The 55787-nt window shown below is 72.0% G+C and carries 50 protein-coding genes (2 of these 50 running past the window's edge); 31 read left to right on the top strand and 19 right to left on the bottom strand.

The genetic code is table 11. The features are described from left to right. Positions 1-1162: the 5' portion of a flavin monoamine oxidase family protein gene (locus IM697_RS04345; RefSeq protein ID WP_194044874.1), read on the bottom strand. 311 nt of this gene lie to the left of the window's left edge; the window shows 1162 of its 1473 coding nt (coding positions 1-1162); the start codon lies at positions 1160-1162; its stop codon lies off the left edge, out of view. A gap of 198 nt (positions 1163-1360) precedes the next feature. Continuing rightward, positions 1361-2578, bottom strand: a complete 1218-nt coding sequence (locus IM697_RS04350) for a flavin-containing monooxygenase (RefSeq protein ID WP_194044876.1) — start codon at positions 2576-2578, stop codon at positions 1361-1363. A gap of 669 nt (positions 2579-3247) precedes the next feature. On the opposite strand from IM697_RS04350, the gene IM697_RS04355 reads away from it, so the two are divergent. The 5 genes from IM697_RS04355 to IM697_RS04375 all read left to right on the top strand — a co-directional run bounded on the left by IM697_RS04355 (position 3248) and on the right by IM697_RS04375 (position 7535). Next, positions 3248-3694: a DoxX family protein gene (locus IM697_RS04355; RefSeq protein WP_194044884.1), complete on the top strand. Its 447-nt coding sequence runs from the start codon at positions 3248-3250 to the stop codon at positions 3692-3694. Further along, positions 3694-4131, top strand: coding sequence for a Zn-ribbon domain-containing OB-fold protein (locus IM697_RS04360; protein ID WP_194044891.1), 438 nt, complete (start codon positions 3694-3696; stop codon positions 4129-4131). The genes IM697_RS04355 and IM697_RS04360 overlap by 1 nt, the downstream gene beginning before the upstream one ends. A gap of 24 nt (positions 4132-4155) precedes the next feature. Beyond that, positions 4156-4755 (top strand): GNAT family N-acetyltransferase, encoded by a 600-nt coding sequence (locus tag IM697_RS04365; protein WP_194044893.1) that lies wholly within the window; start codon positions 4156-4158, stop codon positions 4753-4755. Between the two features lie 121 nt (positions 4756-4876). Continuing rightward, positions 4877-5749, top strand: a complete 873-nt coding sequence (locus tag IM697_RS04370) for a GNAT family N-acetyltransferase (protein WP_194044895.1) — start codon at positions 4877-4879, stop codon at positions 5747-5749. Positions 5750-5963: 214 nt separating this feature from the next. Beyond that, the gene (locus IM697_RS04375) at positions 5964-7535 is read left to right on the top strand and encodes an alpha/beta hydrolase (RefSeq protein ID WP_228044497.1); all 1572 of its coding nucleotides are present in this window, start codon (positions 5964-5966) and stop codon (positions 7533-7535) included. Here IM697_RS04375 and IM697_RS04380 read toward each other — a convergent pair. From IM697_RS04380 to IM697_RS04390, 3 genes are read right to left on the bottom strand one after another with little or no spacing between them, the layout of a single operon-like run. Then, positions 7532-8206, bottom strand: coding sequence for a pyridoxine/pyridoxamine 5'-phosphate oxidase (locus tag IM697_RS04380; protein ID WP_194044899.1), 675 nt, complete (start codon positions 8204-8206; stop codon positions 7532-7534). The two genes, IM697_RS04375 and IM697_RS04380, sit on opposite strands and share 4 nt — an antisense overlap. Positions 8207-8239: 33 nt before the next feature. Further along, entirely contained in the window at positions 8240-8665 is a 426-nt protein-coding gene (locus IM697_RS04385) for a pyridoxamine 5'-phosphate oxidase family protein (RefSeq protein WP_194044901.1), read from the bottom strand. A 29-nt stretch (positions 8666-8694) separates the two neighbouring features. Then, positions 8695-9873: a thiolase C-terminal domain-containing protein gene (locus IM697_RS04390; protein WP_194044903.1), complete on the bottom strand. Its 1179-nt coding sequence runs from the start codon at positions 9871-9873 to the stop codon at positions 8695-8697. A 76-nt stretch (positions 9874-9949) separates the two neighbouring features. Here IM697_RS04390 and IM697_RS04395 point away from each other — a divergent pair, with 76 nt between their 5' ends. Next, a complete protein-coding gene (locus tag IM697_RS04395) occupies positions 9950-11137 on the top strand; it encodes an acyl-CoA dehydrogenase family protein (RefSeq protein ID WP_194044905.1) in 1188 nt (395 codons plus the stop codon). Positions 11138-11148: 11 nt separating this feature from the next. After that, the gene (locus IM697_RS04400; RefSeq protein WP_194049582.1) at positions 11149-11619 is read left to right on the top strand and encodes a nitroreductase/quinone reductase family protein; all 471 of its coding nucleotides are present in this window, start codon (positions 11149-11151) and stop codon (positions 11617-11619) included. A 152-nt stretch (positions 11620-11771) separates the two neighbouring features. On the opposite strand, the gene IM697_RS04405 is transcribed toward IM697_RS04400, so the two are convergent. Beyond that, entirely contained in the window at positions 11772-12395 is a 624-nt protein-coding gene (locus tag IM697_RS04405; protein ID WP_194044907.1) for a LysE family translocator, read from the bottom strand. Positions 12396-12477: 82 nt separating this feature from the next. Between IM697_RS04405 and IM697_RS04410 the strand changes: the two genes are divergently transcribed. After that, positions 12478-12930 carry an Lrp/AsnC family transcriptional regulator gene (locus IM697_RS04410; RefSeq protein ID WP_194044909.1) on the top strand — a complete coding sequence of 151 codons (453 nt, stop codon included), beginning with the start codon at positions 12478-12480 and terminating at the stop codon, positions 12928-12930. Positions 12931-13240: 310 nt separating this feature from the next. On the opposite strand, the gene IM697_RS04415 is transcribed toward IM697_RS04410, so the two are convergent. Continuing rightward, the gene (locus IM697_RS04415) at positions 13241-13876 is read right to left on the bottom strand and encodes a TetR family transcriptional regulator (RefSeq protein WP_194049583.1); all 636 of its coding nucleotides are present in this window, start codon (positions 13874-13876) and stop codon (positions 13241-13243) included. Between the two features lie 134 nt (positions 13877-14010). Between IM697_RS04415 and kbpA the strand changes: the two genes are divergently transcribed. From kbpA to IM697_RS04430, 3 genes are all read left to right on the top strand, one after another. Continuing rightward, a complete protein-coding gene (gene kbpA, locus IM697_RS04420; RefSeq protein WP_194044911.1) occupies positions 14011-14748 on the top strand; it encodes an AfsK-binding protein KbpA in 738 nt (245 codons plus the stop codon). A gap of 227 nt (positions 14749-14975) precedes the next feature. Continuing rightward, on the top strand, positions 14976-17342 hold the full coding sequence (gene afsK / locus IM697_RS04425) for a protein serine/threonine kinase AfsK (RefSeq protein ID WP_194044912.1): 2367 nt from the start codon (positions 14976-14978) through the stop codon (positions 17340-17342). Positions 17343-17630: 288 nt separating this feature from the next. Further along, on the top strand, positions 17631-17879 hold the full coding sequence (locus tag IM697_RS04430; protein ID WP_194044914.1) for a hypothetical protein: 249 nt from the start codon (positions 17631-17633) through the stop codon (positions 17877-17879). A 9-nt stretch (positions 17880-17888) separates the two neighbouring features. Here IM697_RS04430 and IM697_RS04435 read toward each other — a convergent pair whose 3' ends face one another. From IM697_RS04435 to IM697_RS04445, 3 genes are read right to left on the bottom strand one after another with little or no spacing between them, the layout of a single operon-like run. After that, positions 17889-18659 (bottom strand): enoyl-CoA hydratase/isomerase family protein, encoded by a 771-nt coding sequence (locus tag IM697_RS04435; protein WP_194044917.1) that lies wholly within the window; start codon positions 18657-18659, stop codon positions 17889-17891. Further along, complete coding sequence (locus IM697_RS04440) at positions 18656-19072, bottom strand: Zn-ribbon domain-containing OB-fold protein (RefSeq protein ID WP_194044926.1); 417 nt, start codon at positions 19070-19072, stop codon at positions 18656-18658. The genes IM697_RS04435 and IM697_RS04440 overlap by 4 nt, the downstream gene beginning before the upstream one ends. Before the next feature lie 7 nt (positions 19073-19079). Beyond that, on the bottom strand, positions 19080-20228 hold the full coding sequence (locus IM697_RS04445; RefSeq protein WP_194044928.1) for a lipid-transfer protein: 1149 nt from the start codon (positions 20226-20228) through the stop codon (positions 19080-19082). A gap of 95 nt (positions 20229-20323) precedes the next feature. On the opposite strand from IM697_RS04445, the gene IM697_RS04450 reads away from it, so the two are divergent. Next, positions 20324-21889: a FadD3 family acyl-CoA ligase gene (locus IM697_RS04450; protein WP_228044498.1), complete on the top strand. Its 1566-nt coding sequence runs from the start codon at positions 20324-20326 to the stop codon at positions 21887-21889. Positions 21890-21952: 63 nt separating this feature from the next. On the opposite strand, the gene afsS is transcribed toward IM697_RS04450, so the two are convergent. Further along, on the bottom strand, positions 21953-22150 hold the full coding sequence (afsS, locus tag IM697_RS04455; RefSeq protein WP_194044929.1) for a regulatory protein AfsS: 198 nt from the start codon (positions 22148-22150) through the stop codon (positions 21953-21955). 238 nt (positions 22151-22388) lie between these two features. Next, complete coding sequence (gene afsR / locus IM697_RS04460) at positions 22389-25346, bottom strand: SARP-family global regulator AfsR (RefSeq protein ID WP_194044930.1); 2958 nt, start codon at positions 25344-25346, stop codon at positions 22389-22391. Between the two features lie 187 nt (positions 25347-25533). Between afsR and IM697_RS04465 the strand changes: the two genes are divergently transcribed. The 3 genes from IM697_RS04465 (at position 25534) to galE (ending at position 29497) form a co-directional block, all read left to right on the top strand. Further along, positions 25534-26769 carry an amidohydrolase family protein gene (locus IM697_RS04465; RefSeq protein WP_194044931.1) on the top strand — a complete coding sequence of 412 codons (1236 nt, stop codon included), beginning with the start codon at positions 25534-25536 and terminating at the stop codon, positions 26767-26769. Positions 26770-26903: 134 nt separating this feature from the next. Further along, entirely contained in the window at positions 26904-28496 is a 1593-nt protein-coding gene (locus IM697_RS04470; protein WP_194044932.1) for a glycosyltransferase family 2 protein, read from the top strand. A 29-nt stretch (positions 28497-28525) separates the two neighbouring features. After that, a complete protein-coding gene (gene galE / locus IM697_RS04475; protein WP_194044933.1) occupies positions 28526-29497 on the top strand; it encodes a UDP-glucose 4-epimerase GalE in 972 nt (323 codons plus the stop codon). A 21-nt stretch (positions 29498-29518) separates the two neighbouring features. Here galE and IM697_RS04480 read toward each other — a convergent pair whose 3' ends face one another. Further along, a complete protein-coding gene (locus tag IM697_RS04480) occupies positions 29519-30607 on the bottom strand; it encodes a glycosyltransferase (RefSeq protein ID WP_194049585.1) in 1089 nt (362 codons plus the stop codon). Between the two features lie 29 nt (positions 30608-30636). Further along, positions 30637-33480: a bifunctional glycosyltransferase/CDP-glycerol:glycerophosphate glycerophosphotransferase gene (locus IM697_RS04485; protein WP_194044934.1), complete on the bottom strand. Its 2844-nt coding sequence runs from the start codon at positions 33478-33480 to the stop codon at positions 30637-30639. A 277-nt stretch (positions 33481-33757) separates the two neighbouring features. On the opposite strand from IM697_RS04485, the gene IM697_RS04490 reads away from it, so the two are divergent. Continuing rightward, positions 33758-34708 carry a TIGR03619 family F420-dependent LLM class oxidoreductase gene (locus IM697_RS04490; protein ID WP_194044936.1) on the top strand — a complete coding sequence of 317 codons (951 nt, stop codon included), beginning with the start codon at positions 33758-33760 and terminating at the stop codon, positions 34706-34708. Positions 34709-34818: 110 nt separating this feature from the next. Then, positions 34819-35451, top strand: coding sequence for a response regulator transcription factor (locus tag IM697_RS04495; RefSeq protein WP_194044938.1), 633 nt, complete (start codon positions 34819-34821; stop codon positions 35449-35451). Between the two features lie 16 nt (positions 35452-35467). Here IM697_RS04495 and IM697_RS04500 read toward each other — a convergent pair whose 3' ends face one another. After that, on the bottom strand, positions 35468-36250 hold the full coding sequence (locus tag IM697_RS04500) for a hypothetical protein (RefSeq protein ID WP_194044940.1): 783 nt from the start codon (positions 36248-36250) through the stop codon (positions 35468-35470). Between the two features lie 27 nt (positions 36251-36277). Then, a complete protein-coding gene (locus IM697_RS04505) occupies positions 36278-37021 on the bottom strand; it encodes a hypothetical protein (RefSeq protein ID WP_194044942.1) in 744 nt (247 codons plus the stop codon). Between the two features lie 167 nt (positions 37022-37188). On the opposite strand from IM697_RS04505, the gene IM697_RS04510 reads away from it, so the two are divergent. The 4 genes from IM697_RS04510 (at position 37189) to IM697_RS04525 (ending at position 42401) form a co-directional block, all read left to right on the top strand. Beyond that, a complete protein-coding gene (locus IM697_RS04510; RefSeq protein WP_194044944.1) occupies positions 37189-37959 on the top strand; it encodes an SDR family NAD(P)-dependent oxidoreductase in 771 nt (256 codons plus the stop codon). 144 nt (positions 37960-38103) lie between these two features. Then, positions 38104-39192: an LLM class flavin-dependent oxidoreductase gene (locus IM697_RS04515; RefSeq protein WP_228044499.1), complete on the top strand. Its 1089-nt coding sequence runs from the start codon at positions 38104-38106 to the stop codon at positions 39190-39192. A gap of 15 nt (positions 39193-39207) precedes the next feature. After that, positions 39208-40938 carry an N-acyl-D-amino-acid deacylase family protein gene (locus IM697_RS04520; RefSeq protein WP_194044948.1) on the top strand — a complete coding sequence of 577 codons (1731 nt, stop codon included), beginning with the start codon at positions 39208-39210 and terminating at the stop codon, positions 40936-40938. Continuing rightward, complete coding sequence (locus tag IM697_RS04525) at positions 40935-42401, top strand: aldehyde dehydrogenase family protein (protein ID WP_194044950.1); 1467 nt, start codon at positions 40935-40937, stop codon at positions 42399-42401. Before IM697_RS04520 ends, IM697_RS04525 begins: the two co-directional genes overlap by 4 nt. A 233-nt stretch (positions 42402-42634) precedes the next feature. Here IM697_RS04525 and IM697_RS04530 read toward each other — a convergent pair whose 3' ends face one another. After that, positions 42635-43030 (bottom strand): nitroreductase/quinone reductase family protein, encoded by a 396-nt coding sequence (locus IM697_RS04530; protein ID WP_194044960.1) that lies wholly within the window; start codon positions 43028-43030, stop codon positions 42635-42637. A 76-nt stretch (positions 43031-43106) separates the two neighbouring features. Here IM697_RS04530 and IM697_RS04535 point away from each other — a divergent pair, with 76 nt between their 5' ends. Then, positions 43107-43937, top strand: coding sequence for an endonuclease/exonuclease/phosphatase family protein (locus IM697_RS04535; RefSeq protein ID WP_194044962.1), 831 nt, complete (start codon positions 43107-43109; stop codon positions 43935-43937). A 6-nt stretch (positions 43938-43943) separates the two neighbouring features. Here the strand turns inward: IM697_RS04535 and IM697_RS04540 are convergent, their stop codons facing one another. Beyond that, positions 43944-45470, bottom strand: coding sequence for a CehA/McbA family metallohydrolase (locus tag IM697_RS04540; RefSeq protein ID WP_194044964.1), 1527 nt, complete (start codon positions 45468-45470; stop codon positions 43944-43946). A 166-nt stretch (positions 45471-45636) separates the two neighbouring features. Here IM697_RS04540 and IM697_RS04545 point away from each other — a divergent pair, with 166 nt between their 5' ends. The 4 genes from IM697_RS04545 to IM697_RS04560 all read left to right on the top strand — a co-directional run bounded on the left by IM697_RS04545 (position 45637) and on the right by IM697_RS04560 (position 51045). Beyond that, positions 45637-46485: an LLM class F420-dependent oxidoreductase gene (locus tag IM697_RS04545; protein ID WP_194044966.1), complete on the top strand. Its 849-nt coding sequence runs from the start codon at positions 45637-45639 to the stop codon at positions 46483-46485. A 47-nt stretch (positions 46486-46532) separates the two neighbouring features. Continuing rightward, positions 46533-49142, top strand: coding sequence for a bifunctional FO biosynthesis protein CofGH (locus tag IM697_RS04550; RefSeq protein WP_194044968.1), 2610 nt, complete (start codon positions 46533-46535; stop codon positions 49140-49142). 77 nt (positions 49143-49219) lie between these two features. Then, positions 49220-49780 (top strand): hypothetical protein, encoded by a 561-nt coding sequence (locus IM697_RS04555; protein ID WP_194044970.1) that lies wholly within the window; start codon positions 49220-49222, stop codon positions 49778-49780. Positions 49781-49872: 92 nt separating this feature from the next. Next, the gene (locus IM697_RS04560; protein ID WP_194044972.1) at positions 49873-51045 is read left to right on the top strand and encodes a DUF418 domain-containing protein; all 1173 of its coding nucleotides are present in this window, start codon (positions 49873-49875) and stop codon (positions 51043-51045) included. A 5-nt stretch (positions 51046-51050) separates the two neighbouring features. Here IM697_RS04560 and IM697_RS04565 read toward each other — a convergent pair whose 3' ends face one another. Then, complete coding sequence (locus IM697_RS04565) at positions 51051-51563, bottom strand: DUF2165 domain-containing protein (RefSeq protein WP_194044974.1); 513 nt, start codon at positions 51561-51563, stop codon at positions 51051-51053. Positions 51564-51898: 335 nt separating this feature from the next. Between IM697_RS04565 and IM697_RS04570 the strand changes: the two genes are divergently transcribed. The 5 genes from IM697_RS04570 to IM697_RS04590 form a co-directional block, all read left to right on the top strand. Continuing rightward, positions 51899-53014: an ADP-ribosylglycohydrolase family protein gene (locus tag IM697_RS04570; protein WP_194044976.1), complete on the top strand. Its 1116-nt coding sequence runs from the start codon at positions 51899-51901 to the stop codon at positions 53012-53014. Between the two features lie 64 nt (positions 53015-53078). Then, positions 53079-53753: an RNA polymerase sigma factor gene (locus tag IM697_RS04575; RefSeq protein ID WP_194044978.1), complete on the top strand. Its 675-nt coding sequence runs from the start codon at positions 53079-53081 to the stop codon at positions 53751-53753. Then, a complete protein-coding gene (locus tag IM697_RS04580; protein WP_194044980.1) occupies positions 53734-54642 on the top strand; it encodes a CU044_5270 family protein in 909 nt (302 codons plus the stop codon). Before IM697_RS04575 ends, IM697_RS04580 begins: the two co-directional genes overlap by 20 nt. Before the next feature lie 168 nt (positions 54643-54810). Next, entirely contained in the window at positions 54811-55590 is a 780-nt protein-coding gene (locus IM697_RS04585; protein WP_194044982.1) for a hypothetical protein, read from the top strand. Between the two features lie 103 nt (positions 55591-55693). Next, positions 55694-55787 carry the 5' portion of a hypothetical protein gene (locus tag IM697_RS04590; protein ID WP_194044984.1) on the top strand. Its footprint extends 635 nt past the window's final position, so 94 of the gene's 729 nt are visible here — the first part of the coding sequence; its start codon is at positions 55694-55696; its stop codon lies beyond the right edge, outside the window.

Consider the following 55787-nt stretch of genomic DNA (forward strand, 5'->3'; position numbering starts at 1 on the left):
TGCGGGCCTCGTCGGCCTCGATGAAGCCCATGAGGGCGCCGTAGGAGGCGTCGGGAGGGGAGTTGTCGAAGGTGGAGCTGATCACGCCGGAGTCGCTGACGACCTGGCCGTTGAACCCGTCGGCGCGCCAGAAGGGGGTGTCGTAGATCGCGATGGCCTTGCCGACCGAGGCCATCGGCAGCCGCTGGGTGAGCTGGTCGCGGGCGGCCGGGAGCAGGGGGTCGTAGGTGATACGGGCGGCGAGGGGCGGGGCCAGGGCGACGACGACCTTGCGGGCGTTGACGGTGATGCCGTCGGCCGTGACGACGTACCTGCCCCCGGACCTGGCGATCGTCCGCACCGGGGCGCTGAGCACCACCCGGTCGCCGAGCGTGGCGGCGAGCTTGATCGGCACCAGTTGGGAGCCGCCGACGAAGCGCAGTTCCTGGGCGCCGTTCGCGGTCTCGGTGAGGCGTTCCAGGGTGCCGGGGTTGGCGGCGTTGCCGGCGGCGGCGATGTAGAAGAGGACGAACAGGAAGGAGAGTTCGCGGGGCTCGGCGGAGAAGATCGACGTACAGGCCACGTCGAAGAGGAACTTGGCCGACGGGATGACGGCGTTGGCGCGCAGCCAGGTCTCGAAGGTCTGCCGGTCCCATTCGTCGGCCTTGGCGGCGGTCCAGGGCGCGTCGACCGGGATCTGCTTGGCCAGGTCGTCGAGCTTGGCCTGCACGATCGCCGCGTTGGCGAGCCCGGCGGCGTCGATGGGCGGGACCGAGCCGAGGATGCCGTCGGTGGCGTAGGGGGTCTTCTTGCCGTCCTTGTAGAGGAGGTTGTTGCCGGTGTTGTAGGTGGTGAAGGTCTGCACGCCGAGGGAGTCGGCGAGGGCCTTGATGCGGTCCTGGGTGGGGCCGATGAACTCGCCGCCGCCCTCGGTGATCCCGCCGTTCGCGAGGCTGAGCCCCACGACCCGGCCGCCGACGCGGTCTCGGGCCTCCAGGACGACGACCGACTTGCCGGCGGCGACCAGATCGCGGGCCGCGGTGAGTCCGGCCAGCCCGGCGCCGACGATCGCGACGTCGACGTCGCGGGATGCCGCGGCCGAGGCGGTCCCGGCGGCCGTGGCGGTCAGGGTGGCGGCGCCGACGGCTGCGGCTGTGCCGCCGAGCAGGGAGCGCCGGGACATCTGAGGGGTTCGGGGGGTTCGCGGGGCTCGGGGGAGCTGTCTTTCACTTGCCACGTGCGTCCTCCGTCGGGGCGAGAGGGTGGAGCGGGAAAGTTGAACAGTGCTCACATTCTGGCCCCGTGCGGCGGCGCGGTACAGCTCCCTCGTCACAACTGACGCTCAAGTAACAAGGGAGATACGTAAGAGAGTTGAGGGTGTCTAGGTCAGCGGCAGCCGGGAGACCAGTGGGCCGCGGTCGCGGTCGCCGGCGATGGCCTTGGCTATCTTCTGGGCGTCGATCGCTATCTCACGGAGGTTGCCGCTGATGGGGTGGGTGAAGCCGGTGAAGTAGAGGCCGGGGGCGTCGGCCGGGGTGCGGGCGCCCTGGACGACCGGCTTGCCGCGCTCGTCGAGGACGCCGAGGTGGCCGACGAGGTCCTCCAGCGCGCGGACGTATCCGGTGGCCGCGATGACGACGTCCGGCGAGACGAGGGTGCCGTCGGCGAGGTGGACCTTCCCGTCCTCGAACCGCTCGACGGCGGCCACGATCTCGACCCGGCCCTTGCGCACCGCGTCGATGAGCCCGACGTCGAGCACCGGGATCGCGCCCTGCTCGACCCGGCTGTAGAGCCCGGTGTCGGGGCGCGGCAGCCCCTGCTCCGACAGGTCCGGCACGCTGAGCCTGGCCATGGGCCTGGCGAGCCGGTCGACGAGCCGTACCGGCAGCCGCCGTACCAGAATGCTGGTGAACTGGCTGGCCCACCCGGCGGTGGAGCGGCGCACGATGTGCGGGGTGGTGCGGACGGACAGCCGCACCCGTGCGGCGCCGCCCTCCACGAGGTCCACGGCGATCTCGGCGCCGGTGTTGCCGCTGCCGACGACCAGGACGTCGCGGCCGGCGTACGGCACGGGGTTGCGGTACTGGCCGGCGTGCAGGAACTCGCCGGTGTAGGTGTCCCGTCCGGGCCAGTCCGGGATGAGCGGGGTGTGGTTGTGCCCCGTGGCGACGACGACCGCGGCACCGGTCAGCTCCCGCCCGCCGGTGGCGCGCAGCAGCCAGCCGGAGCCGTCCGGCGAGGGTTCGACCCTGGACACCTCGACACCGGTGACGATCTCCAGATCGTGGACCTCGGCGTACTTCTCCAGGTAGCGCACGACGTCGTCCCGCGACACCCAGCGCCCGAAGCGGCGCGGCATCGGCAGCCCGGGCAGGGCCGACAGCCGCCGGGTGGTGTGCAGACGGAGCCGGTCGTAGTGCCGCCGCCAGGAGGCCCCCACCCGGTCCGACTTCTCCAGCACGACGGCACGCAGTCCCCGGGCGCGCAGGGCGTACGCGACGGAGAGTCCGCCGGGGCCGCCGCCTATGACATAGACGGGGCGGTCCGTGGCGGGGGGATCCGTCGCGGGGCGGTCGGTGCGCTGGGGGGTGTCGGCCATGGTCCGGAGCGTAATCACGCAGCCGGTTGATGGGTCTCGGTCAAGCCCGGAATTGATTGCGGATCGATCACGGCTGTGGGAGGGCTGGGTGGGATGTGTGGCGTAGGTCTCTTGGTTGTGGGGGTGCGGTGGACGTGCCGAACCCTCGCGGCGAAGCCACGGCGGGGGCTCGGCACCGCGTTCCCGGGCGGCCGCTTCCGCTTGCGAGTCCGAGGCGCTGAGCGACGCCGAGCGCTCGGCGCGCCCGTGCCCGGCATCCGCGACGTGCCCACCCCCGGCCCACTCCCGTCGCGTCCGCGAGGTACCGCCCCCCGCCCACTCCCGTCGCGTCCGCGAGGTACCGCCCCCCGCCCACTCCCGTCGCGTCCGCGACGTACCGCCCCCCGCCCACTCCCGTCGCATCCGCGACGGGCGACGGCTTGTGGTCGCCCGCCGCGTTGGCGGAGAGGGTCGGCGCGTTCGTCGCGTCCACGGCCGTGCCGTCGAGCTCGACGGGGACGCCGACGTTCAGGCTCTGGTGCGTCTCGTCGACGTCGAGCAGGCGTCCGGCCGTCGCGACCCCGGCGGTCGCGCGGTCGCGCGGTCGCCCGATCGCCAACAGTTCCGTGGACTCATCGCGGACGCACAGGTGATTGTCAGGCCCCGCTCATCTGACGTACCGTCAGATCCATGGACGCGATCTGGCTCACAGGTGCGGAATGGCTGGCCGTGCTCCGGATAGGCCTCGGGCTGTGGTGGCTGGAGAGCTGGCGGCACAAGGACAAGAAGAGCTGGTTCGAGGGGGCGGGGATCGCCTGGGCGGCGGACGTGGCGGCCAAGCACCGCTGGAACGCCGTGCGGTCCGGCTTCGACGTCGTCGTGGCCCCGAGGCCGCGGACCATGGCGTACGTCGTCCTCTACGCCGAGCTCGCCCTCGGACTCGGGCTCGTCCTCGGGTTCCTCACCCCGGTCGCCCTCGTCGGCGGGCTGCTGCTCAACGTCCTCTACTTCGCCCTGATGATCCACGACTGGGCCGAGCAGGGGCAGAACTCGATGATGGCGCTGATCTCGGTCGTCGCGCTGTTCGGGATGTCCTGGCAGTCGTGGTCCGTGGACAGCGCGCTCGGGCTGTTCTGATGGGCGGGCAGCGGTACGACATCCCCGAGGCCGACGCCTTCACACGGACCTACTGGGACGCGGCGGCCGAAGGACGGCTCCTGGTCCGCCGCTGCCGGGCCTGCGCCCGTGCCCACCACTACCCCCGCGAGTTCTGCCCGCACTGCTGGAGCGAGGACGTCGACTGGGAGACCGCGAGCGGGCTCGCCACCCTCTACACCTGGTCCGTCGTGCACCGCAACGACCTGCCGCCCTTCGGGACGCGGACGCCGTACGTCGCCGCGGTCGTCGATCTCGCCGAGGGGCCCCGCATGATGACCGAGGTCGTGGGGTGCGCGGACGCGGCGCTGCTGCGGGCCGGGGCGGAGCTGGAGGTCGCCTTCCGGGACGGGGTGCCGGTGTTCCGGCCCAGGGGCGTCGTGGGAGTCCCCACAGCACCCCCTGCGGTGGCGAGTTGATCGCCGGGTGGTTTCAATGAGCCCATGACCCTCGCCGGCGGCCCGCGGCACGCCCACCCCCTCCCCGACCTGTACGGTCACGGCCTGCGGCTGCGTCCCTGGGACGCGGACGCCGAGACGGACGTCGAGGCGTGGTTCCGGGGGCGTACCGACCCGGAGTTCCGGCGCTGGAACACCCCGCTGAGGATCACCACCGACCTCGACAGCGCCCGCGACTCCCTGCGCACCGCCGTCGAGAACATGGCCGACGGCACCTCGGCGCCGTACTGCGTCACCGACGCCACGACCGGCGCACCCCTCGGGCACCTCGGCGTCAACGTCATCAACCGGGTCATGAGCTCCGCCCGCGTCGGCTACTGGGTGCTGCCCGAGGCCCGCGGCCGTCGCGTCGCCACCCACGCGCTCGCCGTCGCCGCCCGCTGGGCCCTGACCGAACTCGGCCTGCATCGCCTCGAACTCGACCACGCCGTCGGCCACGACTCCTCCTGCCACATCGCCGAGCGGTGCGGCTTCCGCTACGAGGGGACCCTGCGGGGCGCGATGTGGGAGGCGGAGCGGCACGACGCGTACCGGGACATGCACCTGCACGCCCGGCTGGCCACCGACCCGGACGTCGATGCCTAGACCCACGAGCCCGTGAACCCCAGGCCCGCCAACCCCCGCCTGAGAGTGGCGTCTTGTGTCGGCTTCGTGTCCACGGCGGAAATGGGTGCACAACCCACTCCCCGGCGCGGGATCATGAGGTATGCGCCCGGACGACTGGTACTGCACCCAGGACCTCACCGCCTTCCTCTCCCACGCCGGCGGCTTCCTGCGCTCACGCCCCGATCTGCACACCGTCGCCCTGACGGTGACCGAGACGCTGCGCACGGGCGGGCTGCGGGCGTACGGCGACGAGGCGCCTGTGTTCGGCGCGCTGGAGCTGAGCGGGCAGGTGCGCGCCGCCTACTTCCGCACCCCGCCCTACCGGCTGAACGTCACCCCGCTCACCCCCGACGAGGCCGACGCCCTCGCCGCCCACCTGGTCGCCCTCGGGCACCGGATCCCCGGCGTCATCGCCGCCCGCGAGACCGCCGAGGCCTTCGCCGCCGCCTGGCGCCGGCACGCGGGGGTCCGTGGCACCGTCAGCCAGCGTCAACGGCTGTACCGGCTGGGCAACCTGACCGCGCCGCAGCCCGTTCCGGCGGGCCGCGCGCGGGTCGCCGGCAAGGGGGACCGGGAGCAACTGATCCGCTGGTACGGCGAGTTCGGCGAGGCCGTAGGCGACCACGCCTCCCGTGACCCCGCCGCATGGGCCGACTCGCGCATCGCCTACGGAGGCGTCACCTTCTGGGAGAGCGAGGACGGCACCCCCCTCGCCATGGCCGGCGTGACCCCGGTGGTCGCCGGCCAGGTCCGGGTCGCACCCGTCTACACCCCGGCCCACTCGCGCGGCCGCGGCTACGCGGGGGCGGTCACGGCGGCGGTCAGCCGGGCCGTGCTCGCCTCCGGCATCCGCGAGCTGGTGCTCTTCACCGACCTGGCCAACCAGACCAGCAACAGCCTCTACCAGCGCATCGGATTCCGGCCGGTGGCCGACTTCGCCGCGTACGACTTCCGCGGGGCCCGGGGCTTCTAGGGGACGCCCCGGGGCCGTCCGGCCGGTGGCCGGTGACCTCTTGAGCAAGACGGCGCCGAGCCCGTTCCGGTTGTGCGACTCGAGGACCATCCGGGGGGCCTGTCCATCCGCCCTGGGATGGAGCAACCTTCGCCTCGTTGATGGATTCGCCCAACTCCCGTGCGCGAAAGGGTTGATGCGTCGCATCCGCACCAACCCCGAGGGGACCCCCCACGTGCGCAGCAGCCGAATAGCCTGTGTCCTGGCGGCCAGTGCCGTCGCCACCCTGGTACCCGCGCTCACGCCGGCCACGGCATCAGCGGCCGCGGATCCCCTGAACCAGTACCTGCGGCAGAAGCCGGCATGGCAGCGCTGCGACAGAGAGACGCCGGCGAACTTCCAGTGCGCCACCATCAAGGTGCCGCTCGACTACCGCCACCCCGGCGGCAAGAAGCTCGACCTCGCGATATCGAGGCTGAAGACGAGCACCGACGCGGAGCGCCGCGGCGTGCTGCTGCTCAACCCGGGCGGCCCCGGCGGTCCCGGCGTCGACATGCCGCAGTGGATGGCGAGCGAGCTGCCGAAGAGCGTGAAGGCCAAGTACGACCTCGTGGGCTTCGACCCGCGAGGCATCGGCCGGAGCTCGGGCGTCGGCTGCGGCATGACGGACGAGGAACAGCAGTGGCAACGGGAGTACAAGCCCGAGGCGTTCGCCAAGGACGTGAAGTGGGCGCGCACCGTCGCCGAGAAGTGCGCCGCCAGGCAGGGCGACAAGCTGCGCCACATCAGCACCCGCAACACCGCCCGGGACATGGACGTGATCCGGGCCGTGCTCGGCGAGAAGAAGATCTCCTACCTGGGGTACTCGTACGGCACCTACCTCGGCGCGGTCTACACGCAGATGTTCCCGAAGCGCTCCGACCGCTTCGTGCTGGACAGCGCCGTCGACCCGGCCCGGGTCTGGCGCGGCATGATCCAGATCTGGGCGGAGGGCACCGAGCCCGCCTTCACCAGGTGGACCGAGTGGACCGCGAAGCGCCACTCCACCTACAAGCTGGGCAAGACTCCCGAGGCGGTCCGCAAGACCTTCTACGACCTGGTCGCCCAGGCCGACCGCAAGCCCATCGACCTCGACGGCGAACTGCTGACCGGAGGTGACATCCGCGCCGGCAGCCGTGCCTCGTTCTTCGACGTGCGCTACGCCGCCGAGTCGATCGTCGAGCTGAAGAAGGCCGCCGAGGGCAGGGCCCCGTCCCGTGAGCGGGAGAGCGGGACGCCCACGCCGGTTCCGCCGTCGTTCGGCCGGGCCGTGCCCGAGGACAACGGCACCGCCGCCTTCTGGACCGTCGTCTGTGCCGACACCCGCAACTGGCCGCGCGACCCCGAGCGGTACCGCAGCGACGCGATCCGGGACAAGGCCAGGTACCCGCTGTACGGCGACATCGCGTCCAACATCAAGCCGTGCGCCTTCTGGAAGAAGGGCAGCGAGCCCGCCACCAGGATCGACAACAAGGTCGGCGCGCTGATCCTGCAGAACGAGTGGGACTCCCAGACCCCGCTGGCCAGCGGCCAGGGCCTGCGCCGGGTCATGAAGGGCGCGAAGCTGGTCACCGTCCTCGGCGGCGTCGGACACGGCATCTACGGCACCAAGTCCTGCGCGGACAAGACGGCCACGGCCTACCTGACCACCGGAAAGCTGCCGACGAAGGACACGGCCTGCAAGACCCCGCCGGCGGCCCGCGAACGCGGCACCGACAGCCCGCTGCCGCTGCCGACGCCTCAGGGAATCCCGGGGCTGGCCGGCTAGGGCCACAGCAGTTGCTTCGCCCAGCCCTGCGTGCGCCCCTCCTCCTCCGTACGGCGGTAGACGAGCCGTACGTGGCGCCGGGCCGCGTCGCCCTGGAAGAACTCGACCGTGTCGGGGCGCAGGCGGTACAGGGTCCAGGACGGGACCGGGGCGTCCGGTTCGAGCTGGGCGCGTTCCCAGGCCGCCTGTGACTCCCGCGCCAACTCCTCCAGCGAGGAGAGGACTTCGCTCTGGCGGCCGGTCAGGGCCGCCGCCAGGGCGCCGGTGGAGCGGGCGTGCAGGTCGGCCTGGGATTCGGCGGACGGGGCCGCGGTGACCGGGCCGCGGACCCGTACCTGGCGGGCCTGGGCCGGCCAGTAGAAGCCGAGGGCCGCGTACGGGCGGGCGGCGAGCTGGCGGCCCTTGCCGCTGCCCGCGTGGGAGGCGAAGGACCAGCCGGAGGTGTCGGCGCCGTGCAGCATCACGGTCCGTACGTCCGGCAGGCCCTCCTCGTCCGCCGTGGCCAGGGACATCGTGTGCGGCTCCACCTGCCCGGCCGCGACCGCCTGAGCGAACCAGGTGGTGAAGAGGGCCAGCGGGTCGGCGGGCGCGGCCGCCGGGTCGAAGGTGGGCAGGTCCGCCACGTCCCAGACCCGCAGCGACCTCAGCAACTCATGAAGATCCGTTCCCATGGCCCGATTGTCGCGTGCCTGCGGCTCCCGGAATCACACCTGACCGAGGTCCGACGACACCCAGCGCTCGGGGCGCATGTGGATGACGACCTGCTCGCCGTGGTTCTTCCAGGCGAAGTCGACATAGCCGTCGACCTTCTCGGCCGGGAGGTAGCGGGCCGAGACCTCCCGGAGGTGGTCGAGCGTGGCGGGGGTGGTGCTGATGACCGGGCCCTCGACCGACGCGTAGCGGATCGTGGGGTCGAGGCGGTCGACCATCAGGGAGAACCGGCCCGCCTCCTGGATCAGCTGGTTCTTGCGGGAGTCCAGCCCGGTCAGGATCCATACGTCGCCGCCGGGCTCGTACTGGTACCAGATCGGCACGGTCAGCGGTGCGCGTCCCGCGCCCGCGTCGACCGCCAGGGCGGCGATATGGGGCTCGGCCAGGAACTGTTCACGCTCTTCGCGGCTCAGGGCCATTGCCTGCGTCCTCTCGATCGGTTCGTGTCTCAATCCCTCCCCAGTACCAACGTCCCCGACGAGCAGAACCATCCCCCGGTCCCCGACGCGACCCCGAGCCGCGGCGGCTCCCCGGTCCGCCCCCGCCGCCACACCTGACGTTCCCCGCCCTCACCCCGCAGCTGCCGCACCGCCTCCACCAGCAGAAACAGCCCCCGCATCCCGGGATGCTGGGCCGAGAGACCACCCCCGTCGGTGTTCACCGGCAGCTCCCCGCCCCGCACCAGCAGCCGCCCCTTCTCCACGAACGCCCCGCCCTCGCCCTTGCCGCAGAAGCCGAGGTCCTCCAGCGTCACCAGGGTCATGTAGGTGAACGCGTCGTAGAGCTCGGCGAAGTCGATCTCCTGCGGCCGCACCCCGGCCCGCTCGAAGGCGAGCCGCCCGCTCACCGCCGCCGGGCCCGTCGTGAAGTCGGGCCACTCGGACATCGCGGAGTGCGAGACATGCTCCCCGGCGCCGAGGACCCACACGGGTGCCGTACGGCAGTCCCGTACGAACTCCTGCGCGGCCAGCAGCACCGCCGCCCCGCCGTCGGAGCGGATGCAGCAGTGCAGCTTGGTGAAGGGGTCCGCGATCATCGGGCCCGACAGGACGTCGTCCACGGTGACCGGGTCACGGAACATCGCCTCCGGGTTCAGGGCCGCGTTCGCCCGCGCCTGGACGGCCACCTGTGCCAACTGCTCGATCGTCGTGCCGTGTTCGAGCATGTGCCGGCGGGCGGCCATGGCGTACTTGGCGATGAGCGTGTGGCCGTAGGGGACCTCGAACTGCAGCGGGCCACGGGAGCCGAAGGACAGGTTCTGGGTCCGGCGGCCCGCCTTGATGTCGGCGCGGGCCGTCGAGCCGTAGACCAGCAGCACCGCGTTCGCGTGACCGGCCGCTATCGCGTCCGCCGCGTGTGCCGCCATGACCTCCCAGGTGGAGCCGCCGACCGAGGTGGAGTCGACCCAGGTGGGGCGCAGGCCCAGGTATTCGGCCACCTCGACGGGGGCGAGGGTGCCGAGACCGGCGGAGGCGAAGCCGTCCACCACCTCGCGGCCCAGCCCCGCGTCGGCCAGTGCCCGGCGGGCCGCCTGGGCGTGCAGGGCGTACGGGGTGGCGTCGTCCACCCGACCGCAGTCGGACAGGGCCACGCCGACCACGGCGACGTTCCGGCTTCCGGCAGTCATGAGAGGCCTCCAACCCCTGTGCATATCGTTCTCACCCTCCTAATATGACGACCCGTCAGATACGGAGGGAAGAGCCATGGACGCCAGCTTCACTCCCGAACAGGACGAGATCCGCCGCACCCTCCGCGAGCTGCTCCACAGCCGCTGCGGCCCCCGTGAGCTGCGCGCGGCCGTCGAGGCCCCCACCGGACACGACCCCGCCCTGTGGAGCGCCCTCGCCGAACAGCTCGGCCTGCCCGGTCTCGCCCTGCCGGAGGCGTACGGCGGTGTCGGCTGCTCGGCGACCGAACTCGCCCTCGCCTGCGAGGAGACGGGACGGGCGCTGGCGCCCACCCCGCTGCTGGCCACCGCCGTCCTCGCCGCCCCGCTGATCGCCGCCCTCGGCACCGAGGCCCAGCGCGGCGCCCTGCTGCCCCGCCTCGCCTCCGGCACGCTCACCGCCACCCTCGCCGTCCCCGGCACCGCGCTGGCCGCCGCGCTCGCCCTCACCGGCGACAACGGCGGTCAGTGGGCCGGCGGCGGACGCGCCGGGGGCGTGCAGGCGCGGCGGGTGGCGGACGGCTGGCGGCTGTACGGGCAGGTCGATCAGGTGCTGGACGGGCACAGCGCGGGGCTGCTGGTGGTCGCCGCGCACGCCGGGGGGTTCGCGCGGTCGCGGACGCTGCTGTTCCTGGTGGCGGGGGACGCCGCCGGGGTCGTACGGGTGCGGCAGACCGCGCTGGACGCGACCCGGCCGCAGGCGCGGGTCCAACTGCGCGACGTGGAGGCCGAGTTGCTGGGGGAGGAGGGCGCGGATGTGCTGGCTGCGCTCGCCGAGGCGGGGGACGCGGCCGCCGCCGTGCTCGCCTGCGAGGCCGTGGGAGCCGCCGACCGGGCGCTGGAGCGGACCGTGGAGTACGTGCGGCAGCGGGAGCAGTTCGGGCGGGCGATCGGGTCCTTCCAGGCGGTGAAGCACCGGCTGGCGGATGTGTACGTGGGGGTGCAGGCGGCGCGGTCGGCCGCCTATTACGCGGCCTGGGCCACGGGCGGCCGGGTCGGCGGCCTCGCCCTCGCGCAGGCACTGGAGGCGCTGCGGACCGCGTCCGCCGAGGGGATCCAGCTGCACGGCGGCATCGGGTTCACCTGGGAACACGAGGCGCATCTGTACTTCAAGCGGGCCGCCGGTGACGAGCTGCTCTTCGGGCCGGTGCACCGGCTGCGGGCGCGGGCCGCCGACGCGGCCGGGCTCTTCGAGGCGACGGACGCGCGGGAGGTGGCGGTGTGATCGAGGTGCCCATGGTCGTACGAGCCGTGCAGAAGGTGTCCTCGACGCGGGGCTTCGCCAAGGTCGCCCCGCATGTCATCCCGGTCCTCGACCGTGCCGTGCACCGGCTCACGCGCGGGAAGGTGCTGCTCAGCGCCCAGATGCTGCCCGGCGTGATCCTGACCTCCACCGGCGCCCGCAGTGGACTGCCGCGCCGTACGCCGCTGGCCTGCATGCCCGAGGAGGACGGCCGCTCCTGGATCCTGGTCGGCTCCAACTTCGGGCGCTTTGGCCATCCCGCCTGGACCCACAACCTCCTCGCCCATCCCGACGCCGAGGTCAGCTGGAAGGGGCGGGACATCCCCGTCACGGCCCGGCTGCTGGAGGGGGAGGAACGGGCCGCCGTATGGAAGACGGCGCTGGCGTTCTGGCCGCCGTATGCCACGTATCAGGCCAGGGTGGAGCGCGAGATCCGGCTGTTCCGGATCGTGCGGCGGCGATGAGCTCCGGGTGTCCGCCGGGGGAGGAGTGCACCGGGACGAGCGGTGCCGTGCTCGGCGGCCGGGACGGCGGGGACGCCTCCCCCGACGGCGCGCTGCCTGGCCCTGCTGTGTACGACAGCCCCCGGGGGGCGCCCCCGTAAGGCGACCGGCCGCTACAGCGTCGCCAGGCGCTGTACCAGCAGGAACGCGCCGATTCCGAGCATCGCCGCCCCGGAGGTGCGGGTGACCGCGCGGGCCGCCGCGGGGCGGGTGCCCAGGACCGCGCGGGCGCCGAGGCCCACCGCGAGGTAGACCGTGGCGCAGCACGCCATGTGGAGCAGGCCGAGCGCGGCGGTCTGGGCGGGGACCGGCAGATGGTCGCCCTTCGTCACCAGGAACTGCGGCAGCACCGACAGGTAGAGCAGCAGGCCCTTGGGGTTCAGGCCGCTGATCGTGGCGCCCCGGAGGAAGGCGCGGGCCGGGCTCGTGGCCACCGTCTCCTCCGCCGCCCCCGGCGTGCCCGGGCGGCGCAGCACGCTCCAGCCCAGCCAGACCAGGTATCCGGCGCCGGCGGCCGTCAGCGCGGTCAGCAGACCCGGCTCGCTCGCCACCAGCACCGCGAGACCGGCCACCGCCAGGACCGTGTGCAGCGCGTACCCGGTGACCAGGCCCGCCACCGCCGTCAGCGGCGTGCGGTCGCGCAGCCCGGCGGAGATCGCGTACGCCCAGTCGGCGCCCGGCACGCAGACGAGCAGCAGGTCGATGGCGAGGAAGGAGAGGAGCAGTCCGGAGTCCATACCGGCGACATTAGGCGGGAATGGCTCGAAGGTGTTGTCGAAGTTTGCCCATGATCGTGGTTTGTGGGGGAAGATCTGTCCCATGGACGACGTGGACAGGAAGATTCTTGCCGAGCTCCAGCAGGACGGGCGGCTGACCGTGACCGAGCTGGCAGCTCGGGTGCGGCTGAGCGTCTCGCCGTGCCACCGGCGGCTGCGGGAACTGGAGCGGGCCGGGGCGATCAGCGGTTACCGGGCCGTCGTGGACCCGGGCGCGGTCGGGCTGACCTTCGAGGCGCTGGTCTTCGTCTCCATGCGGCAGGAGGACCGGGAGACGGTCGCCGAGTTCGAGAGCGCGCTGGCCGGGATCCCGCATGTGGTGGAGGCGCAACGGCTGTTCGGGGAGCCGGACTATCTGCTGCGGGTCGTCGCCGCCGACCTCGCCGCCTACCAGCGGCTGTACGACGACCGGCTGGCCACGCTGCCCGGGGTGCAGCGGCTGACCTCGACCCTGGTGATGAAGCACGTCGTACAGGACCGACCACTGCCCGCCTAGCCGGGCCGGCCGGCGCCGATACGCCGCAAGCGCCGGGTGGCGGGCTCCGGGACACCACGCGGACGACCTGGACCGAGGACCTCGCCGCGCTCGCCCTCCGGAGCTGTCCTGGTTCTGCCCCCGGCTGGGCCACCGGCTGACGGCCACCGACGAGGCGCTGCCGTCGGCCGAGAACGTCGACCGGCCCTGCGAGGGCGGGCCGGCCCGCGGTCGGCGCCCGAAGCGGAAGCAGGCGGTGGTCCACTCGTGTGGATCACCGCCTGCCAGACAGGACTTGGGAGCCGTAAAGCCTACGGGCGGCCGCCCGGTGTTACTTCGTCGGCTTCTTGCCGGTCACGCCCAGGTGTACCAACAGCGCCAGATTCGGCTTGAGTTCGGCCTGTTTGACGCCCCACGTCTGGAAGCCCTTCTGGTGCGAGGCCACCGCCGCGAGCATCGCGACGATCGAGCCCGCGACCGCGGCCGGGTTGACGTCCTTGTCGACCCTGCCCTTGGCCTGTAGCTGACTGACCGCGTCCGCCAGGGAGTTGTTCACGGAGTTCAGGATCTTCATACGGAGCTTGTAGAACCGTTTGTCCCCCTCGGACGCGCCGAGATCGACGACCCTGAGGATCGCGTCGTTCTTGCGCCAGAACTCCAGGAAACCGTCGACGAGTTCCTGAGCCGTCTGCCAGCCGGCCTTGCCGACCCAGCTGCGGCCCTCGACGAGCTCGGTCAAGGAGGCGCCCTCGGCGGCCATTTGCTCGGCGATCTCCAGGACGGCGCCCTCGACGTCCGGGAAGTACTGGTAGAAGGTCGCGGGCGAAGTGCCCGCCTTCCGGGCGACATCGATGACTTTGACGTCCCGGTACGGGGAGGAGCTGAGCATCTCGCTGAGGCAGTCGAGCAGCTTCTGCCGGGTCGCCTGCCCACGCCGGCCGGCCACACGGCCGTCGACGGTACGCACTTGTCCTGTCATGCCGTCAGCTTACCGAGGCGTGATCGAGGCGCGATTCGGCCGACTGCAAATGGGGTGCACGAGGATCACGAGGCTGGTGTGCCTGGTCTGCGGGGTGCGCGGCAGGCCGCTACTTTTGCCGCATGGCCGAAAACAGGGCATCCGCGAACGGAACGGGATACACGGAGGGCGTCCCGTGCTGGGTCGACGCCCAGCTTCCCGACGTGGCGGCGGGCAAGCGCTTCTACGGTGAGCTCTTCGGGTGGGACTTCGAGGAGGCGTACGACTCCACCGTGTGGGCCCGTCTGGACGGCGACCGCGTCGCCGCGCTCGCCCGCAAGAAGGACGGGCGGCTGCCCACCGTGTGGACGGTGTACTTCGCCACCCCGGACGCCCGGGCGCTGGGGGAGCGGATCCGCGCGGCGGGCGGGCAGGTGGTCGTCCCGCCCGTGCGGATGGGGGCGGACCTCGGCGCCGCCGCGCTGGTCACCGACCCCGAGGGCGCCGTCTTCGCGCTCTGGGAGGCGGGCAGCCACCGGGGCTTCGGCCGACGGTACGAGCCCGGCACCTTCGCCTGGGTGCAGCTCTACGCCCGGGACACCGACGCCGCCAACGCCTTCTACGGCGAGCTCTTCGCCGACGCCCTGTTCGGACCGGACGCCAAGCCCGACTTCGGCCGGGCGGCCGTCTCCGAGGTCTTCTCGGAGATGATGCCGCCCCATTTCCTGGTTCACTTCCGGGTGGCGTCCTGCGAGGAGACCCTCGGCACGGTGAACCGGCTCGGCGGGCGGGTGCAGGTGCCGCCCTTCGAAACGTCGTACGGCACGGTCGCCGTCGTCACCGACGACCAGGGGGCGTCGTTCGCGGTCCTGGAACGCTGACCGCGTGCTTCCGCCTCCGGCGTCCCACTATGCGAACCGGCGCTTTCCGCGGCCGCCGGAGTGTGGTTTTGTCCCAAGACACCCCGTTCCGCCCTCGGGTTCGCAACCACGCCCTCGGACAGGAAGAATCGGGGTGCGTGCCGCCAAGGCGGTGCGGTGGTGAGACGCTGCACGGGGTCGCGTACATATGTGGGTGACGGGGCCCGTACGGGGAGGTGGCAGGCAGAGTGGTGGATCAGCTGACGCAGCACGATCCGCGCAGGATCGGGCCGTTCGAGGTGCTCGGACGGCTGGGCGCCGGCGGTATGGGGCTGGTCTATCTCGCGCGCTCGGCTTCGGGCCGGCGCGTGGCGATCAAGACGGTCCGCACGGAGCTCGCCGAGGACCAGCTTTTCCGCGTCCGCTTCACACGTGAGGTGGAGGCGGCCCGGGCGGTCTCCGGCTTCTACACGGCGGCCGTGGTCGACGCCGACCCGCGTGCGGCCGTGCCGTGGCTGGCCACCGCGTACGTCCCGGCGCCCTCGCTCGAGGAGATAGTGAACGAGTGCGGGCCGCTCCCGGCCCAGGCGGTGCGCTGGCTGGCGGCGGGCGTCGCGGAGGCCCTGCAGTCCATCCACGGCGCCGGTCTCGGCCACCGCGACCTGAAGCCGTCCAACGTGCTCGTGGTCGAGGACGGCCCGCGCGTCATCGACTTCGGTATCGCGTCCGGCGTATCGAACACGCGTTTGACGATGACCAACGTCGCCGTCGGCACCCCCGCCTACATGTCCCCGGAGCAGGCCAAGGACTCGCGCAGCGTCACCGGCGCGAGCGACGTCTTCTCGCTGGGCTCGATGCTGGTGTTCGCCGCCACCGGACACCCCCCGTTCCACGGCGCCAACCCGGTCGAGACGGTCTTCATGCTGCTGCGCGAGGGCCCCGACCTGGAGGGCCTCCCGGACGAGCTGCGCCCGCTGATCGAGTCCTGTATGCAGATGGAGGCCACCGGCCGCCCCAACCCGGCCGACCTCCAGGCCCAGCTCGCACCCCACCTCTTCGGCTCCGGCACCGACGACAGCGGTACGGCGTCCGCGTGGCTGCCCGAGCGCGCGGTGAGCCTGATCGAGGCGCGGCGCGGCGGCCGCCCGGCGGCCAAGCCTCGTTCGTCCGGCCGCAGCGGCGGCGACCGTTTCGTTCCCGCCCCCGCGCCCGTGCCGCCCCCGCCCTCGCACGACCCGGTGGTCCCGCAGCCCGCGCCCGTCCCGGCCGGCGCCCCCGACACCGGCCCGGTCCGCCTCGCGGGCGCCGCGGTCCCGATCGGCCCCGGCCCCCGCGTCGCCGACGCCCGCGCCGCCGCCATGCAGGCGCCCCCGCCGGAGGCCGGCCTGGTCGCCTCCTGGGCCAAGCCCCGCCCCGGCGTCAACGGCGCCGACCCCGCCGTACCGGCCGTGCCGCCCGTGCCCCCGGAGAACGCGGCCGGCTGGCGGCCCTGGCGCTTCCGCATGTCGAACGACGTCTGGGGCACCCCGGCCGTCGCCGACGACCTCGTCTACGTCACCTCCTTCGAGGTCCACGCCCTCGACGTGGCCACCGGCCGCCGCCGCTTCAAGACGCGCGACGTGGCCTGGTCGATGGCGGTCGCGGACGGCCGTATCCACGCCTCCGACGGCCCGACCCTGTTCGCCCTGGAGAGCAGGGAGGGCGCGGACCTGTGGCGGCTGCAGACGGACGCCTGGGTGTACTCGCTCAAGGCCGAGCGCGGCACCGTCGTCACCGGCACCCGCGGCGGCGGCGTCCAGGCCTGGGAGGCCTCGAACGGCCAGAAACTCTGGGAGATCACCGGCGCCCAGACCGACTTCGAGTCCCCGGAAGCCGGCCCCGCGCTGTACGACGGCACCGTGTACGTCTGGCAGGACGCCCGGCTGCGCGCCCTGGACGCCCGGACCGGCGACGAGCGCTGGTCGTACCCGATCGGCGACGCCGCCTCCTGCGGCGGGGTGCCGGTGCGGGTGGCGCAGGCGCACGACGGCCATGTGTACGTCTCCGCCGGGACGCGGGTGCTCGCGCTCGACGTGATGAGCGGCCATGTGCGCTGGCACTTCGAGGCCCCCGCGGTCTTCCTGTGCCCGCCGACGTTCGTACCGGGCCCCGCGGTGACCGGCGGCGGCGTGTACCTCGCCGACTACCTCGGCACCGTCTACGCCCTGGACGCCACCGACGGCCGCGACCGCTGGCGCATCGCCACCGAGTCCCGCTCCTCCATCGAGCCGGTGCTGGTGGCCGCGGGCCATGTGCACGTCGGCAGCGGCAAGGGCCTGTACACGCTGGACGCGGTCACCGGTACGCCGAAGTGGCGCTTCCAGGCGGGCGGCGACCTCGTGGGCGCCCCGACGGTCGCCGAGGGCCGGATCCACTTCGGCTCCACCGACCACCTGCTGTACACCCTCAAGGCCGACGACGGCCGGCTCAGATGGAAGCTCGCCACCGGCGGCGAGATCACCGGCTCGCCCGTGGTCAGGGACGGGGTGGTGTACGCGTGCAGCAAGGACCGCTGTGTGTACGCGCTGGACGCGGAGAAGGGCACGGGCACGGCACGTAACGCTTCGCTGAGATAGGGCGGGTTGGGTTGTCGGTCGTCTGCGGCGCCGTTGGGGCTGGTCGCGCCCGCGCGGCGGAGCCGCACATCGATGCAGCCCCGCGCCCCTTCAGGGGCGCTGCTCGCCCCGGGGTCGTGTGACGGCCGTCGTGCCGGCGCACGGAAGGGGTCCGGACGGCGGCCGTCCCAGGGGAGCGGTCATCTTCACCGCCCTTACACGAGACGCTACGCCGGGTGAGCGCTTACCGCCATGTGGCCGCTGCTAACGTGACGTGCTCACGATCGCGACAACGGGGGTTGAAACACCGTGAAGCTTCGCCATGTCCGCGTCGAGGCCGCCAACACCAGCGGCATCACCACGTACACCTACGAGTTCGGCGTGGTCTTCGAGGACCCCGAGGGCGCCCCCGTGCGCACCAGCTCGTCCGCCATCCCGTACGTCTCGCCCGACACCACGGAAACCCTGGACGTGGCCGCCTTCTACGTCCCCGGCGCGGGCGAGAGCACGACCGGCGTCACCTGCGCCCTGGACGACGTGACGCGCGAGGCGCAGTAGCCGAGAGCCTCACCGCACCCGGTGATCGCGGCGCCGCGCCCGGAACAGCTCCGCCTGCCGCTCGGCCGGCAGGTTGCCGAGCGCGATCAGGTGCGGCGCCTGCGCGAACGCCTGGGCCAGGGCGGCCTCCTTGGCCGCCCACAGCGCCCGTACGGTGCCCTGCACGCCCCGCGCCGGATACCCGGCGATGACGGCGGCGCACTCCACCGCGGCGGCCAACGCGCCACCGGGCGCGGCGACTTCGGACACCAGCCCGATCTCGTGCGCCCGCCGCGCCGACAGCCGCTCCGCGCTCCCCATCAGCGCCATCCGCGCGGCCTCCCCGTACGGCATCCGCAGCGCCATCAGCATCGACTCGTAGGCGCTGACCATGCCGTAGGTGGTGTGCGGGTCGAAGAAGGTGGCGTCCGGGTCGGCGACGAGGAAGTCGGCCTCGCCGAGCAGATAGAAGGCGCCCCCGCAGGCCATGCCGGTCACGGCGGCGACGACGGGCTTCCACAGGTCGTTGGACTTGGGCCCGACCCGCAGCAGCGGGTCGTCCGTCATGTACGGCGAGTCCGGCTGCGGGACGACGGCCTCCCGGTCCAGCCCCGTGCAGAAGGCCCGCCCGCCGGCACCGGTGAGCACGACGGCCCGTACGGTGTCGTCGAAGCGCAACCCCCGCCAGCACTCGACCAGTCGGTCCCGCAGGCCGAGGTCGATGGCGTTGAGCCGCTCGGGCCGGTCCAGGGTGACGACGGCGACACCGGTGTCCTTGTCGATCGCGATGCCGAGGCTCATGGGCGCTCCAGGACCCACTGAAGCAGCCCGCCGCCGCTGAAGACGGCCTGGACCTTGGCGCCGATGCGGATCCGGTCCGGGGAGAGGGAGTCGAGGGGGGCGTCGGGGCCGGTGACGAGGTTCCCGACCAGGCGGATGCGGGGCGCGTCGGCGAGTTCGACGACCACGACGTTGTACGGCGCCTGCTCGGCGTACTCGGGCAGCAGGGGCGGATGCGGGACGACGTAGGACCAGATCCGCCCCTGTCCGCCGACCCGCCGCCACTCGCTCGCGAAGGACTGGCAGTGCGGGCAGCAGGGGCGGGGCGGGAAGCGGAGCTCGCCGCAGTCGGCGCAGGCCTGGACGCGCAGTTCGCCCCGGGCGGCGTACTCCCAGAAGGGGGCGCCGTCGGCGTCGGTGACAGGGGACAGCATCGTCCGATCAACTCCTCAGGAGCAGCGCGGAGGTGGGGACGCCTTCGCCGGCGGTGACGAGGCAGGTGGCGGCGCCGGGGACCTGGGCGGTGCCGGTGCCGCGGAGTTGTTTGACGCCCTCGTTGATGAGGTTGAACCCATGGACATAGGCCTCACTCAGCCCGCCGCCGCTGGTGTTGAGCGGCAGCCGCCCGCCGATTTCGAGGGCACCCCCTTCCGTGAACGCGCCTCCCTCCCCCCTCCCGCAGAAGCCGTACCCCTCCAGCGACAGCGGTATCAGCGCCGTGAACGCATCGTAGATCTGGGCGACGTCCACATCCTGTGGAGTGAAGTCGGCGTGCTTCCACAGCTGCCGGGCGGCGGTCCAGGCAGGCCCCGTGAGCGGGTCGTCGTTCCAGTAGTTGACCATGCCGTGGTGCTGGGCGGGCAGGCCCTGGGCGGCGGAGTGGACATAGACGGGGGCGTGCCGGCAGTCCCGCGCCCGCTCCCTGCTGACGACGACACAGGCCAACGCCCCGTCGGTCTCCAGGCAGTTGTCGAAGAGGCAGAGCGGCTCGCTGATCCACCGCGAGGTCATGTACATCTCGCGGGTCAGGGGACGGTCGTACATGAGCGCGTCCGGGTTCTGGTTGGCCCGGTTCCGGCAGGCGAGCGCGACGTTGAAGAGGTGATCCCGCGTCGCGCCGAACTCGTGCATGTACCGCCGGGCGAGCATGGCGATCTCGTCGACCGGCCGCAGCAGGCCGTACGGCCGGGTCCACTGGGCCGGGGTGGGGAGCTGGACGTTCGTGTTCCGCCAGGGCCGGGGCCCGCTGCCGCGCTTCCGCGACCGCCAGGCGACGCCGACCGACGCCTGCCCGGTGGCGATGGCGCCCGCGAGATGCGCGACGGTGGCACACGATCCGCCACCCCCGTAGCCCACCTTGCTGAAGAAGGTCAGGTCCCCGAACCCGACCGCCTTCGCCAGCTCGACCTCGTCGGTCTCCTCCATGGTGTAGCTGGCCAGTGCGTCGACCTCGTCCGGTGCTATCCCGGCATCGTCGAGCGCGGCGAGGACGGCCCGGCAGGCGAGGGTCCGCTCGTCCTCGTCGAGCCGCTTGGCGAAGGGTGTCTGTCCTATGCCGACGATCGCGGTGGCGTCCTTGAGTCCGGCCATGCGCACACCTCCACGCTGCTGAAGGGCTGCTGACAGGGCGTCAGAGTACAGCTAATCTGACGGGTAGTCAGCTACGGGTTGGGAGGAGGTGTGCCGTGCGCGGCGACTTGGAGTGGGGCAGCATTCCGGAACTCGTACGAACCGCGGCCGAGCGGTACGCGGACACCGAGGCGGTGGTGGAGGGCCGCGGCCGGATCTCGTACGCCGAACTGGGCGCCCGGGTCGAACGCTCGACGGCGGCCTGCCTGGCGAACGGCATCGCGCCGGGCGACCGGGTCGCCATCTGGGCGCCGAACACCCTCGACTGGATCGTGGCGGCGCTGGGCGCGGTGTCGGCGGGCGCGGTGCTCGTCCCGCTCAACACCCGCTTCAAGGGCGCGGAGGCGGCGGACGTGCTGCGCCGCAGCGGGACCCGGCTGCTGTTCGTCACCGGCACCTTCCTCGGCACGTCGTACGTGGCGTCGCTGCGCCGGGCGGTCGCGGAGGGCCCGGGCCTGCCGGAGCTGGAGCAGGTGGTGGTGCTGTCGGACGACGCCCCCGCGGACTACCGCACCTGGAAGGACTTCCTGGCGAGCGGCGACGCGGTGAGCGCGACGGAGGTGCGGGCGCGCGCCGAGGCCGTGGGCGGCTCCTGGCCGTCCGACATCGTCTTCACGTCCGGGACGACGGGCCGCCCGAAGGGCGCGGTGATCAGCCACGCCCAGACCCTGCGTGCCTACGAGATGTGGAGCGACCTGGCAGGCCTCCGCCACGGCGACCGCTACCTCATCGTGAACCCCTTCTTCCACACCTTCGGCTACAAGGCCGGGGTGATCGCCTGCCTGATGCGGGGAGCGACGATGATCCCGCAGCCGGTCTTCAACGTGAACACGGCCCTGGCGAACATCGCGGCGGAACGAGTCTCGGTCCTGCCCGGCCCCCCGACTCTCCACCAGTCCCTCCTGGACCACCCGGCGAGGAGTTCCCACGACCTCTCGGCGCTCCGGCTGGTGGTCACCGGCGCCGCGGTCGTGCCCTTGCGGCTGGTGGAACGCCTGCGCGGAGAACTCGGCGTGGAGACCGTCCTCACGGCGTACGGCCTCTCGGAGGCCAGCGGCATCGTCACGATGTGCCGCCGCGGCGACGACCCGTCCGTCATCGCCTCGACATCGGGCCGCGCCATCCCCGGCACCGAGATCCGCGTCGAGGCCCCGCCCGGCGAACCCGGCGAGGTCCTGGTCCGCGGCTTCAACGTCATGCGCGGCTACTACGAGGACGAGGCCGCCACAGCCGAGGTGCTCACACCGGACGGCTGGCTGCGGACCGGAGACGTGGGCGTGCTGGATGATGCGGGCAACCTGCGCATCACGGACCGCATCAAGGACATGTTCATCGTCGGCGGCTTCAACGCGTACCCGGCGGAGATAGAGCAGATGCTGGGCCTGCACCCCGACGTCGCCGACGTCGCGGTGATCGGCGTACCCGACCCGCGCCTCGGGGAGGCCGGCAAGGCGTTCGTGGTGCGCCGCCCCGGCTCGGTGCTGACCGGCGACGACCTGATCGTCTGGGCGCGGCGGGAGATGGCGAACTACAAGGTGCCGCGGGCGGTGGAGTTCGTGGCGGAACTGCCGCGGAACGCGAGCGGGAAGGTGGTCAAGGGGGAGCTGCGAGGGCGGCCCTGACGCACATTTCGGCCGCGGCGGCTCCCCTCCGCGCCGCCGCGGCCGATCCTCGCGAGATGAGGCTTACTTGTCGTTCAGGTCCAGGTGCGCGGGCCCGGCCGGCATGGCGTTGTTGAGCGTGGTGATCTTCTCGTCCGCGGTGGCCGGCTCGCTGGGCATGGCGTTGTTGAGCGTGGTGACCTGCTCGTCCGTCGTGGCGGGCTCGCTGGGCATCGCGTTGTTGTCCGGAGAGACGGTCGTGTCCTTCTGCTGCTCGCTCATGGGCTCATGCTCCTCTTCTTCGTCGATGAGTGAGGAACGCCCGTCCGGAAACTCCCCCGAGGATTGCCGGACGGGCGTTCGGAGCCGCACATTAATCGGTCGGGCTCCGGGTCCGACCGCCTGCCCCCCGACGCGACGGTCCGACGGGTATGAGACTGCCGGGCGGAGATAAACGAACGCTGAACGCCCGCGATCCCCAGGTCAGTGGCCCGAGATCCCCAGGTCAGGGGTCCGACTCCTAGGCCGCTGCGGTCGAGCTGAGCAGCGCGCGCACCTCTGCGGCCTCCACGGCGTCGTGCTGCTCGAAGAGGTTGAGAGCCTCGCGCCAGCACGCCCGGGCCCGGTCCGCCTGACCGAGCGCGGCGAGCGAACGCCCCAGGAGCGTCAGCACGTTGCCCTGCATCCGGTCACCCCCGATGCAGCCCAGCGCGAGAGCCTGCTCGGCGTGTTGCGCGGCCTGGGCCGGGCGGCGGTCGGCCGAGTGCACCTCGGCGATGCGGAAGTGGGTGACGCCCTCCCACAGCCGCTGCCGATGGTCGTTGAAGATGCCGAGGGCGTCGGAGAACCGGCTCAGCGCCTCGGCGTAGCGGCCCGCCCGGGTCAGGGCGACGCCCAGCGCGAAGTGCCCGTTGGCGAGGCGCACGGTCCGGCCGATCTCGGTGTGCACGGCGAGCCCGTGCTGCGCCATCTCCACGGCCCTGGCGATGTTGCCCATGCCCAGATGGGCCCGTGACAGGTTGCCCAGGACGGTGGCCTCGAAGGGCCGGTTCCCCGCCGCCCGCAGGCCTTCCAGGGCCTGGTCGAAGAAGACCTTGCTCTCGGCGAACCGGCTCTCGTGCAGGCAGATCAGTCCCCGGTTGTTGGCCACCCAGCTGACGGCGGTGGCGTCCTGCGCGCTCCCCGCCAGCTCCATGGCGACGCGGGCCTCCTGCTCGGCGGGCTGAATACGTCCGGAGACCAGCAGCACATCGCTGAGCACCGTACGCGCCCTGCCCTCCGCCCGCTCGTGGCCGGCGGCCCGGGTGGCCTCGCAGGTGGCCCTCGCGGTCATCTCGTACTGATGCGAGTTGGCCCCGGACTCGGTCAGGTCCTTCGCCGCCCAGAGCAGATCGACGGCCCGCCGCAGCCGCTCCGTCCCGGCCGCCTGCCGTACACAGGCCAGCAGTTGACCGGCCTCGGTGTACAGCCAGTCGAGGGCCTCCGTCCCCTCGGTGAAGCCCAGCCCCGGATAGCGGGTCGGCTCCAGGTCGTCGGTCAGCCGGTCCCCGGGGTGCTCGATCGCGTACACCCGCGCGGTCGTGGCCAGATAGAAGTCCAGCAACCGGGACAGCGCCGCGTCCCGCTCGCTCGGTGGCCACTCGTCCCGTTCCGCACAGGCACGCGCGTAGAGTCGCACCAGATCGTGGTACCGGTACCGGCCGGGCGCCGCCGATTCCAGGAGCGAGGTGTCGACGAGGGACTCCAGCAGGTCCTCCGTGTCCTCCGCCGGAAGGTCGAGCACCGCCGCGGCCGCCGCCAGTGAGATGTCCGGGCCGTCGGCCAGGCCCAGCAGGCGGAAGGCGCGCGCCTGGGCCGGCTCCAGGGCCCCATAGCCCAGCTCGAAGGTCGCCTTGACCGCGAGGTCGCCGGCCTGGAGCTCGTCCAGGCGCCGGCGTTCGTCCGCGAGCTTCTCCGCGAGGACCGAGACCGTCCAGGTGCGGCGGGCCGCGAGGCGGGACGCGGCGATGCGGATGGCCAGCGGCAGGAAGCCGCACGCCGCCACCACGTCCAGCGCGGCCTCGCGTTCCGACGCCACCCGTTCCTCGCCCACGATCTTCGTGAACAGCTGCAACGCCTCGTCCGGCGACATCACGTCCAGGTCGACCAGGTGGGCGCCCGCCAGGTCCACCATGCGGACGCGGGAGGTCACCAGCGCCGCGCAGCCGTCCGTGCCCGGCAGCAGCGGGCGTACCTGGGCCGCGTCCCTGGCGTTGTCCAGCAGGACCAGGACCCGGCGGCCGTCCAGCACCGAGCGGTACAGGGCCGAGCGTTCCTCCAGGGAGTCGGGGATCGCCGCGTCCGGTGTGCCGAGGGCCCGCAGGAAGGAGCCCAGGACCGTCTCCGGCTCCGCCGCGCGCGGGCCCGCGCCCTGGAGGTCGACGTAGAGCTGACCGTCGGGGAACGCCGAGCGCGCCTGGTGCGCCACGTGCACCGCGAGTGTCGTCTTGCCCACGCCGCCGATGCCGGCCAGCGCCGACACCGCCATCACCCGGCCCTCGGCCGAGGCGAGGACCTCGCTCAGCTCGGAGACGGAGGAGGCGCGGCCGGTGAAGTCCGGGACCGTGGCGGGGAGCTGGGCCGGGCGCACCGGGACCGCCGCCGGTTCGCCCGCCGGCGCCGACGGCTCCGCGAGGGCCGGGTCCGCCTGGAGGATGCGCCGCTGGAGCTCGCTCAGGCCCGGACGCGGGTCCACGCCCAGCTCGTCCGCCAGCAGGCGCCGGGTGTCCGCGTACACCGCCAGCGCCTCCGCCTGCCGGCCGCTGCGGTACAGCGCCAGCATCAGCAGCTCCCGCAGCCGCTCGCGCAGCGGATGCTCCGCGGTGAGCGCCGTCAGCTCCGAGACCGCCTCCGCGTGGCAGCCCTGCTCCAGGTCCATGTCGAGGCGGGATTCCAGCAGCTGCAGCCGCCACTCCTCCAGGCGGACCCGCTGGGCCTCCGCGTACGGCCCGGGGACGCCTGCCAGGACCTCGCCGTCCCACAGGGACAGCGCCCGCCCCAGCACGTCCCGCGCCTGGTGCAGATCCCCGGCGTTCCTCGCCTTCTCCGCCGCCGCCGCGAGCTCCTGCGCCGCCGCCAGGTCCAGCGCGCCCTCGGCCAGGCCCCGCACCGCGTAGCCGCCGGACTCGCTCACCAGGACCCCGGGGTCCAGGACCTTGCGCAGCCGGGAGGCGTACGTCCGCAGCGCGGCCAGCGCCTGCGAGGGCGGCTCCTCGCCCCACACGGCGTCGATCAGCTCCGCCGCGGTCGCCGTACGGCCCTCGCGCAGCAGCAGGGCCGCGAGCAGGGCGCGTTGCTGGGGGGAGCCGGTCGGGAGCTGTTCCTCGCCGCGCCACGCGCGTACCGGACCGAGTACGCCGAAGCGCAGCGCCGGCGGCTCCGCCGCGTCTGCCGAGGAGCCGGGCCGCCTCGGCTCCGGTACTCGCGGTACCCCGTCCATCGCCGTCCCCCTAGGACCCGTTTACATCTCCGCCAGTTTGCCTTGTTCATGGCAGATGCGTCAGCCGTGGAGAGGGTGATCACAGGCAGACGCGCGGGATATCACAAGGCCCTCACGTGCTCTTCGCAAAGCGGCGGGCGCGCCCGCATAGCTGACGGACCGTCAGATCGGCGCTACCGTGGCGGACATGGACACCGAGACGACGTTTCCGCTGATCATCTCCGTCGACGACCACACGGTGGAGCCGCCGACGGTGTGGCAGGACCGGCTTCCGAAGAAGTACCTCGACACCGGTCCGCGCATAGTCCGCGCGCCGCTGAAGGAAATGAGCTTCCTCGGCGGCCGGTTCAAGCCCGTCATGGGCCGCCCCGGCGACGAGGGGCCGCTCGGCGACTGGTGGGTGTACGAGGACCTGCACCGCCCGCTGACCCGTCTCGACACCGCCGTCGGCTACAGCAGGGACGAGATCAGGCTCGAGGTCATCACGTACGAGCAGATGCGCCCGGGGTCGTACGACGTCCCCGCCCGCCTCGCCGACATGGACGTCAACCACGTCCAGTCCGCGCTCTGCTTCCCGACCTTCCCGCGCTTCTGCGGCCAGACCTTCACCGAGGCCGCGGACCACGAGCTGGGCCTGCTGGGCGTGCGGGCCTACAACGACTGGATGGTGGAGGAGTGGTGCGGGCCGGCGGCCGAAGGCCGGCTCATACCGCTCACCCTCATCCCCCTGTGGGACGCCGAGCTGGCGGCCGCCGAGGTCCGCCGCAACGCCGCCCGCGGCGTACGCGCCGTCGCCTTCTCCGAGATCCCCCCGCACCTCGGACTCCCCTCCGTCCACACCGACGACTGGGACCCCTTCCTCGCCGCCTGCGACGAGACCGGCACGGTCGTCGCCATGCACATCGGGTCGTCGAGCCGGATGCCCTCCACCTCCGCCGACGCCCCGCCCGCCGTCGGCTCCACCATCACCTTCGCCAACTGCTGCTTCTCGATGGTCGACTGGCTGATGAGCGGCAAGTTCGAGCGCTTCCCGAACCTCAAGGTCATGTACGCCGAAGGGCAGATCGGGTGGATCCCCTACATCCTCGAGCGCGCCGACGTGGTGTGGGAGGAGAACCGGGGCTGGGGCGGGGTCGCCGACAAGGTGCACCGGCCGCCGTCCGAGCTGTTCGCCGACCACGTCTACGGCTGCTTCTTCGACGACGCCTTCGGGCTGAGGAACCTGGACTCGATCGGCGTCGGGAACGTCCTCTACGAGACCGACTACCCCCACTCCGACTCCACCTGGCCGAAGTCCCGCGAGGTCGGCGAGGCCCAGATGGGCCATCTGGACCCGGAGGTCGTCGAGCGGATCGTGCGCGGCAACGCGATCGAACTGCTGGGGCTGACCCCGGACGGCCGCTGGGACGGCGCGGCGCGGTGACTGCGGCGCGGTAATCGAATCGCAATCAAAAACCCCTCAACGGAACCCCGGCCCCGTAGACGTCATCTTCCCCTCCGAGGTGCGAAGCTCTCGTACCAGGCATCAGGTACAAACCTCTACGGGTCGGGGCATTCATGGCTGTCCAGCACGCTCAGGTCGCCGTCGTCGTCATCGGGTACGACGACGTCGCCCATGTGGCGGACGCGGTTCGGTCGGCGCTCGCGCAGGGGCCGGCCGTCCATGAGGTGATCGCGGTCGACGACTGCTCGTCGGACGGCAGCGCGGAGCTGCTGAAGCGGATGGCCGCCGACGAACCCCGCCTGAAGGTGCTCCGGCGCCCCACCAACAGCGGCGGCTGCGGCACCCCGCGCAACGACGGGCTGAACGCCGCGACCTCGCCCTATGTCATGTTCCTGGACAGCGACGACGTGCTCCCGCTCGGCGCCGTCGACACGCTGCTGGACGCGGCCGTGCGGCACGACGCGCCGGTCGCGGCCGGGCTGTGCCTGCGCAAGGAGCTGCCGTCCGGGCGCGAGACGCCGTGGCAGCACGAGCTGTACGCCGGGCGCGCACTGGTCGACCACCCCGCCCGGCGGGTACGCCTGGTGCGCGACACGCTCAGCGTCAACAAGCTCTACCGCACCGACTTCCTGCGCGGGCACGGCATCCGCTTCCCCGAGGGCCGCTTCCCCTACGAGGACTTCGTCTTCACCGCGCGCGTGCTGGCCGCCGCCCCGAGCATCGCGCTCGTCCCGGAGCCGGTGTACATCTGGCACGTACGCCGGTCGGCGGCCCGGCTGTCCATCTCCCTCGACCGCGCGAACATCGCCAACTGGCAGGCCCGGATCGACGCCGACCAGCTCTCGTACGACATCCTGCTGGGCGCCGGCGAGAAGCGGCTGGCGCAGGCGACGCGGGCCCGCTTCCTCGACCACTCGCTGCGGATGTACGCGCGCGAGCTGCATCTGCGCGGCGCGGAGTACCGGCGTGAGTGGTGGACCGTCACACGCGCGTACCTGGCCTCCTTCGACGAGGCCGACTTCGCGTCGGGGCCCGCGCCCGGCCGGGTCGTCGCCCGGGTGGTCCTCGCCTCCGAGGAGCCGTGCGACCTGGGCCGGCTCAAGGAGTTCGCGGCCCGCCCGGCCCGGCTGAACCCGCCGTACGCGCGCGCGGACGACGGCTCCCCGATCTGGTCGGCGCGGCTGCCCCAGGTAGAGCTGGACCACCTCCTGGTCCGCCCGGCGCACCTGCTGCCGGCCGCCGTCGACGCCGCACTGCGGCCACGCGTGCGCGGGACGGTGCTGCGGCTGCGCCTGCACGAGATGTACGGGCGGATGGCGCAGGCGGGACCGGAGGCCGTCGAGGCCCAGTTCGTGGAGCGGGACGACGGCCGGCTGGGATTCTCCGGTACGGCGTCCCTCACGGCCCACCCGGACTCCGACACCTGGTCCGCCGAGTTCCCGCTGGACCTGGCGGCGCTGGGCCGCGGCACCTGGGACCTGAAGCTCCGGCTGTGCTTCAAGGACGGCACCCACCGGGAGATCACCGCGCACGCCGTCGCGGGCGCCGGGCTGCTGAGCCGGCGCGCCCTGCCGAGCCTGCGGCACGCCGTGCTGCTGGTGCAGCCGTACGCCACCCACTCGGGGGCCCTCGCGGTGCGGCTCGCGCCCGGTCTGAGCGGGGTGACGGACGTCGTACGCCGTCGCCTGAAGCGCTTCTTCCGCTGATACGTGACTCTTTCGATGAAGGGCTGTACATGACCTGGCTGATCACCGGTGGCGCCGGCTACATCGGGGCGCACGTCGTGCGCGCGATGCTGGACGCGGGCGAACGAGCCGTCGTCTACGACGACTTGTCCACGGGGATCGCCGAGCGGGTACCCGACGGCGTACCGCTGGTCGTCGGCTCCACGCTGGACGGTGAGCGGCTCGGGCGCGTCATCCGGGACCACGGCATCACCGGCGTCGTCCACCTCGCGGCGAAGAAGCAGGTCGGCGAGTCCGTCGAGCTCCCCCTGCACTACTACCGGGAGAACGTCGAGGGCCTGCGCGTCCTCCTGGAGGCCGTGACGGCGGCGCAGGTGCGGTCCTTCGTCTTCTCGTCCTCGGCGGCGGTCTACGGCATGCCGGACGTCGACCTCGTCACGGAGGAGACGCCGTGCCTGCCGATGTCGCCGTACGGCGAGACCAAGCTGGCCGGCGAGTGGCTGGTCCGCGCCACCGGCCGGGCCACCGGTCTGTCCACGGCCTCGCTCCGCTACTTCAACGTGGCCGGCGCGGCCACCCCCGAACTCGCCGACACCGGCGTCTTCAACCTCGTCCCCATGGTCTTCGAGAAGCTGACGGACAACGCGCCCCCGCGCGTCTTCGGGGCCGACTACCCGACCCCCGACGGCACCTGCGTCCGCGACTACATCCACGTCGTCGACCTGGCGGAGGCCCACGTGGCGACCGCGCGGCGGCTGAGCGCGGTGCCGGGCACGGACCTCACCCTCAACATCGGGCGCGGGGAGGGCGTCTCGGTGCGCGAGATGATCGACCGGATCAACACGCTCACCGGCCACGCCCTGCCCCCCGAGGTCGTGGACCGGCGGCCGGGCGACCCCGCCAGGGTCGTCGCCTCGGCCGACCGCATCGCGGCGGAGCTGGGCTGGAAGGCGCGGTACGGGGTGGACGACATGATCTCGTCCGCCTGGGCGGGCTGGACCTCGAACCACCCCGTGGAGTGAGAGGGCCCCACTGCTGAGGCCCTACCTCTCCAGGAAGCCGAACAGCGCCTCCCACCGCCCCGCGATCTCCTCCGCCCCGTACCTGCGGATGTTCCGCCTCGCCGCCTCGCCCATCCGGTCCCGCAGCTCGGGGTCCGACATCAACAGGTCGAGCTTGCGGGCGAGTTCGCCGGTGTTGCCGGGCCTGGCGAGGAGGCCGTCCTCGCCGTCCTGGATGATCTCGTGGACGCCGGGGGCGCAGTCGAAGGCGGTGCAGGGGACGCCCATGGCCATGGCCTCCATGAGGGCGAGCGGGAAGCCCTCGCCCCGGGAGGACAGCGCGAACACCGAGCCGCCCCGCAACGCGCCCCGCACATCGCCGGTGCGGCCCTTCCACTGCACGGAGTCGTCGAGGCCCAGGGCGGTGCAGTGCTTGCGCAGGATCTCCTCGTCCTCGCCGGAGCCGTAGATCCGCAGGACCCAGTCGGGGTGGCGGGGTGCCACCTCCGCCCAGGTGTCGAGGAGCATGTCGACGCCCTTCTCGTCGCTGAGCCGGCCGATGCTGATGACGGCCCTCTCGGTGCGCGGCGAGGGCTCGTCCGGCAGCCAGGGCACGGCGTTCGGCATGAACGAAGCGTTGTTGAGGCCCGCGCCGATCCACAGGTCGGCGTCCTCGCGGGTGAGGGCGAGCATGCGGTCGACGTTCCGGTAGTGCTTGAGGACCCGCCGGAAGCGCGAGGAGCGCTTCGAGGTCTCGAAGGACTCGTGGCTCATGCCGATGACGGTCAGCCCGCCGGTGTCGGCGACGTTCACCCACTCCATCGCCCACACCTGGGTCACGATGACGACGCCGCCGGGGCGCGCGGCGCGGAAGAGGCCGGTCAGTACGGTGGCCTTCTCCCGCATGCTCGCGTCCCGCGCCCGGCCGGGGGCCGGCGGCTGGCCGGCGTACAGCCGGGTCGTGGGGTAGGGGAGTTCGCCGAGGTCGTGCGGGTCCTCGGGGGTGGTGATGCCGATGACGTGGACGCGGTGGCCGCGCTCGGTGAGGAGCCGGGCCAGCTGGTGGGACCAGCTGGTCACCCCGCCCAGTTCGTCCACGCTGTTGGAGACCAGGAAGACGTCCCGCCCCATCGTGTCCTGCGCCACTGCGCCTGCCTCCACTACGCCTTCCTCCAGTCGGTGAAGAACTCCTCGACGATGCGCTGCGCGGCCGTGCCCTCGTCGTACTCGCCGAAGTCGGCCACGAACCGCTCCCGCGCGGACGCGTACTTGACGCTCTGCTCCTCCAGCGAGGACTCCCGCAGCGTGGAGTGCAGTTCGTCCGCGGTGCGGACGACCGGGCCGGGTGCCCGTTCCAGCAGGTCGAAGTAGGTGCCGCGGCCTTCGTGCACGTACTCCTCGTAGTCGTGCGGGAAGAACAGCATCGGCCGGTCCAGCAGGGCGTAGTCGAACATCACCGACGAGTAGTCCGTGATCAGGGCGTCGGCGAGGGCCAGCAGCGGGGTCACGTCGTGGTGGTCGGAGACGTCGATGACGCGGCCCCGTACGGACGGCGGCAGCACCACGTGGTTGAGGTAGTGGGCGCGGACCAGGAGGACGTACTCGTCGCCGAACTCCTCCGCGAAGCGCTCCACGTCGAAGGGCAGCGCGAAACGGCGCCCGCCCTGCTGGCGGAAGGTGGGGGCGTACAGCAGCACCTTCTTCCCGGCCGGGATGCCCAACTCGGTCGCCAGCGGCGGCCGTTCGGTCGCCCTCCGCGCCCGCACGAGCGCGTCGTTGCGCGGGTAGCCCACCCGCAGCAGCGTCTTCTCGCGCAGCCGGAAGGCCTTGGCGAGGGTGCGCACGTCGTGCTCCGAGCGGATCAGGAAGTGGTCGAAGCGGTCCAGGGTGCGCTGCTGTTCGGCCTGCTCGGCGCGGGACTTGAGCTTCCAGCCGGCCTCGTCGAAGCCCATCCGCTTGAGCGCGGAGCCGTGCCAGGTCTGGATGTAGGTGGTGCCGGGGCGCTTGGTCAGCTTCAGCGGGTAGCTCTGGTTGTCGATCCAGAACTCGGCGCGGGCCAGGGCCTTGAGGTAGGGCAGCGACCAGCGGCGCACCAGCGTGGCGTCGGCGGGGAAGCCCTGCGGGCGGCCGGTGTACGACCACACCGCCTCGAAGTCGAGGCCCTGGCGGCGCATCTCCTCGTAGATCGCCCGGGGGCTGTCGCTGTACTGCCGGCCCAGATGGCTCTCGAAGACCACCAGTCGCTTGCGTACCGGCATGCGCAGGTAGACGTCGTGGTAGACGCGGAGCTTGGTCTCCCCGGAGGTGGCTCGTTTGCGCAGTGCCTTCGCCTTGCGGTAGCCGGCCTTGGCGAGCCGGCCGGGGGTGCCCCGCAGGCCGCGCACGACGAGGTCGTTGGCCTTCTTGCCGGGGACGAGCCGGAAGGCGAGGTGGCCGCGGGCGGAGATCTCCGGCTCGACACGGTCGGCGACCAGCCGGGTCAGGCGCGGGCGCACCGGCACCTCGCCGGTCGCGAGGCCCGGCCGGGTGGCGGTCAGGCGGGTCGTCGTGCGCTCGCCGTCGACGTGCAGGTGGAGCCGTACGTCCCAGACGGCGTCCACGATGCCGAGCGGGCGCAGGCCCTTCGCCAGGTCCGCCGAGGCCGCCCAGGACACGTACGGGCCCTCGTGCCGCACCGTCGCCACCGGGAAGCGGAAGGTCTGGAAGCGCAGTCCCTGGCGGCGGGCGTAGAACTCCAGCTCGGCGGTGAGCCGGGCACCGGGCGCGATGGCGCCGAGGGGGTTGGTGATCCGGCCGGCGAGCCGGACGACGCCGCCCTGTCCCTCCTGCCGGTACTCCGTGAGTTCGTTGCGCGGGAACAGCTTTCCGACCGGCCGGGTGTGGTAGCCGAGCTCGGTGACGTCCAGGACCTGGCGGGCGAAGGGGTCGTCGTCGATGTGCTCGGCGCACCAGTAGACCCGCCCGTCGCGCTCGGCGAGCGGGGCCGAGACCTTGTCGCGGTTGGTGAGCGTGTCCACGGCGGGCAGCAGGTTGTCCCAGTCGCTCATCCGCAGCAGATACGCGCAGACCGCGTGGATCGGCTCGACCTCGTCGTAGGCGGCCGGGTCGATCGACGTCAGATAGGCGCGGGCGAGGGCGGCGAACTCCTGGCGGTAGGCGGCGTCCCGGAAGGGCAGGTCGCGCAGGTGCAGCACCAGGTCGTGCTTGAGGAACTTGACGTCCTTGCGGAACTTCAGCTCCGGCAGGCTCTTGTCGGCGAGCAGCGCGTCGACCCGGCGGTGCATCTCCATGCGGTGCGCGAAGTTGGCGATCTCGGCCCGCCGGTTGCTGATCGACTTGGCGTCGGCCTTCTGGACCACGTTCCAGTCGTAGACCCGGTTCGGGATGAGCGTGATGCGGCGGGCCGCCGTATAGGCCCGGGCGGAGAAGAGCAGGTCCTCGTAGTGGATGCCGACGGGGAACTCCAGGCCGGCGTCGAGAAGGAACCGCCGGCGGTAGCACTTGTTGGTCGACAGGGTGTCGAAGACCAGCAGGTCAGGCAGTTCGGCGATCGAGTCGAGGGTGCGGGTGCGGGCGTACAGCCACGGGTACCACTTGACCTCCTTGCGGTGCCGCGAGTCGACGTGGACGCGGACGCACATGCCGGAGACGAGGTCGGCGCCGGTGGTCTCGGCCGCCTCCAGGAAGTTGCGGCAGGCGTCGCGCTCCAGGACGTCGTCGCTGTCGAGGAAGAGGACGTACTCGCCGCGGGCCTGCCGGATGCCGTGGTTGCGGGGCGCGCCGCAGCCGCCGCTGTTCTCGGGCAGCCGGTACGCGCGGACGCGACCGGGGTGCTCGTCGGCGAGCCGGCGGGCCGCCTCGTAGGACCCGTCCGTGCTGTGGTCGTCGACGATCACGACCTCGACGCCGCGCAGTGACTGCTCCAGCACCGAGCGCACGGCCGTGGGCAGTCTGGTCTCGTCGTTGTAGACGATCACGACGACGGACATGGCGACATCGGACATGGCGGGCCGCTGATCCCCGTCCACATTCACCCCATTCATCACTGCTTCCACCCTATGAAGGCGATCGTGCGCCAGAGGGTCCACTTGGGTAGATGTCCGACGAGGCGGCCGGGTTGCTTCCACGGACCCGGATGCGCCGGCTGTGCACGGAGTGTGAGACGCCCGTCACTGTCCCGGGCCCGTCCGGCGCTGCCCCGGGTCTTGTCTGACGACCCGTCAGACATCAGCATGTAGTGCGCGTCACTCTATACGCCGGACCGCCAGTGAAGGGGGCGCCATGCCCGCCCTGCCGCCGGATGGGCGACGACTCGCCTACGGTATTCAGCTTCCCGTCCAGTCCCAGAGCACGATCTACGCCGAACCCTGGGAGGCCGCCGCCGGCCCCGACGACCTCCGCGCCGCCGCCCACGCCGCCGACCGGGCCGGCTTCGACTACGTCGCCTGCTGCGACCACGTCGCCATCCCGCGCCGCCTCGCGCCCGCGATGAGCACGATCTGGTACGACCCCGTCGCCACCCTCGCCTTCCTCGCGGCGGCCACCGAGCGCGTACGGCTGCTCAGCCATGTCGCGGTGGTGGGACTGCGGCATCCGCTGCTGACCGCGAAGCAGTACGCCACCGTCGACCACCTCAGCGGCGGGCGGCTGGTCCTCGGGGTCGGGGCCGGGCATGTGCGGGAGGAGTTCGAGGCGCTGGGGGTCGACTTCGAGCGGCGCGGGCCCGTGCTGGACGAGTCGATCGACGCGCTGCGAGCCGCTCTCGGGCCCGAGGAGTTCCCCGAACACCACGGCAGGTTCCACCACTTCGAGGGACTCGGGCAGCGTCCGCGGCCCGTCCAGGAGCACGTCCCCGTCTGGGTCGGGGGATCGTCGCCGGCCGCCGTGCGCAGGGCGGCGCTCAAGGGGGACGGATGGCTGCCGCAGGGGGACCCGCGGGACCGGCTCCCCGCGCAGATCGCACGGATACGGCGGCTCAGGGAGGAGGCGGGCATCGAGGAGGGCCCGTTCACCGTCGGCGCCATCGCCGAGCCGCTGTACGTGGGTGTGCCGGGGTGGGATGTCGGGCGCCGGACGCTCAGCGGGCCGCCGGACGCGATCGCCGAGTCCCTGCGTGCCTACCGGGCGATGGGGGTGGACCAGATCCAGGTGCGGTTCCGCAGCCGTAGCCGGGACGAACTCGTGGGGCAGATCGAGCAGTTCGGCAAGGAGGTCGCGCCGCTGCTGCGGTGACCGCGTTCATTGAAAGCTTGAACATGTCCACGTCGAGCGCCGTATGTACGAACGTACGGACACGTACAGACACGTACGGATGTACGGCTTCGGCGGAAGGACACGATGACGTGCGCACTTCCCGGAAACTCTCCGTCGCCCTCGCCTGCCCCGAGGGCGCCTGGCCGCACCCTGGATGGCCGGCTCCGGACGACCGATACGTCGGCCGGGCGGTGCGTCTGGCCCCGCCCTTCCGCGTCCCCGAGGACGTGGATGCCGTCGTCCTGTACTGCGCGGAACCCTTGGACGCCCTGCGGGAGCTGAGGGCCGGCGCTGTTCCGGTGATCGTCGTCGGTCCGCACCGGGACACGGAGACCATCGTGGAGGTGTTCCGCGGCGGAGCGGGCTATCTGGTCGAGGACGACTACTGCACCTGCATGCTCTCCTCGGCCGTCGTCGGGGCGACCATCGGCCACACCTACCTCTCCCCGGCGGCCTGCGCGGCCCTGCGCGAGGGGGCCCGGCGGGAGTCCACGGCGAACGCGGCGGCGGAGCGGCTGCGCGGCCTGCTCTCACCGCGGGAGCGGCAGATCATGGAGCTGCTGTCGACCGGGCTCGGGGCGCAGGAGATCGGGCTGCGATTACGGCTGAGCGAGAAGACGGTCCGCAACAACCTCAGCAACATCTACGCCAAGCTCGACGCCCGCGGCAGCACGGACGCGGTCCTGCGGTGGCTGGGAGCCGCGCCCGTGCTTCGCATCTGAGAATGTGTGCGGGTGTCTACGGCGCCGGAATCTCCGTCAGCGGTATCTCGACGTCGGTGACGTTCTCGCCCGCCTCACCGAACCCGGGTTCCGAGCGCAGGGCGCGGGTGGAATTCTGCAGCCCGGCCGCCTCCGGCGTTCCGCACTTCACGTTGCGCAGCCACAGCCGCCCGTCGGGGGTGCCGTTCTTCAGGATCTGCGGATAGAAGACGTGCATGCTCGTGGCGCCCTCGCTCGGGGCGAAGAACACCTTCTGGCCGTCCTGCGCCTCCTTGTACGTGGCCCGCAGGAATCCGCTGACGTCGGTGCGTTTCGCGGACCACATGAAGAACGCGATGCTGTCCGCCTGGACCGTGTCCGTCCTGCTGAACTCCAGGGTGGTCGTCTTGTCGTCACGCGTGATGTTGATGTCCGACGTGCTGAACTTCACGCCGATCTCGAACACGGAATTGCCGAGCTTGGTTCCGGCCTCCGCGGTGAATCCGTCCTCGAGCTGGATGATCCTGGTGACGGACGCGCTCACACTGAAGCTCTTCGAGGCGGTGGCCGTCGATCCGCAGTTGTCGGTCACCGCCGAGACCCGCTGATTGGGCCCGAGGTTGTCCCGCTTGAACTGGACGTCCACGAACTCGCAGTTCTCCAGCTTCTCGGAGTCCGCCGAGCAGTCGGCGGCCACTTCGGAGGGGGTGGCGGCACCCGCCGGGTTCATCAGCGGTACGGCCACCGCGACGGCCGCCAGCGGGGCCAGGGCGAGGGTGATGCGCTTCTTCTTGCTGCGGTGGCTTCTGGTGCGGGTCATGACTTCTCCTGTGGGGGGTGTTACGGGTCAGCAGTCGGTCAGGACGGCCTTGGAGGTGCCGTCCGCGACACCGGGGGCGCCGGCCGCGCCCGGCAGGATGACGGGGCCCTCGACGACGTCCGGGGCCACGAAGTTCTGCTCCGGCGTGGCGTTGGTGACGGTCGTCGCCTCACGGGCGTCGATCCGCACCCGCCATTCGCCGGTCATGCGCTGCATCTTCGGCGTGAACTCCATGTGGAGGACCTTGCCGACCGGCACTTCCCGCTGTTCCGTGTCACCGGCGGTCGCCGACTCGATGGTCATGTCGAGGGTGCCCTTGTGCTTGACCCAGGATCCGGTCAGCGCCCCGAAGAGCCCACCGCCGCCGCCCTGTTGGGTGACCGTGTACTTGCCCTGCCCCTGACCCACCGTCGCCGACCAGGTGACCGACACCTTCGCCGGGTCGGTGGCGTTCGGTTCGCAGTTCGGGAAGTCGATGGAGGCCTTTTCGGTCGGCCCGTCGAAGGTCTCGAACTTCGTCTCGACGAAATCACAGTTGTCGGACGCGAAACTCGGCCCGGCGATCGGATGGCCGCCGAAGTCGAAAATGGACTGCTGTTTTCCGTTGAGCACCTTCGCCCGTTGGCACATCGTCATGATCTGCTCGGGGGTCTTCCCGTCGTCGGCGGCGTTCGCCGACGGCAGCAACGCCACGATCGCGCCGCCGGTCGCCAGCGCAGAGCCGACCGCCACGATCCTGATCTTCTTGTTCTTCAGTCTCCGCTTGGACATGGCGAGGATTTTGGGTTCCCTTGACGAACGCCGACAGGGTCAAACATCCCTACCTGCGGGTTACGTGAGATTCGCCTCAGCAACGGTCAGGGCTTGCATCTGACGCTTCGTCAGGTATGGCGCTACGATGCGGAGTCCACCGTGTCCACCGGGTGAAGGGGACCGCAATGGGCAAGCTGGACGGACGAGTCGTCATCGTCACCGGGGCGGCGCGCGGACAGGGCGAGCAGGAGGCGCGGCTCTTCGCCGCGGAGGGCGCGAGAGTCGTCGTCGCGGACGTGCTCGACGACCAGGGGGAGCGGCTCGCCGAGGAGCTGGGCTGCCTCTACGTCCATCTCGACGTCGGCGAGGAGGCCGACTGGCGTGCCGCGGTCACGGCCGCCAAGAAGGCGTACGGCCATGTCGACGGACTCGTCAACAACGCCGGCATCCTGCGCTTCAACGCCCTCCTCGACACCCCTCTCGATGAGTTCATGCAGGTCGTGCGGGTGAACCAGGTCGGCTGCTTCCTCGGCGTGAAGACCGTGGCGCCCGAGATGGCCGACGGCGGCACGATCGTCAACACCGCCTCCTACACCGGAGTGACCGGCATGGCGGCCGTCGGGTCCTACGCCGCCACCAAGCACGCCATCGTCGGCCTCACCCGGGTTGCCGCGCTGGAGCTGTCGCCGCGGGGCATCCGGGTCAACGCGATGTGCCCCGGCGCGATCGACACCGCGATGTCCAACCCGGCGCAGCTCGACCCGGGCGCGGACGCGGAGGAGGTGGGCCGGGCCCTGGACGGGCTGTACCGCAAGCTCGTGCCGCTGGGTCGGATCGGCAAGCCGCAGGAGGTGGCCCGGCTGGCGCTGTTCCTGACGTCTCAGGACTCCTCGTACATCACCGGGCAGCCGTTCGTGATCGACGGGGGCTGGCTCGCGGGCGTCAGCGTCATCTGACTGGCCATCAGCTATTGACCCTGTCTGCGGCGGGTGCGACAGTCGGCCCATCGAAACTGACGGTGTGTCAGAAACAATCCAGCGGCACTTCTGGACCGGGGACGGTGAACCTCCTTGGAATTCGGGCTCTTTGTACAGGGATACGTGGGCAAGCGCGCCGAGACCGACCCGCTCGCCGAGCACAAGGCGCTGATGGAGGAGACCGAGTACGTCATCCAGGCGGACCGGTCCGGCTTCAAGTACGCGTGGGCTTCCGAGCACCACTTCCTGGAGGAGTACTCGCATCTCTCCGCCAACGACGTGTTCCTCGGGTACCTGGCGCACGCGACGCAGCGGATCCATCTCGGGTCGGGGATCTTCAACCCGCTCGCCCAGGTCAACCACCCGGTGAAGGTCGCCGAGAAGGTGGCGATGCTCGACCATCTCAGCGAGAACCGCTTCGAGTTCGGCAGCGGACGAGGGGCCGGGTCGCACGAGATCCTCGGGTTCATACCGGGCGTGACCGATATGAACTACACCAAGGAGATCTGGGAGGAGACGATCGCCGAGTTCCCCAAGATGTGGCTCCAGGACGAGTACGCCGGCTTCCAGGGCAAGCACTGGTCGCTGCCGCCGCGCAAGGTGCTGCCGAAGCCGTACGGCAAGTCCCACCCCGCGATGTGGTACGCGGCCGGGTCGCCGGCGTCGTACGCCATGGCGGCGAAGAAGGGGCTCGGGGTGCTGGGCTTCAGCGTGCAGAAGGTCGCCGACATGGAGTGGGTGCTGGAGCAGTACAAGACGGCGGTCGTGGACGCGGAGCCGGTGGGGGACTTCGTCAACGACAACGTGATGGTGACGACGACGGCGATCTGCGCGCCCACCCACGCGGAGGCGATCGAGATCGCGGTGAACGGGGGCCTGCACTATCTGCCCTCGCTCGTCTTCCGGTACCACGACACCTTCCCCCGGCCCGAGGGGTTCCCAGTGTGGCCGGAGACGCTGCCGGAGTACACGCCGGAGTTCGTGGAGCTGCTGATCGAGGAGGAGCTGCTGATCTGCGGGGATCCGGACGAGGTGCTCACACAGTGCAAGCGGTGGGAGCAGGCCGGGGCGGACCAGCTCAGCTTCGGGCTGCCGGTGGGGGTGCCCAAGGAGGAGACGCTGCAGACCATCCGGCTGATCGGTGAACACGTGATCCCGAAGATCGATACGGACCCCGTGCACAGGACCACGAGGTTCCGTCAGTCCGCGTAAAGGGGGCCCGTCACCATGCTCGACCACCTCATCAAGGGCGCGACCGTCGTGGACGGGACGGGCGCACCCGCCTACACCGCCGACGTCGGCATCCGCGACGGCCGTATCGCCGTCGTCGGCATCGTCACCGAAGAGGCCCGCACCAGTGAGGACGCCGCCGGGCTCGTCCTCGCCCCCGGGTTCGTCGACCCCCACACCCACTACGACGCCCAGCTCTTCTGGGACCCGTACGCGACCCCCTCCCTCAACCACGGCGTCACCACCGTCGCGGCCGGCAACTGCGGGTTCACGCTGGCGCCCCTGAACCCCGCCCGGCCCGAGGACGCCGACTACACACGCCGGATGATGTCCAAGGTCGAGGGCATGTCGCTGGTGGCCCTGGAGGAGGGGGCGCCCTGGAGCTGGAGTTCGTTCGGGGAGTACCTGGACGCGCTCGAAGGGCGCATCGCGGTCAACGCCGGGTTCATGGTGGGGCACTGCGCGCTGCGGCGGTACGTCATGGGGGCGGACGCCGTCGGGGGGCAGCCGAGCGAGGAGCAACTCGCCGAGATGCTGCGGCTGTTCCACGACGCCATGGACGCCGGCGCCTGGGGCCTGTCCACCACCCAGTCCTCGACCCACTCCGACGGCGACGGGCAGCCGGTGGCCTCCCGGCACGCGCGGCCCGCGGAGCTGCTCGCGCTGTCCAAGGCCGTCGGCGAGCACGAGGGGACGCAGATCGAGGCGATCGTCGCCGGGTGCATGGATCAGTTCAGTGATGCCGAGATCGAGCTGTTCGTCGAGATGAGCGCGGTCGCCGGGCGGCCGCTCAACTGGAACGTGCTGACCATCGACTCGGCGGTTCCCGAGCGGGTGCCCAGGCAGTTGCTGGCCAGTGAGCGGGCGCGCAAGGAAGGCGGCCGGGTGGTGGCGCTGACCATGCCGATCCTCACGCCGATGAACATGTCGCTGGGTACGTTCTGCGCGCTCAACCTCATCCCCGGCTGGGGCCCGATCCTCGCACTGCCCGTGCCGGAGCGGATCGCGAAGCTGCGCGACCCCGATGTGCGGGCCGAGATGCTGCGGCAGTCGGTGTCGAAGGAGGCCGGCGTCCTGCGGCGGTTGACGAACTTCGCGCGGTACGTCATCGGCGACACCTACAGCGAGGCGAACCGCGGACTGAGCGGACGGGTGGTGGCGGACGTCGCGCGGGAGCGGGGCCTGGAACCCTTCCACTGCCTGGTCGAGATCTGCGCCAACGACGATCTGCGTACCGTGCTGTGGCCCATGCCCACCGACAACGACCCGGAGTCCTGGGCGATGCGGGCCGAGGCCTGGCAGCACGAGGACGTGCTGCTCGGCGGTTCCGACGCCGGGGCGCACCTGGACCGGATGTGCGGGGCGCCGTACACCACCCGGTTCCTCGGGGACTGTCTGCGCGGGCGGAAGCTGGCGAGCCTGGAGCAGGCGGTGAAGATGCTGACGGACGATCCGGCCCGGCTGTTCGGGCTCAGGGACCGCGGCCGGATCGAGGAGGGGTTCCATGCGGACCTGGTGCTCTTCGACCCGGAGCGGATCGACGCCGGCACGGCCACCCTGGTGCACGACCTGCCGGGTGACAGTCCGCGGCTGGACTCCAGGGCGATCGGGGTACGGGCGGTCTGGGTCAACGGGGTCGAGGCGATCCGGGACGACGTGGTGAGCGGGGCGGTGCCGGGGCGGGTGCTGCGCTCGGGGCGGGACACCAGGACGGTGGCCACGAGGTGAGCGCCAAGGGTGGCGTGGAGCGGCAGCGGCTGTTCGTCGGGGGCTCGTGGGTGGAGCCGGACGGCGGGTACTACGCCGTGATCGATCCGGCGACCGAGGAGACCGTCGGGTGGGCGCCGGAGGCCTCGCGGGATCAGGTGCACGCGGCCTGTGCCGCGGCCCGCGAGGCCTTCGGGCCGTGGTCGCGTACGACGCCTCAGGAGCGGGCGGCGGTGCTCGCGCGCACGGCGGAGATCATCGGCGAGCGCTTCGTGCCGTATGCCGAGCTGGCCCAGGCCGAGACCGGCGCGACCACGGGGACGGCCCGGGGCATGCAGGTCGGGGTCGGGGCGGCCCGGTTCCGGCGGTACGCGCGCGTGGAGCCCGCCGAGTGGGCGATCCCGCCGCAGATCAACGAGGCCGGGCCGATGGGGAAGGCCGGCGTGATGGGCGCGCTCGCCGTCCGTCAGCCGGTCGGCGTCGTCACCTGCGTCACCTCGTACAACAACCCGTGGGCCAACCCGGCGGGCAAGATCGCCCCCGCCCTGGCCATGGGCAACACGGTCGTCGTGAAGCCCGCCCCGCAGGATCCGCTGTCCGTCTACCGGATGGCGGAGGCATTGGAGGCGGCGGGGGCGCCGGCGGGGGTCGTGAATGTGGTCTCCGGGCGGTCGGTGGAGGTCGGCGAGGCGGCCGTGTCGTCTCCGGACGTCGACATGGTGAGCTTCACCGGCTCCACGGCGGTCGGACAGCGGATCGCCGAGGTGTGCGGGCGGGACATGAGACGCCAGTTGATGGAGCTCGGCGGGAAGGGCGCGGCGGTCGTCCTCGACGACGCGGACATCGGGTCGGCGGTGGCCGGGATCGGCACGACGTTCTCCTTCTACAGCGGGCAGATCTGCACCGCGCCGACCCGGGTGCTGGCCCAGCGGGGCGTGTACGGCCGACTGGTCGAGCAACTGGCCGGGTACGCCGGTCGGTTGCCGGTCGGGGATCCGCGTGCGGCGTCCACCGTCGTCGGGCCGGTGATCTCGGCGGAGCACCGGGAGCGGGTGGAGTCGTATGTGGAGACGGGCCGCAAGGAGGGCGCCGTGGTGGTGGCCGGGGGTGAACGGCCGCCGTACGAGCGGGGCTTCTACGTCGCGCCGACCCTCCTCGCGGACTGCACCAACGACATGACGGTCGCCCGCGAGGAGATCTTCGGCCCGGTCGTCTGCGTGATCCCCTTCGACGAGGAGGACGAGGGCATCGCCCTGGCCAACGACACGGACTACGGCCTGATCGACTACGTCTGGTCCGGGGACGTCGCCCGCGCCTTCCGCGTCGCACGGCGGCTGCGGGCGGGCGGCGTCGGGATCAACACCGTCGGGCGCAACATGGAGGCGCCGTTCGGGGGGTTCAAGAAGAGCGGGGTGGGCCGGGACGTCGGATCGTACGCGCTGCACGCGTACAGCGAGGTGCAGTCGATCGTGTGGCCGGGGTGAGCTGCGGGGGTTGACCGGGCGGTGGCTGTCGCCGGGGCGGCGTGGTCTGGGCGGACGACACGGCGACGGCCGGGCGCCCGTGGTACCACTTCGAACCGCCCCGGGCGGTGGCCCTGGGCCTGGTGGTTCCCGGCCCGACCCCGGCACTGAGGCCGAGAGGCCGGTGCGGGTGCTGTGCGGGCGGGCGGGCGGTGGGTGTTTGGGCGGGGCCGGTTGGCCGGTTTTCGTGTGGGTCAGTCGGTGAGGTCCACCCGGACCGTCAGCAGGTTGGTGCCGAGGGCGCGGACGGCCGTGCTGTTGAGGCGGGGAAGGCGGCGCAGGCGCGCCACCGGGTCGTCGTCCGGCAGCAGGTGAGCCGTGCCGGTGTGCCAGCGTCCCTTCAACCGGACCCGCACCCGTGGATCGGCCTTGATGTTGCGCACGTACTGCGACTTGTCGCCGAACTCCGAGACCAGCCAGAAGGAGTCGCCGACCCGGCGGCCGCCCACGGGTGTCTGCCGGGGCAGACCGGAGACGCGGCCCGTGGTCTCCAGGACCGTCTGGAGGGGGAGCCGGCGCAGCACCGGATTGCCGATGTGGCGCTGGAAGCCGGTGGCGGCGCGGAACCTGAGTTCGGCGAGGCGGGACATGCCGGTGGGTCTCCTGTCTTCTGCGATGTTGCTTCAATGGTCACCGACGCGGCATGACGAGAGCGGGTGGCTGCCGATGCGGGTCGTGACCTGGAACGTGTGGTGGCGCTTCGGCCCCTGGGAGGACCGGCAGAAGGCCCTCCTCGCCGCGCTGCGCGAACTGCGCCCCGATGTCGTGGGCCTGCAGGAGGTGTGGGCCGCGGACGGGGAGAACCAGGCGCGGTGGCTGGCCGGTGAGCTGGGCATGCACTGGGCCTGGGCGCCCTCACCGGCCCCCGAGCGCTGGCGCCGCCGTATCGGCGATCCCGCGGTCGACATCGGCAACGCCGTGCTGAGCCGTTGGCCGGTCACCGCCCAGCGCACGCTGCGGCTGCCCGCGCCCTCCGACGTGGACGACGGCCGCCTCGCCCTGTACACCCGCCTGGCCACCCCGTCGTACGACATCCCCTTCTTCACCACCCACCTCACCTCTGCCCCGCACGCCTCGGCCGTACGCTGCCGTCAGGTCACCGCGCTCGCCGAGTTCGTGGCCGAGAACCGGGGCGACTCGCCCTTCCCGGCGGTCGTCACCGGCGACTTCAACGCCTGGCCGGACTCCGACGAGATCCGCCTCTTCGGCGGCTGCCGCACCGCGCCGCCCGTCCCCGGCCAGGTCTTCTTCGACGCCTGGGAGTACGCCGACCCGGCCGCCCCGTGGGCGACCTGGGACGCGGTGAACCCGCACGTCGCGGCCGGTTTCAGCCCGAGCGCACGGATCGACTACATCCACGTCGGGCCGCCCGGACCGGGTGGTCTGGGCCATGTGCGGGCCGTACGGCGCGCGGGCGACGGCCCCGTGGACGGCGTATGGCCCTCCGACCACGCCGCGGTGGTCGCCGAACTCGCGGACACCGCCGGCACCGGATGATGACCGCTAGGAGTGCGGCGAGCGGCCCAGGAAGATCGGGTTGGTGAAGGCCGCGAGCGCGCCCGGCAGCGGGCCCACCGCCGCCTCGTGCCGCAGCTCGGCCCGTACATACGCGGCGTACGAAGGCGTCGTACGCCACTCCACGACCCCGGAGCCCGACACCGGCAGCGGCGCGCTGGTGAGCAGGACGCCCTGGTCCGTGACGAAGCGGACCGTGCAGCGCGGGGCGCCCGACGCCTCCAGGCGGACCGTCACCGGGGTGTCCCTGTCCACGTCCAGCCGCTCGCCGATGCCCGCCCGCCGGCCCCGGCCGCCGGTCGCCGTGAAGGTGAGGGAGACGTTCTTGGACTCGGCGACGTAGGAGCGGCCCGCCTTGATGCCCTCCTGGATCGCCTCGCGGGTGAGGTCGTCGGCGAGCACCACCGTCTGGGGGGAGCCGACCGGGTCGGGGCTGCGGTGGGCGTCGCTGTTGCCCATCGCCGGGATCCAGCCGCGGCCGTTCTCGCGCACCGAGGCGACCAGCATGCTGTCCCAGTCGGCCAGCGCCATCTCGTCGTCCGGGGTCCACGGGCCGTTCCACACCTCGACCGCGTCCGCCTCGCCGAAGCCGAACTTCCAGTTGCAGCCGACACAGGTGGCGTGCGGGTGGGCGGGCACCACGAGGCCGCCGGAGCGCCGGATCTGGCGGGCGAACCGGCCGAAGCGGTTGTCGCGCGCCCGGTAGCGCCAGTCGATGAACGTCCCCGGCTCGGTGCCGAGGGCCACCACATGGCCGTTGCGCGTCGTGACCTCCTCGCCCAGCATCACCAGCAGGTCGTCGCCCGCGACGTCGGCCCAGTGCGCGTGCGCCGAGTGCGTGTTGTGCTCGGAGCTGTTGATGAAGTCGAGGCCGGCCTCGCGGGCGAGGGCCGCGATCTCCGCCGGGGTGCGGCGGCCGTCGGAGTACCAGGAGTGCAGATGGCAGTCGCCCCGGTACCAGGCCCGGCCCCGGCCCTTGGCCCGCTGCGGCGGGTACGTCGGCCGGGCGGCCTCACCCGGTTCGCCGTACGTCAGCGTGATCGTGAGCTCGTAGTCGAGGCCCTGCGGGGCCACCGTGTAGGGGCCGAGGGCGATGTGCCAGGTGCCCTCGCGCACCGGGCCGGGCAGATAGCCCGGCGTCGCCTCGTCCGCGCGGATGAAGAACTCCGTGCGCGCGCCGCCCGACCAGCCCCGGAAGCCCTTGCCGCCGAGCTCGGTGCCGCGCTCGTCGAACATGCCGATGTCGAGGGCGTTGCCCTGGGTTCCCGCCGGGACGGACGGGCGGTCGTAGGTGTAGGAGACCTTGATCTCCCTGACCCCGTCGGGGATTTCAACGGGTACGTAGACGAAGTCGGGCGAACCGGGCGGAAGAGTCCCGCGTACGGTACGGGTCTCGCTGTGCTGCATGTCGTCCGCCCCTCTCGCGAAGGTCACGCTTCCCAACGTAAGCGCGGCCGCGGCGCCCGTCACGAACAGGGCGCGTCTGCCCAGGCCGGCGTGGTGGTCCTCGCACATGCTGCTGCTCCCTGTGTGGGGGTGCGTACAACTCTCGTATTCAGCCGTGAACTGCCGGGCAAGGGAAGGGAATCGGCAGCCAATCACCGGTCGACGCGGAGCCCGGTCCGACTGTTCCGACCGGTCGGTATCGACATTGCGGCGTCCGCGCGGTACAGATGCCGTCATGCGCCTCTCCGCCACGATCTTCCTCACCGACGAGACGATCACGCCGACCCGGCTCGCCCGCGAACTGGAGCAGCGCTCCTTCGCCGGGCTGTATCTGCCCGAGCACACCCACATCCCCGTCGAGCGGACCACCCCGTACCCGGCCGGCGGCGATCTGCCGCCCGAGTACGGCCGCACCCTCGACCCCTTCGTCGCCCTCGGCCAGGCCGCCGCCGTGACCGAACGGCTCGGCCTCGGCACCGGCATCACCCTGGTCGCCCAGCACGACCCGATCGACCTGGCCAAGCAGATCGCGACCCTGGACCATCTGTCCGGCGGGCGGTTCACCCTCGGGCTCGGCTTCGGCTGGAACGTCGAGGAGGCCGCCGACCACGGGGTGGACTGGCGCACGCGGCGGGAGCTGGTCCGGGACCGGATGGCCCTGATGCGGGCCCTGTGGGCGGAGGAACCCACCGCCTACGAGGGCGAGTTCGGGGCGGTACGGGCCAGCCACGCCCATCCCAAGCCGGTGCAGAAGCCGCGCGGGCCGAAGGTCAACGGCCCGCGCACGCTCATCGGGGGAGCCGCCGGGCCGAAACTGTTCGCGCACATCAGCGAGTACGCGGACGGGTGGATGCCGATCGGCGGACGCGGGCTGTCCGAAAGTCTCCCCCGGCTGCGGGCCGTCTGGACCGACGCCGGGCGCGACCCGAACGCCCTTCAGGTGGTGCCGTACGCCGTGTTCCCCACACCCGGCAAGCTCGCGCACTACGCGGAGTTGGGGATCGAGGAGGTCGTCGTGCAACTGCCTCCGGCGGGGGAGGCGGAGGTGCTGGGGGTGCTGGACGAGTACGCGCGGTACGTGTGAGTGCGGTACGTGTGAGTGTCCGATCACCCCGCTCGTATGCTCGAAGGATGACGAATTCCGCGACCTCCGGAACCGGCTCGACCCCTGGCCCCACCTCCGGCCCGACCGAGAACTCCATGCGTCGCGCCCTCAAACGCGCCCGGGATGGCGTCGCGCTCGACGTCTCCGAGGCGGCCGTGCTGCTCCAGGCCCGCGGCGAGGCACTCGACGACCTCGCCGCGTCCGCCGCCCGGGTGCGCGACGCGGGCCTCGAGGCCGCCGGCCGGCCCGGCGTCATCACCTACTCGAAGAGCGTCTTCATCCCCCTCACCCGGCTGTGCCGGGACAAGTGCCACTACTGCACCTTCGTCACCGTCCCCGGCAAGCTGCGCCGCGCCGGGCACGGGATGTTCATGTCGCCGGACGAGGTCCTCGACATCGCCCGCAAGGGCGCGGCCCTCGGCTGCAAGGAAGCCCTCATCACTCTCGGCGACAAGCCGGAGGACCGGTGGCCGGAGGCGCGGGAGTGGCTCGACGCGCACGGCTACGACGACACCATCGCCTACGTCCGCGCCATCTCCGTCCGGATCCTGGAGGAGACGGGTCTGCTGCCCCACCTCAACCCGGGCGTCATGACCTGGACCGACTTCCAGCGGCTCAAGCCCGTCGCCCCGTCGATGGGCATGATGCTGGAGACCACCGCGACCCGCCTGTGGTCCGAGCCCGGCGGCCCGCACCACGGCTCCCCCGACAAGGAACCCGCCGTCCGGCTGCGGGTGCTGGAGGACGCGGGCCGTTCCTCCGTGCCCTTCACCTCCGGGATCCTGCTCGGGATCGGCGAGACGTACGAGGAGCGCGCCGAGTCCCTCTTCGCGCTCCGGAAGATCTCCCGGGCCTACCACGGCATCCAGGAACTGATCATCCAGAACTTCCGCGCCAAGCCGGACACCGCGATGCGCGGCATGCCGGACGCGGAACTGGACGAGCTGGTCGCCGCGGTGGCCGTCGCCCGGCACATCATGGGGCCGTCAGCCTGTCTGCAGGCCCCGCCCAACCTCGTCGACTCCGAGTACGAGCGGCTGATCGGCGCCGGCATCGACGACTGGGGCGGCGTCTCCCCGCTGACCATCGACCACGTCAACCCCGAACGCCCCTGGCCGCAGATCGAGGAGCTGACCGAGCGCTCGGCGGCGGCCGGCTTCGAGCTGCGTGAACGGCTCTGCGTCTACCCGGAGTTCGTGCGGCGCGGCGAGCCCTGGCTGGACCCTCGGCTGCGCCCCCACGTGAAGGCGCTGGCCGACCCGGAGACGGGCCTGGCACGCCCGGACGCCGTGGTCGAGGGCCACCCGTGGCAGGAGCCCGAGGAGGCCTTCGTCGCCTCCGGCCGTACGGATCTGCACACCACCATCGACACCGAGGGCCGTACGTCCGACCGCCGCGACGACTTCGACGAGGTGTACGGCGACTGGGGCGCCCTGCGCGAGGCCGCAGCGCCCGGGATGGCGCCGGAGCGCATCGACACCGACGTCCGCCAGGCGCTGCGGGTCGCCGCCGACGACCCGACCCGGCTGACCGACGCCGAGGCGCTGGCGCTGCTGCACGCGGACGGCCAGGCGCTGGACGCGCTGTGCCGGGTCGCGGACGACGTCCGCAAGTCGGCGGTCGGCGACGACGTCACCTACATCGTCACCCGCAACATCAACTTCACCAACGTCTGCTACACGGGCTGCCGCTTCTGCGCCTTCGCCCAGCGCAGGACGGACGCCGACGCCTACACCCTCTCCCTGGACCAGGTCGCCGACCGCGCCCAGCAGGCCTGGGACGTGGGCGCGGTCGAGGTCTGCATGCAGGGCGGCATCCACCCGGACCTGCCCGGCACGGCGTACTTCGACATCGCGAAGGCGGTCAAGTCCCGTGTCCCCGGCATGCATGTGCACGCCTTCTCGCCGATGGAGGTCGTCAACGGCGCGACGCGCACCGGCATGTCCATCCGGGAGTGGCTGACGGCGGCGAAGGAGGCGGGCCTGGACTCCGTCCCCGGCACCGCCGCCGAGATCCTCGACGACGAGGTCCGCTGGATCCTGACCAAGGGCAAGCTGCCGACGGCGACCTGGATCGAGGTGATCACGACCGCGCACGAACTCGGCATCCGTTCCTCGTCGACGATGATGTACGGCCATGTCGACCAGCCCCGCCACTGGCTCGGCCACCTGCGCACCCTGGCCGGCATCCAGCAGCGCACCGGCGGCTTCACGGAGTTCGTGACCCTGCCGTTCATCCACACCAACGCCCCGGTGTACCTGGCCGGCATCGCCCGCCCCGGCCCGACGACCCGCGACAACCGCGCGGTGACGGCGATGGCCCGCCTCCTGCTCCATCCCTGGATCCCGAACATCCAGACCAGCTGGGTGAAGCTGGGCACCGAGGGCGCGGCCGAGATGCTCCGCTCCGGTGCCAACGACCTGGGCGGCACGCTGATGGAGGAGACGATCTCGCGGATGGCGGGCTCGTCGTACGGCTCCTACAAGTCGGTGCGTGACCTGGTGGCCGTGGCCGAGGCGGCGGGGCGCCCGGCGAAGCCGCGCACCACGCTGTACGGCGAGGTGCCGCGGGAGCGGCAGCGGGCGGCGACGGCCTCGGACGGGCATCTGCCGGAGCTGCTGCCGGTGCTGGACTGAGGAGGACCGCCTCGCGGGGGTCGGTACGATGATCCGACCCCCGCTGGAGGGGTTCCGTAGCTTGTGCAGCTGAGGAGATGCGTGCCGTGCCTGCTCCCAAGGTCTGGGTGACCGGTCTGACGGTGGGCGCGATAGCCGCCGTCGCCGCCCTCGCCGTGCAGGCCGACAAGGGCCCGCACCCGACGGCCGCGGCGGCCCGCCCGAGCGCGTCGGCGTCGCCCGGCGCGAGCCCCGCCCCGACGAAGTCCGCCGTGCCCGCCGCCGTACCGGACGACTCCGGCTCGGGACGCCGGATCGTGTACTCCCTCTCCCAGAAGCGGGTCTGGCTGGTCGACGCGAGCGACACCGCCCGCCGCACCTTCACCGTCTGGCCCGGCACCGTGAGCCCCGACCCCGGCGCCTACACGGTCTCGTCGCGCAACATGGCCACCACCGGCTCGGACGGCGTGCAGATCGAGAACATCCTCTACTTCGCCGCCAAGTCCGGCATCTCCATCGCCTTCTCCAACGCCGTGGACGGCTCCTCGCCCCCGCCCGCCGAGGGCAAGGAGACCGGCGGGATCCGCACGCGCGCGGCGGACGGTGCGGCGCTGTGGACGTTCGGGGAGACGGGCACGGCGGTGACCGTGGTCAGGTAGCAGTCCTCCGCGCCCGACTGCATCTTTCGATGTACCGCGGGATCGACTTCGCTCATGACGATCCGGGCCGTGACAGCCGTGACGATGAGTCCATGACGCAGCACATGGACGAGCGGGCCCCGCGGACCACGTCGGCGACCTCGCCCACCGGACGACGGCTCCCCCTCCTCGACGTACTGCGCGGGGCGGCCATCCTGGGCACGCTCATGACGAACGTATGGATCTTCACCGGCCCGGGAGGCGAGTGGGGAGCCCTGCTGTCCGGGTCGTCCGCGGGCGCCGTCGAAGCCACGTTCGGTGTGCTGGCGAACGGCAAGTTCCTGTCGCTGCTGACGATCCTGTTCGGGGTCGGACTGGCCATCCAGTACGCCTCGGCCGCGCGCCGCGGGCAGCCCTGGCCGGGGCGCTACCGGTGGCGGGCGCTGTTCCTGTTCGGCGAGGGGACGGTGCACTTCGTCCTGGTCTTCGCCTGGGACGTACTCATGGGATACGCGGTCACCGCACTCGTCGTCGCCTGGCTGCTGAACCGCTCGGAGCGGGCGCGGCGGCGGGTGATGTGGTGGGCGGCGGGCATCCATCTGACGCTGATGGCACTGTTCACGGCGGCCCTGGCGCTGACCGGCGACGAAGCGGACGGCGACACCGCCGTCTCCCGCGAGGTCGTGGACCTGTACGCCCACGGCGGCTACCCGGACCAGATCGCCTTCCGCCTGGAGAACGCGATCGCGCTGCGCATGGAACCGGTGCTGACCTTCTTCCTCCTGCTCTTCCTCTTCCTCCTCGGCGTACGGCTGTTCCGGGCGGGCGCGTTCGGCGCGGACGAGACGGGCCGCCGGCTGCGCTCCCGCCTCCTGCTGTGGGGCGTGGGCCTCGGCCTGCCGCTCAACGTGGCGGCGACCCTGGCCGGCCAGGAGTTCTTCTTCCTGGCCCGGTACGTCACCGCCCCGCTGCTGGCCCTCGGGTACATCGGGCTGATCGGCGCCGTGGTGGACCGGGTACGACGCCCCGGCCCCCTGATGACGGGCCTCACCTCGGTCGGCCGGACCGCCCTGTCCGGCTACGTCCTGCAGAACGTGCTCTGCGTACTGGTCTCGTACGGCATCGGACTGGGCCTGGCGGAACGGCTCCGGGACTCGGGCCCCTGGTGGGTGGTGGGCCTGTGGGCCACGGTCTGCGCGGTGCTGATGGTGGGCTCCACGCTGTGGCTGCGGCGCTTTGCGGCAGGGCCCCTGGAGGCGGTCCAGAAGTGGGCCCTGCGCCGCTGAGCGGGTCAGGTGTCGCTCTCGCGCACCGCCTGACCGAACGGCAGGTGATTGACGATCAGCACGACACCGCTGAACAGGAACACCCGGGTCGCGGCGTCCAGACCGTTCCAGTCCCCCGACTGCCACATCGAGAACCACTCCCCGCCGATCGCGATGAACCCGGCGCCGAACAGCAGCATCAGCATCAGCAGGCCATAGGTGGAGAAACGGCGGGCCCGGGCGTCGTCACGACGGAACCACAGCCAGGTGCCGTATATCAGCACGAGCGCGGCGACGGTCTCCCAGACGATGATCGCGACGTACGCCGCGTCCTGAAGTCCCTTGCTGGTGACGGCTCTCCACATCAGATCGTCGTCCTTGAACGTCGTGTCCATCGCCAGGACATGCCGCACGAACTGCTGGTTCGTACCGAAGTCGGTGATGTTGCCGAAGGCGACGAGGCTGATGTAGAGGGCGACGGCCGCGGTGAGGAGGGTGGTGGTGAGGTGGAGGGGGGTGCGTGGGGGTGTGGTCGACATGGTGGTCATCTTTCCCGGTGGGCGGGTTCACCACGTGCGCATTGAGCCAGCCAATACGGGATCTACATGGCCTGCATGTGAAGCGGTGGGTTACTGGGCCCGGGCCTGCGCCGAGCGGGACCCGACGCAGGCCCTCACCGAGATCCGTGCGATCAGGGAGGCTGCCGAGGCGGAGGCCGGCACCTCCGGCTTTTGACGTCGTACGACTGAAACCGCACCATCCGGGATCACTTCCGTCACATCCGGCATACCGATCCACCCCCTGAACCGACCGTCCCCGGTCGATTACAGTGGCGAACTGTCGTACGGACGGTCACTGCCGCGGGGAGGTCTTGGTGGGTGCGACAGCCGGCGCCGTCTGGGGCCGTACCGAGCAGCAGGACTTCCGTAGCCGGGTGCGTGGGACGCTGCTCGGCGTGGCGGTCGGGGATGCCCTCGGGGCGCCCGTGGACGGGCTCGGGCTGGAGGAGATCCGGGAGCAGTACGGTGCCGAGGGCGTCGTCGATCTGGGGTTCGGGTACGGGCGGCGCGGCGCCGTGACCCATCTGACGCAGCTCACCCTCTTCTCCGTCGACGGGTTGATACGGGCCCAGGTGAGAAGGGACACCGGGGCCTGGCATCCGCCCACCGACCTGCACCGGGCCTATCTGCGGTGGGCCGCCACCCAGCGGGACTGGGGGCCCGACGAGCGCCGTAAGGACGACGGGTGGCTGGCCCGGGAGGAGTGGCTGTACGCCCGGCGGGATCCGACCCGCGCGCTTCTCATCGGCCTCGGCGACGACACCATGGGCACGCTGGAGTCGCCCAAGAACGGCGCCGAGCTCGGGCCGGAGGCCACCGCCCGTTCCGCGCCCTTCGGGCTGCTCGTGGGATGGGAGCCACAGCTCGTGGTGCAGCTCGCCGTGGAGTGCGCGACGCAGACCCACGGTCACCCCATCGCCTACCTGTCGGCCGGCGCGTACGCCGTCATCGTGCACGGGCTGGCCTGCGGGGAGAGCCTCGACGGCGCCGTGCAGCGATCGCTCGCGCTGCTCGCCGTACGGCCCGGACACGAGCCCGTGTCGGACGCGTTGCAGCATGCGCTGGGCGCCGTACGGCAGGGCATGCCCACCCCGGCGCGGGTGGAGGAACTCGCGGCCGACGGCTCGGCGGACGGGCTGCTCGCGGCCGCCGTGTACTGCGCCCTGGTGGGGGAGGACGTCCGGCACGGGCTCTGCCTCGCCGTGAACCATGACGGGCCCTCCGCCGCCGCGGCCGCCCTCACCGGCGGGCTGCTCGGCGCCCTGCACGGCGAGACCGCCCTGCCTCCGGCCTGGCTGGCCGAACTCGAGGGCCGTCCCACCATGCTCGAACTCGCCGACGACTTCGCCATGGAGATGACCCAGGGGCCGGCCCTGCACAGCCCGGCGGGTGCGTCACCGGCGTGGCTGGCGCGCTATCCGCGGGGATGACCCCGTCCCGGGGCTGGTGACGGACATCACAGGGACGGGATGAGGCGGGCGGACAGGGCGGAGTGTGGACCCTTCCCTACGCGCCCGGATCCGGGCCGGTGACCCCGAGGCCTTCGCCGAGCTGTTCTCGGCCCACGCGCAGGCCCTCTACGGTCACGCCGCCCGGTTGACCGGTGACCGCGGCGCCGCCGAGGACGCGGTGTCGCTGACGTTCCTGGAGGCCTGGCGGCTGCGCGACCGGCTCAGACCCGAGCCCCCCGACCCCGACGAGGGCGACGGACTGCGGCCCTGGCTGTACGGCATCGCCACCAACGTGCTGCGCAACTCCCGCCGCGCCGCCCGCCGGCACAGCGCCGCCCTCGCCCGGCTCCCGGACCGGCGTACCGACCGCGAGACCGTGCCGGACTTCGCCGACGAGGTCGTCGGCCGTATGGAGGACGCCGAGCGGCTCGCGGCCGCCCGTGCGGCGCTGCGCCGGCTGCGCAGAAACGAGCGTGAGGTGTTCGCGCTGTGCGTCTGGTCGGGCCTGAGCTACGCGGCCGCCGCCGACGCCCTCGGCGTCCCCGTCAGCACCGTGCGCTCCCGCCTCGCCCGTGCCCGACAGCGGCTGCGGCGGCTGGCCGAGGCGGAGCTGAGAAGAACTCCGGGACGCACTCCCGCCGCCGGACAGGAACCGGGTGGCCGCGGCGAGCGGCCCGGTCGGAACAGGAGAAGTGCCGATGAACCCCACCGAGCGTGAAGAACTGGCCCGGCTGCTGCCGAGCCCGGGTGAACCGGTCCTGCCGAACGACCGCCGGACCGTCCTGAGGGATCACCTGATGCGCGAGCTCACATCGAGCCCCGGCAACAGCAGCAGCAGCAACAACAACCGCAACCGCACACGCGCCCGTCGGCGCCTCGTCGCCGTGGCCGTCCCCCTCGCCACCGCAGCCGCCGTCACCGCCACCGCCCTCCTCGGCGGATCCGGCGGCCGCCCCGCCCCCGACCAGGAGGCCGTCGACCTGCTGAACCGCATCGCCGCGGTCGCCGCCGCCCGGCCCACCACCCCCGTCCGCGACGACCAGTACGTCTACGTCGCCACCCAGGGCACCCAGGACATGGAGGAGTACGGCGTCAACACCCTGCGCCGCGAGGACTGGCAGCCCGTCGACGGCAAGCGGTCCGGACTCGCCCGGATCAAGGTCCTCTCCGGCCCGAACCCCTTCCACCAGAACGGCGACATGAAGCTGGGCCGCGACCCGAACGTCACCTACTACCGCGAGCTGGAGGCCCTGCCGACCGACCCGCAGAAGCTGTACCGGAAGATCTGGGACGGCACCGAGGGACAGGGGCCGACGCACGAGGCGGCCGCGCTCGAGGAGATCGGCGCGATGCTGCCCTCGGCGACGCTGCTGCCCGAGCTGAACGCCGCCCTCTACCGCGCCGCCGCGAGGATCCCCGGCGTCTCGGTGGTCCGCGACGCCGAGGACATCGCCGGGCGCGAGGGCGTCGGACTCACCTTCAACGACCGCGACGACCAGGACACATGGGTCTTCGACAAGAAGTCCCTGAAGTTCCTCGGCACCGACGAACAGGCGCTGCTGGGCGTCGGAATCGCCGACAGGATCGGTGTGGCACCGAGGCACTGACGGGGGCGAATCCCGGTCACGGTGTACGAGGCGGAGCCCACCTCCAGGAGCTCCTGTTCTTTTTTTGGGGGGGGACCGATGAGCCGGTGACCGCCGCCGCCCCGGGACCCCTCCCGGACTCCGGCGTCTAGCCTCGCCCCCACCGACACACGCCTCAGGGGGACGGCCATGGCGAGTCCGGCGAGCAAGGTCAGCCTGCTTCCGCGGGACATCGGCAGCCTCAGCCGCACGGTGCCGCCGGGCCTGCCGGGCACGCTCCATGTGCTCGGCGCGAACGGCGGCATGAGCGTGGCGCCGGACGCGGACTTCACCCTGCTGTTCGGGCGCAACGAGCCCGAGGTCCACGTCTGCGTCGGCGCGGGCGACACCCGCGTCAGCCGGCGGCAGGGCCTGATCGTGCGGGAGTCCGCCCGCTGGGTGCTGCACAACACCGGCGGTCTGCCCATCCGCTTCCCCGGGTCGCGGCTGGTGCTCGGCGGGGGCCGGGCGCGTCTGTCGGCCGGGTTCACACCGCTGTTCGTCGTATCGCCGCGGCAGGAGCATCTGCTGGAGGTCCGGATCACGGCGTCGGCACCGGCCCGCAGCCGCTCCAGGCGCGAGGAGGAGACGCGCCACGAGGCACGGGAGCTGTCGGCCGAGGAGAAACTGGTGCTCGTCTGCCTGGCGCAGCGCTACCTGCGGCTCGAACCGTATCCGCAGCCCCTGGCGTGGGCCCAGGTCGCCTTCGAACTGGGCGAGTTGCAGCCGGAGCGGCACTGGAGTCCCAAGCGCGCCGCGCACATCGTCGCCAAGGTGCGCAGACGCCTCGGCAGGGAGTACGGCGTCCCCGGGCTCCTGGAGGAAGAGGTCCCCCAGCCGGTCGGGAACACCCTGAACCACAACCTCATCACCGACCTGCTGATCACCACCACGATCGGCAGGTCGGACCTGCGCCTGCTCGGCGGATGACCCGCTCGGGAGGGGTCCCGAACACCCGCTGGTACTCAGGAACCGTCAACTCGTGGGGCAGGTGCGGCACTCGCGCCGAGAGGGCCGGCAAGGGGGACAGGGGATGGCGACGCACTCGCTGACGTACGACCCCGTGGTCGACGGTCAGCCGCTGCCGCGGGTCCGCCTGCTCAGCCCGCTGCGGACGCCGCCGCCGG

It is taken from the genome of Streptomyces ferrugineus (genome assembly GCF_015160855.1).
GTDB lineage: Bacteria > Actinomycetota > Actinomycetes > Streptomycetales > Streptomycetaceae > Streptomyces > Streptomyces ferrugineus.

What these genes read in the sequence shown, in the direction of transcription:
- IM697_RS04365 (WP_194044893.1), top strand. Translation starts at nt 4,156, where the DNA reads ATGACCCTCGCCGGCGGCCCGCGGCACGCCCACCCCCTCCCCGACCTG.
- IM697_RS04440 (WP_194044926.1), bottom strand. Translation starts at nt 19,072, where the DNA reads ATGCTGTCCCCTGTCACCGACGCCGACGGCGCCCCCTTCTGGGAGTAC.
- IM697_RS04385 (WP_194044901.1), bottom strand. Translation starts at nt 8,665, where the DNA reads ATGGCCCTGAGCCGCGAAGAGCGTGAACAGTTCCTGGCCGAGCCCCAT.
- kbpA (WP_194044911.1), top strand. Translation starts at nt 14,011, where the DNA reads ATGGCCGAAAACAGGGCATCCGCGAACGGAACGGGATACACGGAGGGC.
- IM697_RS04395 (WP_194044905.1), top strand. Translation starts at nt 9,950, where the DNA reads ATGGACGCCAGCTTCACTCCCGAACAGGACGAGATCCGCCGCACCCTC.
- IM697_RS04355 (WP_194044884.1), top strand. Translation starts at nt 3,248, where the DNA reads ATGGACGCGATCTGGCTCACAGGTGCGGAATGGCTGGCCGTGCTCCGG.
- IM697_RS04520 (WP_194044948.1), top strand. Translation starts at nt 39,208, where the DNA reads ATGCTCGACCACCTCATCAAGGGCGCGACCGTCGTGGACGGGACGGGC.
- IM697_RS04555 (WP_194044970.1), top strand. Translation starts at nt 49,220, where the DNA reads ATGCGTGCCGTGCCTGCTCCCAAGGTCTGGGTGACCGGTCTGACGGTG.
- IM697_RS04370 (WP_194044895.1), top strand. Translation starts at nt 4,877, where the DNA reads ATGCGCCCGGACGACTGGTACTGCACCCAGGACCTCACCGCCTTCCTC.
- afsS (WP_194044929.1), bottom strand. Translation starts at nt 22,150, where the DNA reads ATGAGCGAGCAGCAGAAGGACACGACCGTCTCTCCGGACAACAACGCG.
- IM697_RS04435 (WP_194044917.1), bottom strand. Translation starts at nt 18,659, where the DNA reads ATGAGCCTCGGCATCGCGATCGACAAGGACACCGGTGTCGCCGTCGTC.
- IM697_RS04400 (WP_194049582.1), top strand. Translation starts at nt 11,149, where the DNA reads ATGGTCGTACGAGCCGTGCAGAAGGTGTCCTCGACGCGGGGCTTCGCC.
- IM697_RS04380 (WP_194044899.1), bottom strand. Translation starts at nt 8,206, where the DNA reads ATGGGAACGGATCTTCATGAGTTGCTGAGGTCGCTGCGGGTCTGGGAC.
- IM697_RS04490 (WP_194044936.1), top strand. Translation starts at nt 33,758, where the DNA reads ATGCCCGCCCTGCCGCCGGATGGGCGACGACTCGCCTACGGTATTCAG.
- IM697_RS04410 (WP_194044909.1), top strand. Translation starts at nt 12,478, where the DNA reads ATGGACGACGTGGACAGGAAGATTCTTGCCGAGCTCCAGCAGGACGGG.
- IM697_RS04445 (WP_194044928.1), bottom strand. Translation starts at nt 20,228, where the DNA reads ATGGCCGGACTCAAGGACGCCACCGCGATCGTCGGCATAGGACAGACA.
- IM697_RS04585 (WP_194044982.1), top strand. Translation starts at nt 54,811, where the DNA reads ATGGCGAGTCCGGCGAGCAAGGTCAGCCTGCTTCCGCGGGACATCGGC.
- IM697_RS04505 (WP_194044942.1), bottom strand. Translation starts at nt 37,021, where the DNA reads ATGTCCAAGCGGAGACTGAAGAACAAGAAGATCAGGATCGTGGCGGTC.
- afsR (WP_194044930.1), bottom strand. Translation starts at nt 25,346, where the DNA reads ATGGACGGGGTACCGCGAGTACCGGAGCCGAGGCGGCCCGGCTCCTCG.
- IM697_RS04350 (WP_194044876.1), bottom strand. Translation starts at nt 2,578, where the DNA reads ATGGCCGACACCCCCCAGCGCACCGACCGCCCCGCGACGGATCCCCCC.
- IM697_RS04405 (WP_194044907.1), bottom strand. Translation starts at nt 12,395, where the DNA reads ATGGACTCCGGACTGCTCCTCTCCTTCCTCGCCATCGACCTGCTGCTC.
- galE (WP_194044933.1), top strand. Translation starts at nt 28,526, where the DNA reads ATGACCTGGCTGATCACCGGTGGCGCCGGCTACATCGGGGCGCACGTC.
- IM697_RS04500 (WP_194044940.1), bottom strand. Translation starts at nt 36,250, where the DNA reads ATGACCCGCACCAGAAGCCACCGCAGCAAGAAGAAGCGCATCACCCTC.
- IM697_RS04485 (WP_194044934.1), bottom strand. Translation starts at nt 33,480, where the DNA reads ATGTCCGATGTCGCCATGTCCGTCGTCGTGATCGTCTACAACGACGAG.
- IM697_RS04535 (WP_194044962.1), top strand. Translation starts at nt 43,107, where the DNA reads ATGCGGGTCGTGACCTGGAACGTGTGGTGGCGCTTCGGCCCCTGGGAG.
- IM697_RS04480 (WP_194049585.1), bottom strand. Translation starts at nt 30,607, where the DNA reads ATGGGGCGGGACGTCTTCCTGGTCTCCAACAGCGTGGACGAACTGGGC.
- IM697_RS04510 (WP_194044944.1), top strand. Translation starts at nt 37,189, where the DNA reads ATGGGCAAGCTGGACGGACGAGTCGTCATCGTCACCGGGGCGGCGCGC.
- IM697_RS04540 (WP_194044964.1), bottom strand. Translation starts at nt 45,470, where the DNA reads ATGTGCGAGGACCACCACGCCGGCCTGGGCAGACGCGCCCTGTTCGTG.
- IM697_RS04580 (WP_194044980.1), top strand. Translation starts at nt 53,734, where the DNA reads ATGAACCCCACCGAGCGTGAAGAACTGGCCCGGCTGCTGCCGAGCCCG.
- IM697_RS04360 (WP_194044891.1), top strand. Translation starts at nt 3,694, where the DNA reads ATGGGCGGGCAGCGGTACGACATCCCCGAGGCCGACGCCTTCACACGG.
- IM697_RS04545 (WP_194044966.1), top strand. Translation starts at nt 45,637, where the DNA reads ATGCGCCTCTCCGCCACGATCTTCCTCACCGACGAGACGATCACGCCG.
- IM697_RS04530 (WP_194044960.1), bottom strand. Translation starts at nt 43,030, where the DNA reads ATGTCCCGCCTCGCCGAACTCAGGTTCCGCGCCGCCACCGGCTTCCAG.
- IM697_RS04550 (WP_194044968.1), top strand. Translation starts at nt 46,533, where the DNA reads ATGACGAATTCCGCGACCTCCGGAACCGGCTCGACCCCTGGCCCCACC.
- IM697_RS04565 (WP_194044974.1), bottom strand. Translation starts at nt 51,563, where the DNA reads ATGTCGACCACACCCCCACGCACCCCCCTCCACCTCACCACCACCCTC.
- IM697_RS04560 (WP_194044972.1), top strand. Translation starts at nt 49,873, where the DNA reads ATGACGCAGCACATGGACGAGCGGGCCCCGCGGACCACGTCGGCGACC.
- IM697_RS04470 (WP_194044932.1), top strand. Translation starts at nt 26,904, where the DNA reads ATGGCTGTCCAGCACGCTCAGGTCGCCGTCGTCGTCATCGGGTACGAC.
- IM697_RS04465 (WP_194044931.1), top strand. Translation starts at nt 25,534, where the DNA reads ATGGACACCGAGACGACGTTTCCGCTGATCATCTCCGTCGACGACCAC.
- IM697_RS04390 (WP_194044903.1), bottom strand. Translation starts at nt 9,873, where the DNA reads ATGACTGCCGGAAGCCGGAACGTCGCCGTGGTCGGCGTGGCCCTGTCC.